The 57,671-nt window shown below is 42.7% G+C and carries 36 protein-coding genes (1 of these 36 running past the window's edge); 10 read left to right on the forward strand and 26 right to left on the reverse strand.

The window, feature by feature from the left end:
- The 5 genes from J7E57_RS06540 to J7E57_RS06560 form a co-directional block, all read right to left on the reverse strand.
- The coding region (locus J7E57_RS06540; protein ID WP_215126278.1) for a beta strand repeat-containing protein at positions 1-4,427 on the reverse strand (4,427 nt) is incomplete at its 3' end.
- Positions 4,428-4,554: 127 nt separating this feature from the next.
- Positions 4,555-5,070, reverse strand: a complete 516-nt coding sequence (locus tag J7E57_RS06545; RefSeq protein ID WP_215126280.1) for a phage tail protein — start codon at positions 5,068-5,070, stop codon at positions 4,555-4,557.
- 27 nt (positions 5,071-5,097) lie between these two features.
- A complete protein-coding gene (locus J7E57_RS06550) occupies positions 5,098-5,616 on the reverse strand; it encodes a phage tail protein (protein ID WP_215126282.1) in 519 nt (172 codons plus the stop codon).
- Between the two features lie 33 nt (positions 5,617-5,649).
- Positions 5,650-6,180 carry a phage tail protein gene (locus J7E57_RS06555; RefSeq protein WP_215126284.1) on the reverse strand — a complete coding sequence of 177 codons (531 nt, stop codon included), beginning with the start codon at positions 6,178-6,180 and terminating at the stop codon, positions 5,650-5,652.
- Between the two features lie 23 nt (positions 6,181-6,203).
- Positions 6,204-7,160 (reverse strand): methionyl-tRNA formyltransferase, encoded by a 957-nt coding sequence (locus J7E57_RS06560; protein WP_215126286.1) that lies wholly within the window; start codon positions 7,158-7,160, stop codon positions 6,204-6,206.
- Positions 7,161-7,319: 159 nt separating this feature from the next.
- Between J7E57_RS06560 and J7E57_RS06565 the strand changes: the two genes are divergently transcribed.
- Positions 7,320-7,631 (forward strand): hypothetical protein, encoded by a 312-nt coding sequence (locus J7E57_RS06565; protein WP_215126288.1) that lies wholly within the window; start codon positions 7,320-7,322, stop codon positions 7,629-7,631.
- 279 nt (positions 7,632-7,910) lie between these two features.
- Here J7E57_RS06565 and J7E57_RS06570 read toward each other — a convergent pair whose 3' ends face one another.
- The 4 genes from J7E57_RS06570 to J7E57_RS06585 form a co-directional block, all read right to left on the reverse strand.
- Positions 7,911-8,237, reverse strand: coding sequence for a DMT family transporter (locus J7E57_RS06570; protein WP_215126290.1), 327 nt, complete (start codon positions 8,235-8,237; stop codon positions 7,911-7,913).
- A 97-nt stretch (positions 8,238-8,334) separates the two neighbouring features.
- Complete coding sequence (locus J7E57_RS06575) at positions 8,335-9,186, reverse strand: NmrA family NAD(P)-binding protein (RefSeq protein WP_215126292.1); 852 nt, start codon at positions 9,184-9,186, stop codon at positions 8,335-8,337.
- A 166-nt stretch (positions 9,187-9,352) separates the two neighbouring features.
- Positions 9,353-10,084 (reverse strand): helix-turn-helix transcriptional regulator, encoded by a 732-nt coding sequence (locus tag J7E57_RS06580; protein WP_215126294.1) that lies wholly within the window; start codon positions 10,082-10,084, stop codon positions 9,353-9,355.
- A 95-nt stretch (positions 10,085-10,179) separates the two neighbouring features.
- Positions 10,180-10,362, reverse strand: a complete 183-nt coding sequence (locus tag J7E57_RS06585; protein ID WP_215126296.1) for a transposase — start codon at positions 10,360-10,362, stop codon at positions 10,180-10,182.
- A gap of 200 nt (positions 10,363-10,562) precedes the next feature.
- Here J7E57_RS06585 and J7E57_RS06590 point away from each other — a divergent pair, with 200 nt between their 5' ends.
- A complete protein-coding gene (locus J7E57_RS06590; RefSeq protein WP_215126298.1) occupies positions 10,563-11,834 on the forward strand; it encodes a hypothetical protein in 1,272 nt (423 codons plus the stop codon).
- A gap of 130 nt (positions 11,835-11,964) precedes the next feature.
- Here J7E57_RS06590 and J7E57_RS06595 read toward each other — a convergent pair whose 3' ends face one another.
- From J7E57_RS06595 to J7E57_RS06620, 6 genes are all read right to left on the reverse strand, one after another.
- The gene (locus tag J7E57_RS06595; protein WP_215126300.1) at positions 11,965-12,888 is read right to left on the reverse strand and encodes a DUF4886 domain-containing protein; all 924 of its coding nucleotides are present in this window, start codon (positions 12,886-12,888) and stop codon (positions 11,965-11,967) included.
- A gap of 109 nt (positions 12,889-12,997) precedes the next feature.
- Positions 12,998-14,677 carry a sodium:solute symporter family protein gene (locus tag J7E57_RS06600; RefSeq protein WP_251029822.1) on the reverse strand — a complete coding sequence of 560 codons (1,680 nt, stop codon included), beginning with the start codon at positions 14,675-14,677 and terminating at the stop codon, positions 12,998-13,000.
- 22 nt (positions 14,678-14,699) lie between these two features.
- Positions 14,700-16,979 (reverse strand): FAD-dependent oxidoreductase, encoded by a 2,280-nt coding sequence (locus tag J7E57_RS06605; protein WP_215126302.1) that lies wholly within the window; start codon positions 16,977-16,979, stop codon positions 14,700-14,702.
- 14 nt (positions 16,980-16,993) lie between these two features.
- Complete coding sequence (locus J7E57_RS06610; protein WP_215126304.1) at positions 16,994-19,006, reverse strand: sialate O-acetylesterase; 2,013 nt, start codon at positions 19,004-19,006, stop codon at positions 16,994-16,996.
- Positions 19,007-19,008: 2 nt separating this feature from the next.
- Entirely contained in the window at positions 19,009-21,012 is a 2,004-nt protein-coding gene (locus J7E57_RS06615) for a glycoside hydrolase family 2 protein (RefSeq protein WP_215126306.1), read from the reverse strand.
- Positions 21,013-21,017: 5 nt separating this feature from the next.
- Positions 21,018-22,862, reverse strand: a complete 1,845-nt coding sequence (locus J7E57_RS06620) for a glycoside hydrolase family 97 protein (RefSeq protein WP_215126308.1) — start codon at positions 22,860-22,862, stop codon at positions 21,018-21,020.
- A 216-nt stretch (positions 22,863-23,078) separates the two neighbouring features.
- On the opposite strand from J7E57_RS06620, the gene J7E57_RS06625 reads away from it, so the two are divergent.
- Positions 23,079-24,092, forward strand: a complete 1,014-nt coding sequence (locus J7E57_RS06625) for a LacI family DNA-binding transcriptional regulator (RefSeq protein ID WP_215126310.1) — start codon at positions 23,079-23,081, stop codon at positions 24,090-24,092.
- 527 nt (positions 24,093-24,619) lie between these two features.
- On the opposite strand, the gene J7E57_RS06630 is transcribed toward J7E57_RS06625, so the two are convergent.
- The 7 genes from J7E57_RS06630 to J7E57_RS06660 all read right to left on the reverse strand — a co-directional run bounded on the left by J7E57_RS06630 (position 24,620) and on the right by J7E57_RS06660 (position 40,552).
- A complete protein-coding gene (locus tag J7E57_RS06630) occupies positions 24,620-27,394 on the reverse strand; it encodes a hypothetical protein (protein WP_215126312.1) in 2,775 nt (924 codons plus the stop codon).
- Positions 27,395-27,459: 65 nt separating this feature from the next.
- On the reverse strand, positions 27,460-28,869 hold the full coding sequence (locus J7E57_RS06635; RefSeq protein WP_215126314.1) for an SGNH/GDSL hydrolase family protein: 1,410 nt from the start codon (positions 28,867-28,869) through the stop codon (positions 27,460-27,462).
- Positions 28,862-32,272: a glycoside hydrolase family 127 protein gene (locus tag J7E57_RS06640; RefSeq protein WP_215126316.1), complete on the reverse strand. Its 3,411-nt coding sequence runs from the start codon at positions 32,270-32,272 to the stop codon at positions 28,862-28,864. Before J7E57_RS06640 ends, J7E57_RS06635 begins: the two co-directional genes overlap by 8 nt.
- A gap of 8 nt (positions 32,273-32,280) precedes the next feature.
- The gene (locus J7E57_RS06645) at positions 32,281-34,869 is read right to left on the reverse strand and encodes a glycerophosphoryl diester phosphodiesterase (protein ID WP_215126318.1); all 2,589 of its coding nucleotides are present in this window, start codon (positions 34,867-34,869) and stop codon (positions 32,281-32,283) included.
- On the reverse strand, positions 34,866-35,765 hold the full coding sequence (locus J7E57_RS06650) for a DUF5017 domain-containing protein (protein WP_251029823.1): 900 nt from the start codon (positions 35,763-35,765) through the stop codon (positions 34,866-34,868). The genes J7E57_RS06645 and J7E57_RS06650 overlap by 4 nt, the downstream gene beginning before the upstream one ends.
- Positions 35,766-35,782: 17 nt before the next feature.
- Positions 35,783-37,354 (reverse strand): RagB/SusD family nutrient uptake outer membrane protein, encoded by a 1,572-nt coding sequence (locus tag J7E57_RS06655; RefSeq protein WP_251029824.1) that lies wholly within the window; start codon positions 37,352-37,354, stop codon positions 35,783-35,785.
- 18 nt (positions 37,355-37,372) lie between these two features.
- A complete protein-coding gene (locus J7E57_RS06660) occupies positions 37,373-40,552 on the reverse strand; it encodes a SusC/RagA family TonB-linked outer membrane protein (protein ID WP_215126324.1) in 3,180 nt (1,059 codons plus the stop codon).
- A gap of 344 nt (positions 40,553-40,896) precedes the next feature.
- Between J7E57_RS06660 and J7E57_RS06665 the strand changes: the two genes are divergently transcribed.
- Entirely contained in the window at positions 40,897-41,913 is a 1,017-nt protein-coding gene (locus J7E57_RS06665) for a GntR family transcriptional regulator (protein ID WP_131029254.1), read from the forward strand.
- 54 nt (positions 41,914-41,967) lie between these two features.
- On the opposite strand, the gene J7E57_RS06670 is transcribed toward J7E57_RS06665, so the two are convergent.
- From J7E57_RS06670 to J7E57_RS06680, 3 genes are all read right to left on the reverse strand, one after another.
- On the reverse strand, positions 41,968-43,590 hold the full coding sequence (locus J7E57_RS06670) for a RagB/SusD family nutrient uptake outer membrane protein (RefSeq protein WP_215126326.1): 1,623 nt from the start codon (positions 43,588-43,590) through the stop codon (positions 41,968-41,970).
- A 17-nt stretch (positions 43,591-43,607) separates the two neighbouring features.
- Positions 43,608-46,685, reverse strand: coding sequence for a SusC/RagA family TonB-linked outer membrane protein (locus J7E57_RS06675; RefSeq protein ID WP_215126329.1), 3,078 nt, complete (start codon positions 46,683-46,685; stop codon positions 43,608-43,610).
- Between the two features lie 114 nt (positions 46,686-46,799).
- A complete protein-coding gene (locus J7E57_RS06680; RefSeq protein ID WP_215126331.1) occupies positions 46,800-49,472 on the reverse strand; it encodes a family 16 glycosylhydrolase in 2,673 nt (890 codons plus the stop codon).
- 429 nt (positions 49,473-49,901) lie between these two features.
- On the opposite strand from J7E57_RS06680, the gene J7E57_RS06685 reads away from it, so the two are divergent.
- Together J7E57_RS06685 and J7E57_RS06690 are read left to right on the forward strand one after the other, a co-directional pair.
- Positions 49,902-52,244, forward strand: coding sequence for a PAS domain S-box protein (locus tag J7E57_RS06685; RefSeq protein ID WP_215126333.1), 2,343 nt, complete (start codon positions 49,902-49,904; stop codon positions 52,242-52,244).
- 14 nt (positions 52,245-52,258) lie between these two features.
- Positions 52,259-52,618 carry a response regulator transcription factor gene (locus J7E57_RS06690; RefSeq protein ID WP_215126336.1) on the forward strand — a complete coding sequence of 120 codons (360 nt, stop codon included), beginning with the start codon at positions 52,259-52,261 and terminating at the stop codon, positions 52,616-52,618.
- A gap of 120 nt (positions 52,619-52,738) precedes the next feature.
- On the opposite strand, the gene J7E57_RS06695 is transcribed toward J7E57_RS06690, so the two are convergent.
- On the reverse strand, positions 52,739-53,752 hold the full coding sequence (locus tag J7E57_RS06695) for a glycoside hydrolase family 130 protein (RefSeq protein ID WP_317196526.1): 1,014 nt from the start codon (positions 53,750-53,752) through the stop codon (positions 52,739-52,741).
- Between the two features lie 178 nt (positions 53,753-53,930).
- Between J7E57_RS06695 and J7E57_RS06700 the strand changes: the two genes are divergently transcribed.
- From J7E57_RS06700 to J7E57_RS06715, 4 genes are all read left to right on the forward strand, one after another.
- A complete protein-coding gene (locus J7E57_RS06700) occupies positions 53,931-56,123 on the forward strand; it encodes a hypothetical protein (protein ID WP_215126340.1) in 2,193 nt (730 codons plus the stop codon).
- A 346-nt stretch (positions 56,124-56,469) separates the two neighbouring features.
- Positions 56,470-56,910, forward strand: coding sequence for an Hsp20/alpha crystallin family protein (locus J7E57_RS06705; RefSeq protein ID WP_215126342.1), 441 nt, complete (start codon positions 56,470-56,472; stop codon positions 56,908-56,910).
- A 78-nt stretch (positions 56,911-56,988) separates the two neighbouring features.
- On the forward strand, positions 56,989-57,297 hold the full coding sequence (locus tag J7E57_RS06710) for a hypothetical protein (protein WP_215126344.1): 309 nt from the start codon (positions 56,989-56,991) through the stop codon (positions 57,295-57,297).
- 78 nt (positions 57,298-57,375) lie between these two features.
- Positions 57,376-57,671: the 5' portion of a response regulator gene (locus J7E57_RS06715; RefSeq protein WP_215126346.1), read on the forward strand. 172 nt of this gene lie beyond the right edge of the window; 296 of the gene's 468 nt are visible here — the first part of the coding sequence; the start codon lies at positions 57,376-57,378; its stop codon lies off the right edge, out of view.

Here is a 57,671-nt window from a genome sequence, read left to right on the forward strand (position 1 = left end):
CGGCTAAGTGACCCGCTAAAGTTGTCACCTGTTACCAGTGCCGGAGCAAAAGCATAGGTTAATGCAGGATCCACATCACCATAGGTTTTGTTTTTCGCTGCTGCTGTAACCGTTATTGTTTTCTTGCCAATGGTAAGATCAGCACCAACGTAGGTCAAAGTATAGTTAGCATTTAAGGCTAATGTACCCTGGCTGATTGCATAGGTACCGATATTCTCTCCCGGCAACCTGTTCAGGCTTCCGCTGAAGCTATCGCCCGACTGCAGTGCAGGACTGAAAGTATAGGTCAACACCGGATCAGCATCACCATAGGTTTTGCTTTTTGCTACTGCGGTTACCGTTATTACAGTTTTTGAGGCAATGATCAGATCAGCCCCAATATACGTTAAAATATAGTTAGGGTTCAACGCCAGTGTGCCCTGGGTAATGGCATAGGTACCTGCTGTTTCACCAACAGCCCTGCTCAGGCTTCCGCTGAAACTATCACCTGTTACCAATGCAGGAGCAAAAGTATAGGTCAGTGCAGGATCGGCATCACCCTGGGTTTTACTCTTTGCCGCTGCTGTTACCGTTATTATCTTTTTGCCAATAGTGAGATCTGCGCCCACATAATTTAAGGTATAATTGCTGTTCAATGCAAGTGTACCCTGTGCAATTGCATAGGTTCCAACATTTTCACCGGGCAACCTGGTCAGTGCTCCTGTAAACGTATCAGTGCCTGCTAACGCCGGACTGAAAGTATAAGTTAAGGCTGGATCTGCATCACCATAGGCTTTGCTCTTCACTACAGCGGTTACCGTTACTATTCTTTTGCCAATGCTGAGATTGGCTCCGGTATAACTCAGGGTATAATTCCCATTCAGTGCAAGTGTACCCTGACTAATGGCATAGGTGCCAAGGTTTTCACCAGGCAATCTGCTAAGGCTCCCGTTAAAGGTATCAGTGCCAACCAAGGCCGGATTAAATGTGTAAGTTAACACAGGATCGGCATCACCGTAGGTTTTGCTTTTTGCTACCGCGCTTACCATTATCATTTTCTTGCCGATGGTAAAATCTGCATCAACATAACTTAAGGCATAGTTGCTGCTCAATGCAAGTGTTCCCTGGGTGATTGTATAATCGCCAACATTTTCACCTGGCAGTCTGCTTAAGCTTCCACTAAAGGTATCGGCAAAGGCCAGACCTGATCCACCAACCGTAAAAGTCAAGAAAGGATCAACATTACCATATGTTTTTGACTGTCCGGCATTGGCCGTAACCGTAACCGCTCTTGGATTGATGGCAAAGGTTATACCCGGGGTAAAAGTGATTGCATAATTGCTGCTCAGTGCAAGCGTTCCCAGAGTGATTGTATAATCACCAATATTCTCACCTGCTGCACGGGACAACCTTCCGCTAAATGTATCCGCAAAAGCCAAGGATCCGGTAAGCGTAAATGTCAGGAACGGATCAACACTACCATATATTTTTGATTGTGCTGAGTTGGCCGTAATGGCAATTGCTCTTTTATTGATTGTAAAATTTGTACCGGTGGTAAAAGTTATCGCATAATTACTTCCGGCCGAAAGTGTACCCTGGGTAATGGCATAAGTACCGATATTCTCTCCCGCTGCACGGGTAAGCGAGCCGCTAAAGTTATCTCCGGTAGCTAAACCTGGTGTAGCGGTAAAGGTCAGTGTAGGGTCTACATTTCCGTAAGTTTTTGAATTTACATCCGGAGTTATCGTAATCGTTTTGACAGTAATATTTGCTGTTGTTGATGCGGTTGTATTGCCCAAAGTATAATTACCCGATGCACCGCCGGAAATGGCAATGCCTGACACACTAACAGGTTTACCTGTACCAACCGTTGCTGTAGCAAATGAGGCGCTAGCGTAGCTTTCGGTAAATACATCACCTGCTACACGGTCATCGCTCAGGGTTACCGTGGCCGTTGTAGTCCCGTCGTACAGTTTATTATTCCCCGTTGCAGATACTGTTAATGGTTTTGGTGTAACTGTTAAAGCTGAGGCATTAGCTGCAGCCTGTACAAAATTATAGTTTGCTGCACTTAGTCCTCCACCATTAACATTATACGAACCCACAGCACTACTTATTGTAGCCGAGGTAGACCAATTAATAGTGCCAGTTGTTGCGGTTGCTATGGCTTCCGAATTCACAAAGCCTGTTACTGTTCCTGTTAAAACCGGAACACCTGCCCCATAAATTTTTCCTATCCCACTTGAAGTATAAGTTAATGTTGCTTTCGACACTGTACTTGATGGAATATTTATTGTCAGGCTATTTGCATTTGTACTTGTTAATGTCACATGCCCGGTAATATTTGTACCGGCCGGTGCATTTGCTTTAAGTCTTACGTACGCATCACCCAATATCGTGCCCGAAACACCAATGACAGCAGAAGGACCGAAAGTCGTACCGTCCGCACTCACCTCAAAATTGGCAGTTGATGATGGAGTGACCGTAATTCCCACTGATAAGCCAGTGCCGGATACAGTGACCCTTGTTGAAGCAGATGCTGTGCCATAAGTAGTGCTTAATCCTGCGGGGAAGCTGGCAGGGGCAAAAATTGTACCTGCTGCCGTAGATGTAGTAAATGGTTGATCAGCTCCGTAGCTTGTTCCACCACCGTTGGTAGCATAGGCTCTTACATGATATAATGTAGAAGATGCCAAACCGTTTATGGTTCCTGAAAAAGTGCCCGTGCCACTGCCCGTTAAAACCTTTGTATTTGCAGTAGTGGGAATTTGTCCGATCGCATAAACGATCCCTCGCTCAGTTACCGCCGATCCACCTGCCGCCGTAACGTTTCCACTCATTACAGCAGAAGTAGTGGTAATACCTGTTACAGCATCAGTTGATACCGTTGGTAGTGCCAAAGTAGTGAAAGATCCTTGAAGCCCATTAGTTGTACCCGCACTGTTTACCGCTTTTACACGGTAATAATAGGTTGTACCTACTATAAGCCCACCTAAACTACCTGTAACAGCAGTACTACCTGTACCAGAAGAAACTAGATTTGGTGTTGCATTTATAGTTGACCCATAGGCATTTGATAAGCCCCAATCGAAAGTTACAGTAGTATTGGCATTATTGTCGTTTACTGTACCCGCCAATGTGGCTGTTGTATAAGAAGGTGTATTGCCACCAGTTGTTGCGGTTGGCGCTGTTACCGGCGCTGTATAGGTAAAAGCATACTGTAGCGCTGCTATATTTCCGTTTGTGGCGGCATCCTGCGCTACATTGGCTGCTATATTGATGGTAACATTACCACTTGAAGTTGGTGTTGCATTAAAAGTATATGTTGTTCCACTACCTGCAAAGCTACTGAGCGATGCATTAGTGGATGTGATCTCACCTATTGTAAAACCGGTTACAGTCTGAGAAAAAGTAACGGTAAATGGGATTACGGATGTACTGGTTGTACCGCCAGAAGCAACAGTACCACTGGTAATGCTCACTGTTGGGGGCGTAGCATCTATATTAAAATTATTGGTATTGCTGTTTGTACTTACCGTGCTACCACTAACCTGAGCCGTAGCATATGTGGTATGTGGGCCATCAACAAGATTTGTGGGTTGGATTAAGCTCCAGTTCCCACCAACTGACGCTGTTGTGGTGCCAATGGATGAGCCATCTACATAAACATTTATGTTTGCATTACCAGGTGATGTACCGGTATACGTAGGTGTTCGTGTATTCAGTAAACTTCCGTTGGCAGGTGTTACGGATACTGGTGTTGCAGTAACAGGCTGTGCCCTGGTTACAGTAATGGTATATGTTTTTGTGGTACCATTTTGTGCGGTTACCAGCACGGCGATACTATTCACTCCCACGCTTAAGGCTACGGCCGTGGCACTGCCACTTGTTACCGTATTGCCGTTAATTTTAATGGTGGCATTGGCTTGGTTTCTGGTTGCTGTTACATTAATCGATGCCGTTACATTACTTACACTTGCAGTATAAGCTATTGTAGCACTGGCAAACGCGGGTGTCAATGTGCCCGCCGATATCGTCAGGGCAGATAATGTGGCATCATTGGATGAGCCACCTACAACTGTGCCTGCCAGCAGAAGTAAGTGATCTGGTCCAACATCTACCCACGTTCCATTGCCTATTGCTGGTGGATTAGGTGTCGTATTGATTGTATTGTAGTATGCCGTCTGAAAGGTACCACCGTTAAAAAACTGGATTTCCCAGCGTCCTCCCGTAAAGAGGATTTTATAGGCCGTTGTACCCCCAGTAACGCTACCGGTACCCGTATAGGTGTTATGCCCTGCCCCATCGTTGCCGGTTACATTCATCGTAACAACAAAATTGCCGAAACTCTGCTCATAACTGTCCTGAAACTGGATCTGGGCATTTGCTGCAAGCACGAGCAGTAAAAGAACGGTGGTAGAAAATAAAACGCGTAAAGCTTTTTTCATATCAAATAGTTTATAAATCCTAATGTCAGCAGGCATCATAAACAGCTATGGGCGGCCGGGTGGCATTGTATTTGGTTTGCAGGAACCACAGCTTTGGTTCGGAGCAAAGCTGTGGTAAAGAATTATGTTAATCTCTTGACGGGAATACCCCTTCTAATGCAATAACATAGTTAAGCGCTATATAGGGCTGCATTACAGGCACTGGCAAGCTATTGCCTGCAACACCTATTGTTCCGGGGTTCATCGTCATATTTGGTACATTTGGCGTATAATCATTGTCACTTCTCCCCTTATTTGCAAAATAGTTTCCTGTTGGCGATGGAACTGTTCCACTTGCACTTACAGCCTTAACAGCATGTGAGTGTGAGGGTAGGTTATCCCTGGTAAGGGTTACGGTTTCTGAGCCATAAGCTGTGCCAAGCGGAAGAGGTGTCAATCCTGGGCCATTACCTGTGCCCACGGGTACAATCCCCTGTAAATTAGGTACTGCAAAAGTGGTTCTGCCATCGCCACCATAAGTGGTGCCGATAAGTGAAAATAGTGCGCTATATTGACTGATCGCCAAAAGCTGGCCACGGCAAAAAGCCCAACCAACAGACGCATAATTTTCTCCTACGAGTTTAATTTCTCCTATAAAGTTCATCTCTTTTATTTTTGATTTATACTTTGATTAGTTTCTGGATGGGTAAATGCCGGTTGTGGCGATGATAAAAGTAAGTCCCAGGTAGGGCTGTTGCACAGGTATCGGTCCATTTCCGCCTGTTAAACCCAATGCACCGGGCGCCATCGCCGTATTAGGTCCAGCATTTGAAAAATCAAGATCCGGTGCTACCGAATCAGCAAAATAGGCATTAGCAGGTGCGTTGGTTGTACCAGGCGCATTATTGGCAAAAAACGCATGGTTGTGCGCAGGCAACTGGCTTGGTAAAACAGTAACATTCGGGCTACCGGCAACTTGTCCAATAGCATAACTTGAACCTGCCGGGCTTGTCCCAAAACCAAGGGATACACGCCCCTGTAGGTTTGGTAGCCCAAATGTAGTGGTTCCATTACCGCCGTACATGGTACCCAAAAGAGAAAATAAAGCCTGATTGGTTTGAATCGGCAAGATCTGCCCATTGCAGAGCGCCCATCCCTTAGGCGCAAAATTTATCGATACTATTCTGATATCTCCTAAATAAAAATCCATTTTTTTTCAGTTTTAAAGGTTTAAGATAATCCGTTAGCTCTGTGCCGGAAATATACCGTACAATGCTATGATATAGTTTATGGCCAATGACGGCTGGTTGATACTAATTGGCGTACTGCCCCCTACCGGCGATACCGAGTTAGTGCCCATCACCACATCTGGTGTAACAGTTCCCAGAGCAAAGTCTGGATCTGCGGATCCGGTATTTGCAAATATGTTATTGGCAGGTGTATTGGAATTGCCTTCGGCCAGTTGAGCCATCAATGGATGGGTGTGGGCTGGCATCTGGCCTACCGCCATCGTAACAGACTCGGTACCTGATTTTTGCCCTAACACTACTGTTGGTAAGCCAGGGCCTGTACCTACATGTACCGGGACGCGCCCTCTTAGGTCGGGAATGGCAAAGGTCGTTTGTCCGTCACCACCATATGTGGTGCCAATAAGTGTAAAAAGTGCATCATTCTCACTGATCGGAAGAAGTGAACCATCGCAGAATTTCCAGGATGATGGTGCATAGACGCCTGCATACATCCTGATTTCGCCGATGTAATTTGAATCTAACATAGTATGTGGTTTATGGTTAAAGATTAATTATATATTTCGTGGTATTCGAACATATTGTTTTCAAATTTTTCTCCCCGCTGCACACCCATTGCCGCCAGTTTAGCACCGGTTACAAAGCCTTCATTGAGTTTGATGATATTAATGCGCAAGATTTTGCGGTCGGCACATTGCACATATATTCCGCTGGCATCTGCATGTACTATTGTCCCAGCATCAAATGCCGCTTCCCCAGTGGCTTCAACAGGCGAAACTTCCAATACCCTTACCAATTGCTGTTTAAAAGTTGTTACAGCCCCGCCTGCGCCTGGATTACTGGCATTAACCTGTGCCTCTACCTGTGCGGCAGTTTGCACATCCCAATCAATAGCCACATCAGCAGCAGCAGCCCGTGGATAGTAGCTTGCTAAACTTTGATTTACCGGTAACGCTGTAATCTCCTCTCCGCTTTTCAGTTTCTCCATCAATTGAGCAATCAGATTGAGGGCCACCGCACCATGTCTGCCATCGGCTATGCCCCAAGTTTCGCCGGGTATAAAAGGTACTGGCTGCTGCATTACTACTGCGCCGGTATCAAAACCTGCATCAACTTTATGGATACTTACCCCTCCACTGGTCTCGCCGTTTTTCATTTGCCAAAACAGCGGATCTGCCCCCCTATAAGCAGGCAACATACTAAAGTGTACATTAAAAAAGCCAAGTGGCGGAAACTCATAAAGATTGGCCGGGATCCGGTAAGAAAAACCAAACATCAAAACTACATCGGGCTGTATTTCAACAAACAGCTTTTTAATAGTTATAAGTAGATCTTGTCTGTTTACTTTGAAAAAAGATATATCATTATTGTTACAATAGTACTCAACACCTAAATGATGATCTTTAAGCTTATCCGTAGAAACAACAGCTTTTAATAAATCCTGTGCACCTAAATAATCTAGTACAGGTATACACGAGAGATGAGTAGAAAATACGATTATTTTCACTAGGATGATGGTTAGAGTAGGATGTAATTTAGACTACGTAAATTTATTTAATTATTTCATTAACTCCAAACAAGAATAACAAATACTTATTTTTAAGTATAGTTTATCTAATTTTTAGACTTAAATTAGTAGTCATAAAAAACTATTCTCACCTGCACCATGGTCATTTATTCAAGGGCAAAGCAGAATATCCCCATTACTGATATACAAGCTGACCTACGGAGTATTACATACAATTGGATGTCGCACTTCAATGTATCCCACTACAATGGCTCTTGGACAGTCCGGCCTTTGCGTACACCAGGAGGCACGGACAGCATTTTCCCTGATTTGATCAATGCAGATCGTTTTGAAGACCATCCAAATATGCTGCTGTTTCCATCCGTGAAAGCATTTACCAAGGGGATGCAATGCGAAATCTTGTCGGCAAGAATGCAGGATGGAGTGCATATGTATGGTGGTACATCATAAGAAGTTACGGACCAATCAGCAAAAGCGGCAATATTCAAAAATTAGATTACATCATGGCACATTACGCCAGATATGTACGCCCGGGGTATACCAAAATAGTTGTACTTCAAATCCAAGTACTGGTGTTTATGTTACCGCATACAAAAGCAGAACAAAATTAGTACTTGTTATCATAAACCAAAATACATCGGTTACGCAGTTAACGCCGAATTAGATCGAGCAATGCTTCAACAGAAACAAATTCAAACACCTAACCCTGACCTAAAATAAGCTGCAAAACTATTCCGCTACAAGTTTAAGTCCAATCAGGGATATCACCAATGTACTCAGGAAAAAGAGGCGCCAGAAAGTAGCTGGATCTTTAAACACAAGAATGCCAACCACTACTGTACCTACAGCGCCAATACCTGTCCAAACAGCATAGGCAGTTCCAATAGGCATAGTCTGTGTAACTTTCATTAATAAAAGCATACTAAGAGACATGGTTATAAAAAAGCCAAGGTACCATAGATAAACAGCGCTTCCGGTCGCTTCCCTTGCCTTACCGAGACATGATGCAAAAGCGACTTCACATAGGCCGGCGATAGCCAATAAAATCCAATTCATAGTTAAATTATTTGCCTGTTAAGGTATTAATTAACCGTTTCCTCATCAGTAGGTGATCAAATATATTGTGACCTAGGCGGATCGGTCAGTTTCTGCTTTATGCTTTTACCAGGTCATTGATATACTGCTGTAGCCTAATTTTTCCCTTTACAGCGTTTTTTGGCACCTGGATATCATTAGCTGCTATTTCGGTCATAGCCGCATACGACGCAGCTGCCTCATCAGAAAACCCCACTGATTTAAAAGCATCAGTCCATTGCTGCTTCGGAATTACTTTTACGCTTACCTTCTTGCCCAATGCATCAGAAAACGCGTCCGCCACATCCTGTGGCGAATAAAGTTCCGGGCCTACTATGGCATTCAACTCCGGTCCGTTCTTGGTTGTCATAAACTTTGCCGCCAATTCCCCGATATCCCGAGGCGCGACCATCGGTATCTTAAGCGCTTTGGGAAAGAACGACATGAGTTCGCCGGTTTCTTTTATGATAGGTAACGATGACGCCCAATTGCTCATGTAATAAGCGGATCTGATAATCTGATAAGGGTATCCAAGAGTCCCTATTCCTTGCTCCAGCTCATATAACGTATTGAGATCACCAATCCTGCTGCCATACCGTGCCCCTAGTGTCGAAGCAACAACTATCTTTTCTGCCTGCGTTCCTTTTAAGGCCTCCACTAAGGAAGCGACCGTTTTCCTTTCCTGAAGGTCCGTGTCCGTCAACGGATCAGCAGGCGGATTCAATACAAAAATGTTTTTTCCAGTTTGAAAGATCCCGCGCAAACCTTCGGTGTCATAAATATCTGCAACTGCAAATTTTGCGCCTTTAGCTTGCCAATCAGCTGCAGACTTCGAGCTTCGAGAAATAATGGTTACCTCCTCGCCGCTTTTGAGCAAGGCATTAGCTAAGGCAGATCCGATCTGCCCTGTTCCTCCAGATATAATGTTCATAATGCTATAGGTTAAATTTCGTAATAGATCAAAACTACAAGCTACTGTGACAACTATCTGTCATAGGTGTTTTCAATTTCGGATTTTTTATTAACCGGTGTGCGCTTAGACAAATTAAGAAGCTAAAATAACCTGACGGTTCAGGAAACAAAAAAAAGCTATAGCGCTAGGGATGTATGCTTTCTTCTGCCAGTCTGTTGAGGTATTGGGAGATCGTCATTTTATGTGGCTCAAATCTTTCGTTAAGGATATGAAAAGACTGGAACCTGTCAACCCTAAAAAAACGGTAATCCTTGCGCAACCGGCAAAAGGCAAGTAACAACCACTTGTTTGCTGCATAAAATAAAGCAAAAGGTTCAACCACACGCTCTGTAATTTCATTTTCTTTTAAAGCACAGTATTGGATTTTAATGAGCTTATAATCGGTTAGTGCCTGTTGCAACTCTGCTAAATGACTGCTCGATGGCCTCTCATCGTTATTAACATACACTTTTACACGTTCAGAGAGGAGGTTCATTTTCTCTTTTTCCGCATAACGCAGTACAGCTTTTACCTTGTCTGTCGCATTGCGGTAATTTCTAACCAGTGAATCATCGTTATTACCGGCAACGAGTTTTTCAGCGGTGATAACAGCAGCTGCTTCGCTTTCTGTAAACAACAATGGGGGTACTTTATAGCCCTCTACCAACGAAAATCCTTTTCCTTCTTCTGTAAAAACCGGAACACCGGCCTCCTCCAACAGTTTGATGTCTCTATAAACAGTTCTTGTGCTAACTTTAAACCGGGTTGCAAGATCAGTTGCGTTTACAATTCGCTTGGTCTGCAAAACGGTAAGCAGGGCAATGAGCCTGCGTAAACGGGTAGCACTGCCAGATTGGTATTGGTTATTTGACGACATATGGACAAGACATAAACTAAATATCTACATTATTGGCTATTTTAATATATCGCGTTCTATTTGGGCATCCTTCAACTCCTTTTGCAGTTTCCTGATCAGTTTCTGATCTTCTGGAAAAACTGAAGAGACCTGTTTGGATTCTGTTGCACCCGTTTCCATTTGCTCAGAAGGTTCTGACTGATGCCCAGCTCATCAGCAATCTCTTTTATAGCCCCTTGGCTATTGGATAAATCTATAGACGCTTTCTTAAAGGAATCATCAAACACTCGTTTGCTCATCTATTCAAATTTAAAAGTTTCTGTTCAAATTTTACACATAAATCCCTATAGTTAATGTAGCAACTCCAATCCTCTTGATGTGGGAGGGTAACAAAACCTCGGTCTTTCAACATATGTGTCAGAAAAAAAACCATATGAAGTATTCGCTAACACTTGATTTATTTAAAATTGATTAATTAAATCACTAACCAAATCTACTTATGAGAAACAAAATTTCATGTGTGCTCACTGCAGCACTATTATTTGCCGGCTGCTCAAAAAATCAAATCAACGATGCAGAACTGTTAATTCCGCAAAAAACGATCACAGCGCTCAGATCGGACTCCGTTAAGGGAAGCATGGCAGCGCTCGCCGTACAAGGTACTGCCGAAATTAACGCCTCGACTGTACAACAGTCCATAAAAGGGTTCGGTGGAGCCAATATTGTGGCATGGACGGGAGACTTGACAAGTACCCAAAGAAGTACAGCATTTTCACCAACAAACGGCATCGGTTTAAGCATCGTCCGCGTACGTGTTCCAAATTCCTCCACAGAGTTTGCTGCTGAAAAAGCAACTGTCGATGCATGCAAGTCATATGGGGGCTCTGCTATCGCCTCAGCATGGTCAGCACCCGCATCGATGAAGACCAATGGAAGCGTAGTAGGTGGCAAAATCAAAACAGCTTCTTATTCTGCCTATGCCGCACATTTAAATGCGTTCAATAGTGCAGTTGGTGGCCTCGCTGCCATTAGTCCTACGAATGAGCCGGATTATCAGGTCAACTACGAATCTATGGAACTTACCGCTCCGGAAGTAGCCGACTTTGTTGCTGCACAAGGCAGCAATTGCGGCGCACCGATTATGGCACCTGAACCATTTCAAATGAACCAGACTTATATTAATACCTATCTCAGTAATGCAACTGCAAAATCAAAAACCAGTTTTGTATGTGGCCACATTTACGGTAAAACACCTTATAACCTGGGGAATATTGGCAAACCAGTGTGGATGACCGAACATTATACCAATTCGAGCATAAGTGGGGAAGATTGGCCAAATGCCATGACAGCAGCAAAAGAGATCCATGACTGCATGAATGCAGGATGGAGTGCATATGTATGGTGGTACATCAGAAGAAGTTACGGACCGATCAGCGAAAGTGGCAATATTCAAAAATTAGGTTACATCATGGCACATTACGCCAGATATGTCCGCCCGGGATATACCAAAATCAATTGTACTTCAAATCCAAGCACTGGTGTTTATGTTACCGCATACAAAAGCGGAACAAAATTAGTACTTGTTATCATAAACCAGAATACAGCTGTTACTTATCAGCCCTTTAGCTATACTGGGATTTCAGTTAATGGATTCAACCGCTATTTTACAACAAGCGCGACAAACCTTAGTTCAAACAGCTTCGCGGTTTCGGGCGGAAGCTTTGGCATTAACCTTTCTGCATCAAGCATTACAACACTTGTATCTTATTAAATTTGCGTTTCCCTGGCCAAATGGCTAGGGAAACTCCATTCATTTATTAAATCAGGTCAGGATATTCTGGAAGGAGCGGTAAGAAATTACGTTTTAATCACATTATTGAAGGAGATTGATATCACAAAAATCAGTTTTTGGAAACCTTTATAACCTTACTTGCAACCTCAAGCAGATAACTTTTAAAATCATCTGAAACAGATGCGGGTTTAAATCCTATTTTTTTCGGGGAATCTTTAAAAAGTATCCCATACCAAATCAAACCGCCTAAATATTTCCCCGCATCATTCGCATGGTTTGGATCGAAGGCTAATTCTTGTTTGTTCCAAAAATAGCCCACATTGATAGAATGAGTTTGATCAGGTAAATTGGATGCAACAGGATGTTCAAAATCGAAAGCTGTATCCTTTTTATAGCCATATTTTTTATTGGTCGCCACTTCTTCAAACGCATCGCCAACAGGTAAAAGCCTGGCATTAAACTGTTTTGCTAGTTTGCGGTATGCTTCACGAGATTTTTGCCACATTTCCAACTGATTTTTAGCCAATTGCGCTGGCCCAACTTTCCCAAATTTCTTTGCATCAGCACGGTAAGCCCAAGTTTGGTGAATCACGATTTCTGCATTTGGTTGAAGCTTTTTGATATAGTCTACAAGTTTTTTCGCGTATGGGTTGTAGCTTGATGAATCACTGGAAAGGTATGAATATTGTTGAATGGTCACTACATCCCAAATACCTTGCGACAATAACATTTTCAACGATTTGCCTCCGTACGGCTTTCCTTTAATATCGGTTGAATCCTTTTCAAATTTTTCTACATAACCCCAATGTTGCTCCAAAGAATGACCGCCGAGTTCTGCCCTACCAATAATTAAATTTCTACCCGTTTCTTTGGCCATTTGAGGCAGAAAAGCAGTCGCATTTTGCGAAAAACTATTTCCAATTACGAATAAGTGTAATGTATTGTTATTGGTTTGACTGAAAGCATTAAGACTAAAAACAAGCAAAAAAATGAATAATCTGCTGCCTTTGTACTTTAAAAATAATCGTATCATATTAATATATTTTTGTTTTTACCTCGCCTTTGGACGGGCTTTCATGTATTAGCGTTCTACTCCTAATAGTAAAAAAGCACCCATTCCATAAACTTCTGTACTGTTTGCATTAAACAACCAACTTTTTACTGGCTACTCGCCATATTAACCCTGCCGATATCAGGATTAGGCCGCCAACAGTCATAACAGTGATTGAAAAATCCTTTGCGATATATCCAAGTATTCCGATGCCTATCCCCACAATGCCCATTGAAAGTGCAATAACACCTATTCCGAATTTATTTTGTTTTGCAGCCTCAATATGGAGGGCCGGATCTACAACTCGAACCGCGGTAAGCTCTTTTTCCTGCTCCATTTCTTCTACCTTAATGGAAATATGCCCCTTAGCAGTATAATATATTTCGAAAAACAAAAGGACCGCTATTGGAATGCCCATCCCCATGCAGGTTTCCATGGTACGGTCGAGCTTTAAACCCCATATACCGGGCATAATCACCTTAAAGAACAGGTTGATCAGCAATGATGCCACAGTGGCGGTAACGACTGAAAATCCGGTTTGACGTTTAGAAAAAAGCGTCCAGATGATCGGTGCAAACAATGCTCCCCCTGCAATAGAGGCCGTACTTAAAACCACTTCAACAATTCCTCCCGCACTTGGTATCCAAATGGCAACAACAATTGTTAGTATGCCAAAAACCAGGGTAAAGAAACGGGCCATCCAGATCACCTCTTTTTCTGAAGCTTTCGGCCTGAGCAGGTTTTTATAAATATCCTGTGCAAAAACGGTTGAGGCCATATTGATCGTTGTATTGGCTTTACTGGATGTGGCAGAAACCATTCCGGCCAGCACAAGCCCTATCAAACCTGCCGGCATTACTTTTTGGATCAACATCATGTATGCATCTTCACTTTCCAGTCCCTGAAGATTTGGATTGATCACCCGGTAGATCATCGGTGGGATCATCCAGATAAAAGGGCTTACAAAATACAATATGGTAAATATACCTGCTACCTTTTTTGAGTTTTTCTGGTTAGACACACTGGTATAACGTTGCACGTATGACCAGTTACCGCCGATATAAAACGTCTGATATACAATAAAAGCCAGCATAAACCCAAAGGTATAGTCCTGGTTAAAAGGCTCAAAAAAATGGGGCGGCGCTTTTGCCACAAGGTTGGCTGGTCCACCGATCTGGGAAAAAGCTATGGGGATCACAATCAGTACCGCAGCTGTAAGTATCACAAATTGAACTACATCGGTTACCAAAACCGCCCATAAGCCACCAGCAGCGGTATATACCACAATGATCAACCCGATCACAATAATGCAGGTTTCTAGTGAATAAGGGGTAGCTACATGCACCATTTTACCAACCGGATACAGTACAGCTGCAGTGGTAAAAAGGCTCAGCAGTAAGGTCATATAGGTATAAAACTGTTTTTCGGCCGCGCCAAACCGTTTGCCGATGTATTCGGCTGCTGTTGCAACACCTGTTTTTTTCCATCTTCCGGCAATAAAAAAGGTGACAATTAAGCCACTGATGGCCATTGTTAACTGTATTGCATTGGCAACCAGCCCATGTTTATAAGCGATAGATCCCCAAACCACAAAGGTTCCGGCCGAAAAATAGCTGATAAACAAGGATAAGCCATTAATCCACCAGGGTGTTTCTCCTCCGGCTTCGAAGAAGGCCTGTCCGCTTTTACTTCCCACACGGGTAAATGTAAGTCCGATACCGAATATAAGTAAGGCAAAAACCGCCATTACCACAAAATCTAATTTTCCCATTTAATTTATCTGCTATTTAATATTATTGATAACAACGCACGGAGAACAAAGCTGCAGGTACATCACCTGAAGGATGTTCCAAATATATCGTTAGGCTCCTGGTATTTAAAGGCTCAGTTAGCTCAATGATGTTCCTGGTTTGATAATTACCGGTTTTAGTAAAAACAACGGCCCCTTTATCGTCTTTAATTACATAATTCCTTACGCAAAATGGCATCACATTTTCCGGGTGCCCCATCAGGACAGATTCCATCGGATGATCAAAATCGGTATCAAATAACAACTCGATCCGTTTAACAGTCTTGATTTCTTTCCAGCTAATGGTTAGTGCCGGATTTTTATCTTTCCAGTCGGCCACCCATGCATTTGGAGCAGAGACCGGCCTATCTATGCCGTTAGTAACATTTGCAGCACCAAAAGCATTGATACCGGATTCGTAGTTAAATGCAATATTGTGCCCTTCGGGCCTACGCTTGGGGCACCAGAATTCAAACTCATCTACCCCTATATCCTCTGGCGGACTTTGTTTTCCATAATTGGATACGTCCTTATTAATGGCGTTAAATACGGATAATAGTCCCGTAACCCGTTTCGCGGAGAACTGCAGTTTAACATCAGGATTTTTCATAAAAGTAAGAAATGCATAACTTTCTTCGGGCATTTCCGCATCAAAGCTGATCTGCAGGCAATTGCGCCCGACATTTATTGGCAGTGAAACTTTATCTATGGTCAAATCTGGCGTGTGGTTGCTCTTTTTACTGCTGATCCTAAGTTCCACTTCCAGCTTCGTTGCCATATCTCCTTCTGCATGTACAACAAAAGCCCCGATTGCACCTGCTTTTAAGGGGATCATCTGTGCAACAGAAAACTCAAGTGGCTTAAACAGTTCACTTTCGGGAAGACCTGTCAGCAATAGTTCTGAAGATGTTGTAACCTGCGCACTGCGTACAAGGTCGAGCGCATCATGAAGTACAAGATCCGGAATGTGATGCCCACTGCGCAGCAGCTCAGTCTGCAGTTCAGGTATAAATCCTCTGTGATAGATCTCCGCTGGCAACAGATTTTTGTCTTTACAGATTTTGGCTGCCATGGCAACTGCCTGTGCCGCATGGGCGGCAGTAGCCATAACCCTTGTAGAGCCAAAGGCAACATGTGTGGCACTGATAATCCTTCCCGCCAGAAAAAGATTCCTGATGTTGCGGCTGTACAAAGCGCGATAGGGAATCTGATAAATGCCCTTGCTATGCCATTGATTACAACCGGGTTTCTCGCTGAACACCCCATCTGCCGGATGCAGATCTATGCTCCAGCCACCAAATGCGACAGCGTCATCATGCAATTGCTGATTAACGATATCCTGCTGTTTGATGATGTATTCGCCTTCGAAACGGCGGCTCTCTCTTTTACCCGGTATGGTGCCTACCCATTCTAGCGCAAGGTTTTCGGCTTCGGGAAAATTGCCAGAGTTTTTTACATAGTTCCATGCACCGTAGGCTACTTTCCAGAGTTCCCATTTTATTTTTTCGGTATCATGTACCGTATCCAGTCTTCCTCCATACTCCAGCCACCAAAGTTTACATCCATACTCCCTGGCATTAAAATTTTTAAACCTGGGGATTTTTGTAATATCATCCAGTGCATAGGAAGGGGCTACAAACTTTACGGGTTTGCCGGTATCCTTACTGTAAAAATACAGGCTATGGCCAAGCAGTTCCCCATATTCTTTTGTAGGCGCAAACTGTTCTCCAAATTCTTCTTTGGCCTCTGCTCCCATCCTAAACGCCGCACCAGCCAGAAAGGCCACAATGCCATCTCCTGATGCATCGCAAAAAAGTGGTGCGTGTATGATATATTCAGTAGAATTCTGACTGCAAAAGGCTTTTACGGCGCTCAGTTCATCTGCGGCTGATTTCTCTACATCATATACCCCGGTATTAAGCAATAAGGTAATATTTGGCTCTAAAATAACTTTATCAAGCAAAACCGTATCAAAAATCAACGGATTTCCTTCGGGGTTCCTGTACGTATTTTCAACCATTAACTCATCCACAACCCCACCTTCCCTTGCCCAGCGGTTATTGTTTCCCATATGTGATGTAGCGCCCAGCATCCATAACCTTACCTCACTGCTTGCATTTCCTCCAAGCACGGGTCTGTCCTGCACCAGTACAACCTTTAAACCTTGCCTTGCAGCGGTAATTGCGGCACAGGTTCCTGATACCCCGCCGCCTATAATGGCAAGATCTGCCGCGAGTTCGTTAGATCGCAGCTGCCTCTTTTCGCCTCCTTGATTTGTGATCATAAAAATATTCTGTATTATTTCTTTCCTTCTGTTATACTTTTCCAATTGTCTGTTCTGAATGGCGACAAGGGAAATCCTTCTGCATTAAAAACATTGGCGCCATTACTTTCTACCGGACTGCCGGTCCAGGCATACCTTACGGCCACCGGTTTTACTTTCCAGAGCCATACCACGATCTCATCGCCATCAATTTTTGCATTTGCCCATACAAATTTTTTATCAGCGCCTGCGATGGCAAAACCTTTGGGCATGCCGCCCTTACTGATCAGATTTTTACCTGTATGGCTAAATTTGAGCCGGATGCTATCTCCGCTCAGCCGCATAGATTCGTAAAGTGGGGATATTGCCTGATCCTGATCGTCATAAACCATGTGCATGGCCTGGGCAGCCAAACGTTTGCCAACTACCTGTTTGTTAAGCGGATGGATATCATACGGGTCACCCACATCAACGGTTACTGCCATACCTGTATTTGGCAGCGAAAGTGTTTGCGATTGTGCTTCTCTTAACTCAGCCCAAAAATGATCTACAGGCTCACTGGTAATCGGTCCGTAACCCGAGAGCTGCGTAAAAATAAAAGGGAGATCGCCCTGGTCAAACTGTTTTCTCCAGTCGTTGATCAAAAGCGGGAATAAAGTTCTGTACTGAAAAGCCCTTCCGGCATTATTTTCACCCTGATACCATAAAAAACCCTTCACTGCCAGCTTTTTAAGTGGTGCAATCATCCCATTGTACAATACCGAAGGCAGTGCGGATACGTTTACGCTGGTTTTAGGCTGCTCGGGATATTCTGCCGCCGCAAGTCCCTGGTTATACTTCCATTCCCCGGCAAGCGGTACGGTAGTAGGATCGTTCGTTTCTACCATCTGCTCAAGCCTGATGATTGAAGCATCTTTTGCTTCAAAACCTGCCGGCCGATCAAATGCTTCCAGCCTGATGCTAATGATGTTTTCTCCTTTATTGATGATTTCCTTTGGGATCCGATATACCCTTTTCCCGCCGAAACCAAATACCCTGCCTACTTCTGTACCATTAAAATAGGTAATGTCGCGTTCATTGAGTTTTTCCATTACCAGGGTCAGATCCTGACCGGACATAGCTGCAGGTATAATCACATGTTTACGCAGCCATATGCTTCCTTTATAATCTCCAAGTCTCTGCTGTTCCAAAGTTCCGGGAACAACCAGCGTTTTCCATTCGGTATCATTGTATTGGGTTTTGTTCCAGCCTTCGATATAACCCTTGTCCTTTTCCTGTAGCTTTTTCAGGTATGGAAAACTGCGCTCCATGTATACCTGTTTTTGCAGTGCTTCTATTGTAGATCCATTTTTAAATGCCTGCAAAAGACTATCAGCTTTTAGCTTAAAATCAGGATGGGTTGAAATGACCTCATTACTGATCCAAGATTCGGCAGGTGTACCTCCCCATGAAGCATGTATGATACCGACAGGTACTCTATAACGTTCGTTAAGCGTTCTTGCGAAGAAATAGGCCACAGCAGAAAATTCCCAGGCGTTAGCTGTAGTGCAGGTTTTCCACGAAGCATTTCTTATTTCTTCGGCTGCAAAGGAGGCCGCATTTTTGGGAACAGTAAGAAAACGTATGTCATTATAATTCGCTTTTTTTAATTCATAAGGCCCATTAAAGGCCCGTCTCAATACCCATTCCATATTTGATTGTCCGGAACATACCCATACATCGCCAATCAGGATATTTTTTAAGGTGAAGGAACTGTCGGATGTTACGCTTAGTTTATACGGTCCCCCGGCCTCCATCGCCGGAAAATCAATCTCCCATTTACCATTACCGGTAGCATTTACTTTTTGTTTTTTTCCTGCAAATTCAATATCGAATACTGCTTTAGCAGCTGCTGTTCCATAAAATTTGATTGCTTTCTGCCGCTGCAAGACCATATCATCACTAAACAGCCCAGATAAACGCACGATGTTACCGGCTTTAGCGCAGGTAGCTGCAAAGCTTAAGGTGAACAACAGCGCAAAAGCTCTGGTATAATAAAAAGACTTCATTCTTACCTGTTATTAATATTTGTTTTCATGATCATAAAGCCGCCCGGTTTGATCAGTTCTATGTACGCTGGCTTTTCGCCCGGGACGATATCGATATTGACCTGCTGCGAAGCTCCGGGCGGCAATGTTTTAACCTGAACAGTTCTGCTCCCCGCTTTTAGCTGATAACCCTGCAGGTTGTAAGACGGGAAATCGCTTCTTGATTTTATATTCAGGATTAACCTGTTATCCTTAAAACTAATAACAGAGATCAGTGCAGGAGCAAATTCCTCTTGTAAAAGACCATAAACGTCCCTTGGTTCCCGCCTTGCATTAACCACTCCCCAAGACCGGTATCCATCTGCATTGGACAAAGGAAAACGGCTCAGATAATCGTTAAACGACCAGATGGAAGCACCGATCACATAATCCATTTTTCTAAAAGCCTCAATGGCATCTTTAAGATAAACTTCCCTGTCTTTCTCGGTTTTATTGGGGGTGAGCATCATACCAAATTCACTTATATAGATGGGTTTAGAAGGGTACAACTCATGGATATGAGCTACCCATTTGGCATGGTTTGCATATACATTGGCACTGATAAAATCAACATATTGAGAAGCTTCATCAGTTGGCTTTTTGATGTAGTCCCTAAAAACAATATTGCTTGCAAAGGTGATTAGCCTGGTATTGTCGATATTTTTCACAAATGCGCTCATATCCCTAACCCATGCCTGTCCTTCAGGTTTGTGGGAATAAAACTCATTGCCCAATGAATAGGCAAATACCGAGGGGTGGTTCCAGTCTCTTTCGAGCATTTCACGCATCTGCGACTGAAATTTGCCCCGCATTAAAGGGTCTGCCATTTGAGAGGAAGCCAACTGCCAGTTGCCCGTTTCGGTGATAATGAGCATGCCATGTTCATCGGCCCAATCCAGCAAATCGTTAGAAACTGCATGGTGTGCAATCCTGGATAGTTCCATTCCTGCAGACTTCATCAGGATGAGGTCTTTCTTCAATACACTATCCGGATCAATGGAACCAAAATCCGGATGGTCGGCAGGCCGGTTGCCACCGCCCATTCTAATGGGCTGTCCGTTAAGCAGCAACTGTGTTCCCTTAACTTCGATCTTCCTGATGCCGAAATTACTTTTCAGTGTATCGCTGCCTGCGCTTAGTGCCAAAGCATATAAAGAAGGGCTATCATGACTCCATAGTTTTACATGCTTTGCAGATAGATAGGCCTGCAGGTTCAGCGCTCTGGACGAGTTGCCTGCAATATTTATTTTTACAGGCTTAAACAGGCCTGCAAACTTTTCTTTATTGTCAGAAACATCAGTATTGAGTATAACCGTGGCATCAACAGCAGATGTATTCTTAATAAACGCTTTGACCTGAATTATAGCACTGCCTTTTTTCAGGTCAGGATCGGCCTGGATCTTGATATTGCTGATGTACACGGCCGGTCTTATCTTTAGCTCAACAGGTTTGGTAATACCTCCATAATTTATCCATGGATATACCTGCGCAGCGGCAGCATTGTAATTGGAATCAACAGCCCTTGCACCGGGAATGGTCGTTTTGTCCCACGAATTATCTACCATTACCGACAATACATTTTTTTCTTTCAGCACAGTAGTTACATCGAGTTCAAAGGGGGTATATCCTCCTTCGTGCGCACCAACAACCTTACCGTTCAGCCATATTTTACACTTGTAAAAGACTGCATCAAATTTTATAAACGCCCTAAAACCACTACCAATGGGCCTGGTGTCGAATTTTTTAAAATACCAGGCCGTTCCTGTATAAAAGAAATAGCGTTTGTCGACAGAAAAAGAGTGCGGTACGGTAACCTTATCCAGTTTATTATCGGGGAAAGCCGGAGCTGCCCAGCCTTCATCTGCCCCTATCTTTAAAGGATCAAGGGCAAAAGACCAGGCACCGGAGAGCGACTGTATATTCGACTGGCCAAATGCAGCCAGTGAAAATACAATCAATATTATAGAGAGGATATGTTTTTTCATCATCAGAATTAATTACCTGAGGGACTGATTTCAATCACTAGTCCGGCATTGGGGCCAATTACTGTTTTTTTAACATCAGTTGCCCCAATTATTGATGTTGTTCTCAAAAACCCGCCATCGGGCGCATCGTTTATCGCGATAGCCTTATAATTTTTCTTCTTCTTTAAAAAATCTGCATTGAAAGAGATTTCTTTATTTTTTGCTGAACCGTTAATTGCAGCGATATACCATTTATCTCCTTTCCTTCTTGCGAAGGCCGCAATTTCGCCGATAACGCTGCATTTAAGTACAAGTGTCTCATCCCAGGTAACAGGCAGTTTCTTCAGCAAGGGAATAACAGGTTTAAACTGGCTATCTACCAATAATTTTACTGGATTCTCTGCCATACACTGGAAGGGGGAATTAAACAGAAAAAACAATGCCAACTGGTGTGTATTGGTGGTATTGGCCTTATTGGAGAACAATCCAGGGGTATAATCGCCATGGCCGAGCACCAGCCTGGTAAAAGGTAGCGCAGCATTGTGCCAAGCTGGTATGGGTTCTTTCATGATATTCAGTTCCATCCCACGGATTCCCTCCCTGGTCATTTCATTAGGATAGGTTTTACTTTCTCCTGTGGGCGCATGGCAGCCATGAAAGTTGACCATCAGTTTTCTTTTTGCGCAGGCTTTTAAAAATCCGATTTCAAAATCGATCAGTTCTTTTGCCTCGCTGTCCATAAAGTCTGTTTTTATACCAACAGCGCCTGCATTGCGCACACTATCCAGAAAGCTGTCTCTTTTTGAAGGGTCTCTAAGTGCTTTTGAGTTCTTCCATACCCATACTCCAACCTTTTTACTTTCAGCGAAACTGCATATTTCAGTTAACTGTTTCCATTTGTCGGGCCATATCGTTTCCCATCCCTCATCTAATAAAGTATATTCAAAATTCAGTTCGCTGGCCGCTGTTATGAATTTCATTTCTTCCTCAGGCTGCATATAGTTTTTATCCCTGGTGATCCAACTCCAGACTGATCTTCCTGGTTTTATATAGCTTTGGTCAGTGTACAATTGCTTATCTGGTTCAGGGTTCAGGTCATTGATCATCGTACTATTCACCAGCGTATTCAGGTCTGTGGCGTACAATAAAACCCTCCATGGTGTAATTAGGTTACCCATAACTTTAAACCCGTTCTTTTCTGTAAAATCAATCTGCAATACCCTATTGTTTAAAGCTTTGAAACGCATTCCACTATAATTATACAAGGCCGCTTCGGTAAGCATTACATATTTTTTGCCCGGAAGTTCGAATAATAAGGGTTTTCCCTGTACCGGTCCCTGGCCTGATATTGTATTCAGGCTATCTGCCGTGGTATTTTGCCATAAACCTGCGTAACTTTTCAGCTTCCAATCGCTGTTCCGTTCAAAAAACCATACCTGCGATTTTGGAAGCACAAAGGCCGTAAGCTCTTTGGTAACATATTGTGCTGTTTTACTATCAAAAATATACCGAAAGGCAGCCCCCTCATTTGAAAGCCGAAATTCGATGTTATATTTTCTTCCTGCTTCTTCTAACAACAATGTATATATATGACACACTTTATTTCCCGTACGGGCTGTACGCTTTGCTAAAACAGAAAGGCTGTTAACACGGCTCCCATAGGCAATGCTGTCAATCACCAGCCCCATTGTGCCATTATTGATCAGTAACTGCTGACCGGCTTTTATAGTATAAAATAAATGTCCATCACTTTGAGATATTTCAGCTGAAATATGACCAGCGGGACTGATCATTTTAATTTCAGTATTCAAAACCTCCCCCTTCGCTGCAGATACAAGAAGAAGAAGATTGATAAATAATATCGCTTTTTTCAAATTTGATGTTTTTGACCTTTTTACAGGTGAGATTTATAAATGGTTAATTCAAATATAAGGTACAGTAAAAGAACCTCGCAGCTTTCAAAAAAGTTATTGTTTTGGGAACGGTCCCAATATTTGGGAACATTCCCAAAATCCTTTCCCCAATCAATTAATATGTTGTATATTGGAAATAATCAATTTTGTGATTGCATCCTACCAAATATTTTAACGATGAAAAAGCACCAGGTTACCATTATAGATATTGCCAGGGCACTTAACCTGTCGAAATCAACTGTATCAAGGGTTTTAACAGGCCATGCCAATGTAAGCCTCAAAACCAGGGAAGCGGTATTGGAACTGGCAAAAAAGCTAGATTATCAGAAGAACATGCTTGCCATAAGCCTAATCAGTAAAAAAACAAATACCATAGGCATCATCGTTCCCGAGTTTTCGAGTTCCTATTTTCCACAGGTAATCATAGCCGCACAGGAAGTAGCCACCCAGGCTGGCTATAATACCGTTGTCAGCCAATCAAACGAAACCTACGAAACTGAAGTAGCCAACACCAAAGTGATGCTGGCCAATCAGGTAGATGGTATAATCGTATCTATTACCCGCGAAACCAAGAACTACGACCACTTAAAGATCTTTGAAAGAAAAGGAATTCCAATCGTATTCTTCAACCGTGTATGCGATGAAATGAAAGTTCCGAAAGTAATTGTGGATGATTTTGAGGGTGCTTACAATGCCGTTGATTATTTGATAAAAAATGGCAGAAAAAGAATTGCCCATCTGGCAGGTCCGGTTTCGTTGAGAATAAGTGAGCGCAGGTTGGATGGCTATAAGTCTGCACTTAAGAAAAACAACATAGAAATAGATGAGGAACTCATCATTTCCTACGACCTGGGCCTTTCAAAAGTTAAGATTTATGTAAACCACCTGTTAAATCTGGAAAACCCGCCCGACGCAATCTTTGCTGTAAACGATCCAACGGCAATAGAAGCCATTCAGGTCATCAAAAAAAGAGATTTAAAAATTCCTGAAGATATTGCCATTATCGGCTTTAGCAACGATTATGCGTCGGCACTGATGGCCCCTTCCTTAACAACTGTTGCTCAACCGATAGCAGAGATCGGGATGACTGCAGCCCAGTTGTTGATTGACCAGATCAACAGGGATGTGAGTGACTGGAAGGCAGTGACAAAAGTATTGAAAACAGAACTGATTATCAGGGAGTCAACCTGAGGGATAATTTATTTTATAAAAATCAATATGAGTGACGTACAATTGTTTTCTTTTTCCATACACCAGGGGCTTGCCTCGGCTCGCCACCGCCGAAGGGCTCTTTCTTTTTGGCATCAAAAAGACCAGCATAGCTAGCTTGAATGCCGTTGAAAATATAAAGACCCATGAAAAAACAAAAAATGCCGGCTGAAAATTTTTCTTTTGAAGGCAGTTATGCGGACAGAACAGTACAGCCCGAAAAATTTGTTAGGCCGGATTTAAGTAGAACGGAGATACCGTGCTATGGCCTAGCTGGATGGAAATGCGAAAGCAGTTAAAATGCTGATTAATAATAATTGCAGACTAACGTTAATAGTAGGGGTTAGAATTTTTCAAATACATCAGAGTATTGATAACAGATTCGTAACTTTGTTAAGCCTTATACTGCCGACCAAAGAATCACACAAGGCACTTATTATCAATAATTTACAAAATTCATCATTAATAGAACCTGTTGATATCCAAAAGACTGTTGTGGGAAATAAATATTATTTTCCCAATTCCGTTTCTTTGGATCGCGTCAATTTCCCATTGACATCTGTTAATTCCAGGTGAAAACGAACCGCCTTATCATTATCAACAGGCACTGTAAATTCAAATGGGTATTCATTTTTATCAATGCTCTTTTCCCTGCTTCCATTGATCTCGTAGACCAACCGGGCCTTCTTCCATTTGGTATCATCTTCCTGAAGAAATACAAAAAGCTTTTGCGCATAAGTGCCAAGTTTAAACAATAATGCCTTTGCATCTCCTTCAGGGATATTGATATAATCACTTCTCCGGTCTTTTTTCACATTCAGGATCTGGTCCTGAAAAGCACTGCTGATTTTTACGCCCTGAATAGCCAGGGCAGTAATGCCGCCGGCAGGGACATTGATCTGGAAAGTGGCGTCTTTTAAATTTAAAACCTGCATTGATGGATACAAAGTCTGAACTCCAGTACTGCCTGAAAAATCTACCCTTGAAGCATCTACAGAAACACGAGTGCTGATATCCTCTTTAGATTGGTTCATAAAAGCAAGTAGAAGTGTATCTCCTTTTTTTGCGCTAACATAGTTTAAAGCAATATTAGCCGTGTTCAACAGGCGGGAAGGCATCCAGAGTTGCACATTTTTGAACTGAAAGAACCGACCTTTCTTAGCACCGTAAAACTTATTCTGCAAATAGGCATATCCTTCAATATAATCGCTTGGAAAGTCAATCCTGCCACTACTTTTCACATAAGCATCTGAAACCAGGTAATCAACAAACATAGAAGCCATTGGCAGGATATGATTGTAATGAAAGGAATTTACACTCTGGTCTTTATGCTCGTGGAGTGGAAAATCGGCCTTTTCATAGGCTGTAGTTCTCTCCGTATTGATATGATATCCCGGAAAACTTTCGGAACGGCCAACAATCGAAGCTTTAGCTACATTCATTAAAAATGGATCATTTGTATGATAGCCTATCCTTAACAACCAAGGTGCATAGGTAGACATAAAAATCGCTCTGTGCCCGGTTGAAGTTCCTGATGATTCTGGTGTAAGCCCCATCTCAGAAAGCCTCCATGCAGGCACTTTTTCTTCAGGATAATACATTTGATGATGTCCTTTTGATTTGAGGTACCAATACATCGGTGCTTTCCCTCCCTTATTTACAGTAACCAGATCACTCGGTATCGCAGGTGTCATCCAGGTAAATAAGGTGTAATGCCTGGCTCCATCCTGCGCGGCTTCCAAATACCGACGATCGGCAGTAAGTTCATATAACTCCAAAAGTGCTGACCAGTTATTGGTAAACGTTGGCCAGAAGAAGTTGGAACTAAACAGGGGATCACCAAATTCCTTTAATCTTGTATTTACTCTTTCTTTCAGATATTTATCGGCCAGGGTCTTGCTTAAACTTAAATAAGCCGAATCGGATGTCAGTTTAAACATAAACATCGCATTGACCCAGTTGCGGCCTTTCTGCTCTTCATCAAGATTCCTGACACGCGCCGTTCCGAACTCTTTTTTCGCCATCGTAGCGTAAAAGGAGTTGTTACCGCCAAAAACATCAGACAACACCTGTAATTCGGATAATGGCGCAATAGGTCCCCTCAACTTCCTGGATGGAGATTGAATTTTTTGATTGCTGTCAATCGCAAACAGGAACTTTTCGCGCGACAACATAAACTCCATTAAAGGGTATGTCCTTTTATCAAACATTTCCTGATCATCCCTCACGATAGCCAGTTCAAGCGGGTTCAGACTTGAAACATTTTTTACTGCGCCAGGTACATCCGTAGCATAGGCAAAGCCTTTCAGGCTATCGATAAACCAGGCATAACGGGTCTTTGAATAATCAATCAGGTTATCGAGGGTTGTATTCATAGAAACGGTGGCATTGGTCCGGTAATCCTTAAATCCAAACACAGTTGTTGCGATTTGCTCATATGTTTTAGTGATGCTCAAAGGCTCAACAACAAGGTTCATCGAAAACTCAAAAGAATGCCCCGCCTTCATCTGAGAATTGAAACCACCTGGCATAGGAGCGAAAACCTGGGGCTGTAATTCTGATTTGTTATTTAAAAGTGCAATTCCGAACTGGCTGTTGGTTAAAAGCGGTAAAGGTTGAAAAGGCAAATACTTAGAAGCAGCCAGTACGCCTATTGAATTATACCCGTCATTAACCAGTGTAGTAGGGATTGTTGCCATAAACGACGGCGTAAGATAGGGTTGCAGGGGAACCCGTTTTTCGGTCCAGATCAGCGGCTGCCATAGTTCATCAACATGATCACTCTTAAAAGATGGTGCCCCGATATACCCAACACTATAAAAACCGTTCTTTTTAGGTGTAAACAAAAACGCTATTTTAGGATAAGGCAGACTACTTTTAATCAGCCACGCTTTTAGCGTAAATAAGGCATGCTCCGGAAAGATAAAACGAATAGAATCTCCAGAACTGATTGTTTTGATTGCGGTGAGAAAATGTGTTTTTCCGGCGTGATAGATATTGGCTGTTCTATCTTGCTTCGCACTTCTTAATATTTTATCGTCAAATCCATCTCCGGCAACACTGGCACTAACAATTTGCTGGTGATAATCGGCCAGACTACTGTATGTGGTTTTCCAGGTGGGAATATTGTAAGATACTTTTTTTAATCCTGAAGGTTTCAATGCCAGTTCAGGATCTATATCGTTACAGATAACAACAAAATTGGGTTTAAACAGGTAAGTTTTGCCCTTTGATAAGATTTTAAATCCCTGACTATCTTTTACAGTTTGCGCATTCGATTGCATACATAAACAACATGCAATTGAAAAGCAAACGAACTTAATATACTTTTTTAGTTTAAAAATCTGTCTCATTTCGATAATGTCCCCCTTAATAAAATCCGGCCTAAATAGATCACTGTCTGATCATATTTTTCAGGATGTTGAATAATATCCGCTCTCTTGTCTTCGGGCAGTATCATGAGTTTATCGGCTTTCTGGCCAGACAGGGTTACCGTTACCAAATGATCCCCCTGCGGTACTTTAATTACATCAAACTGTCCACGGTAGCGATTATAGCAATAGTTGTTGAACCTGTTCAATACATCCGCCGTAGTTGTATCTTTTGCCTGGTAATAAATAAAATTCCCCTCCTTTTCTCTGCTTAGTTTTACCAGTTTCCCATCTATGTTCCACTCCAGTTGCCCAACCTCTGGTCCGCCAATATCAAATACACCCAGCATATCTCCCTTAAAACGAAAACTAAATGTGGCCCCGGGCTTATTTGCAGAAAGTACATTAGAAAACCAGGGACTGAATTTTTTAAGGTTTGGATCAGTATCTGCTGGTAACACCCTCCAGCCCTTATCAGGAACCGGTAAAGTTGATGGATCTACCATCATTGCCTCGTCCCATGCAGCAGTAATTAATGGCTTTGGCAGCTCCTTCTTTTTTAAAGGTTTTGCTGCCTCAATTTTTTTAAATGCACGGGCAATGGTGGCCGCATACAGGTTCCCGCCCGCTGTTGTCGGGTGGATTCCATCCTCAGAAAACAAAATCTTATTCGGATCAGCCTGGTTCCCTTTCCAGATCAGCTTTCTCGCTGCTTCCAGACTTGCTGGCTCCACACCTAAATTTACAGAAGGCAGTTCGTAGTGTGCCGCAATCTGCTCCAGCCCCTTGATATTTGGTGGCAAGTCATTTTTTTGATAAAAGGCAGTTTGCCCAGTTAAAATGGTATACAGCAAACAAATAGCTGTATTGGGGTTCTTTTTGATCGTTTGACGGATCATCCCTTCCATCCCAGCGGCATAAGCGCCGTTAACAGCAAATTCTATAAAAATAAGATCGGGCCGATGGCTGAGTACCTGTTCATCGATCCTAAATGCGCCAAGCTCCGTTCCCGTGCCAGATACACCTGCGTTGATCCATTGAAAGCTGGCCTGAGGATAGGTTTGCTCTAGGTACTTGGCCGTTTGAAGGCGATAACCAAAATTTGCCTGAGTGATGCTCCCTCCAATAAAAGCAACCACCACCTTTTTACCCGCATTTACTTTTTCAAAGAAGCCCGGAAGACCTGCCCTAACATTGCATTCCAGCTCATTGTTAAAATCACCCGCTTCAATTACAGGGATATTGGATGCAGAAACATCAAAATAAAGAGGAGAAGCCCCTGCCTGGGAGGCCGCAATCTTATCACTATCAGGCCTGGTTTGAGAAAATGCCGTAACAGACATTAATAAACAAGCAAGCAATGCAGTTTTCACACCTTTTTTATTCATTACCATTGAGTACAATCTTTTTTGATTTTGTTCTCCCATCATTACTCCTAAAAATGAGTTCAAGTTTTGCGTCCTCACCCATCGCCAGTTTGTTAAAACTCCATTCGTAAGGATATTGCTTTATTTCCTGCGTTTGATTGTTACAATTAACGGTTACGGAATATCCATTTAAAGGAGCCGTTTCTGCAAATCCATAACAGGTATCCCAACCAAAGGGAGAACGGATACGGAACAAGAATACGGGTCCCCAGGGAGCCCCCAAATCAATCACCTTCATTCCATCTTTTACCGGCTGATATTTCTTTGCAACGGGAGCCGACTTTAACGGAATAGCAATTGCTTTGAATCCTTTTGCAGGAACAACAACGTCAATCTTGGCCGCTTTAAAATCCTGTGAAACTGACTGATCGCTTTGTCCATAAACCAGGGCTTTCCCATCCATTAGCGCAGCTGTAGCATCAGTCCATTGTACAGCTACTTTTTGCTCAGACTCAGCTTCTGAGGAAAGCAGGATCCAGAAGTTCTTATCCGAAATTGCAGTAACATAATTGATCCCTGGATTCTGAATATTTACCAGGCCCTTATGCATCCACAGGGTGGCTTCCTGATCTCCAAAGATCTTTCCTTTTCCGCCGCCGTATACCCGATTGTTAAACCAGACAAATCCTTCCTGTTTGCTATAAGGGAACACTACATTTCCATTCGAACGCTGTATGCTTTCTGAGATCAGGTAATCGAGGCTAAAAGCGATGTGTGGTGGGATATGGTGATAATAAATGGAACTCACATCCGGCCCTTTATAAGGGAAATCAACCGACATAGGTATATCTGTAAAACCCGTACCGTAATACCCCGGATAGTTTGTATAACGACCGATCACTGCATTACGGGCATAGGTCTCATAGATAGGTTTGTTCTCGTATTGGAACAAACGCAACAAATGGGGCGCCCAGCTACTCATAAATACCGGTCGGACTGTCTGATCTTTTACACGGGTAAAATAAGTACTAGGCTGCTCCAGGCCCAGGCCTACTGGCGATACCAGCCATTCAGGCACTTTCTTCTCCTGTACATCTCCATTTTTCCGTGGAAAGCCTAAACGATAAGGCTCGGTGCCTTTCCACCAGATATGTGTAACGCCATCATAATGATTATTCTTGTGAATTGTTTGCAGGCTATCTTCCACCTTCGGATAGCTGCGTATCCCCGCAATGGTGAAGTGTGCACCATATTCTGCGGCTTTCAGATATTTTTTATCTTTTGTCGTTTCATAGAGATCCAGCAGGTCCCACCAGGGCGCATAAAAACTGGCATTGTAAAAAGGCACATGACTCAACACTTTACTGGTATTGTTATATATTTTTTGCTGAATAAAAAGATCTGCATCTTTTTTTGCCTGCTGCAGCCATTTTGCCTGTCCTGTGAGCTGGTATGCCCAAAGTGCTTGGTTCCATGAATGGAAATCTGTTGAATAGCCTTTTGCTACCCTTAGGCTATCTTCCGGTAGTGCTATATTTTTCAGCCAGGGATTCAACCCTCCCAATAAGCGATCCAACCCTACGTAATAAGATGTGGTGAACTGAGAAGTAAACGGGTTGAATTCCAGTGTTTTTCGTGTAGCATTATACGCTGTTGGAACAATATCGGTTGCCCATCGGTACCCGCTTCTGGAAAGCGTAAATTCTATGGTCGGCAATGACCGGCTGATGTAAAATTCTTCATCATTCTGCAATACAGAAAGTGCGATGTTGGCCAATGGTGTGGCATTTACAACTGTAGGTGCTGTTTTAGGGTCGCCTTCAATATCAAAAAAACCTTTTAGCTTAGTTGACCATCCCGCAGCATTATCATTTTTCACCAGCTCAATCATGTTGAATACTGCATCAGTAAGCGAAGCTTGTTCTTGTTTTCGATAATCCTTTACCTCAAACACTTCCTTCGATACATAATCCATGGCCGAATCCCAATTGCCCGATTTTACACCAATAATAAATCGTCTGTCAATCAACTCCCCTGCACGGTATTTAGAATCTTTCATTCCCAGAATGGGAGAAAACATAACCGGCTGTATCTGGTTATTGTGGTTCTTTAGTGTAAAACCCGCAGGCGCATAATCTACAGAACCCCAGTCTTTTTTAAATAATTCAGGGCTTGTTGCAACATAACTTGAAACAATATTTTGTCCTGTTTTCGAAGAAACAATAGCCAAGGGTTGCTGCATCATAGCGGTAATCATCATTTGCGGACCGTCAGAAAGCCGCTTATACTGAGACATGGGTGCCATCGATACGCTTTCCAGCTCCTGATCGGAAACAGGCTGAAAGGCTTCTATCCCCATACTGTAATACCCTGGCTGGGCAACCTTGCAGATCAGCTGCAGATCAATATGTTGCAGCCCTGGATGTAATGTCCACAAACCGGTTATTGCAGAACCATTCCTGGTCACATATTGAACTTTTATGGTTTGTTTATCTACAGCTTCTGCAGTTATGGGAATGGCTTCGCTGAGGTTACCGGCCTCAAAAGGATTGAGATCAGCTCCAGGCTGGTAAACTGCATATTTATTCCCATTAAAAACAAAATATGCTTTTGGTTTTTGGCTGTCCCAGGTTGGATAATATTTATTAAACTGGATGGAGGCAGCATTAGTACTGATTAAGAAAACCGTATGGTCTTCAATGTTTGCAGTACTTACCTGTTGCCAAGTCCCATCTTTTTTTATTTCTGTTTTACAAGCTATAGCCTTGTGGTCAGCTCCCGTTCGTACAAACTGCACACGTACAGCCTCGTTTTCAATTCCTGCAATTACCTTATCCGTCTTGCCCAGTTGAAGTGCGGGGCTCGTGCTTTTCTTTTCCGCTGTAAGTGTTTCCTGCATAACAGTAAGCTTTTCCCAGGATAAAAGCGTTTTCTTGTCTATATCGTTTGGATTGATGGTGCTGTCCTGCGTAAAAAGAATAGCATCGCAGCGGCCAAAATTAAAATTATGGAGGCGCAACAGCACATCAGCCTCCTTTAGGTCAGCACTTCCGAGTCGCTCCCAGGCATATCCTGGTTTTCCATGTCCCCCTGCTTTTTTTAACCTGGCATTTCCAACCGAAAGCTGGAATAACCGGGTACCAGGACGTGTATCAAAATCGGGTGTCCTTATCCAAATGGCATAACGACCTGCTTTTCCAATACTCATCACTGTTAATGCATCAGATGTACTGTCCTGTTCTCCTTCTAAAAACCTTAAAATGCTACCACTAATGCCGTCTTTATTGACTTCATTAAACCATTTGCCTTTAAACTGAAAATCAGTCCCCAGCAGTAGGCTTTTTTCTTGCTGGGCAATCACAGTTCCTGTTGTTAAAAACAAGAATGCTGTTAATAATAAACGTAGCCTGGTTTTCTGGTACATGTCTTAATTTATTTATATGTAAATGCATAAACCTGGAGACCATAAGGTGCTATTTTTATAGAGTCTCCTGTAGAAAAAGGAATTTTTGAACCCGATGCAGAAAAACATTTGACAGTTTTCATATCCAGGCTATGTCCTGGAATAAAACTCGACATGTTAAACTGAAAGGTACTTTCCTGTATTTCGTCATCGTTATTCAATACAAACAGGTAAAACACTTTATCCTGCTTATTCAGGGCGCATACATAATCCATATTGGGATTGTTCAATGAAACCAGTTTCTCCATCAATGTCAGGTCTCCCTGCTTATCAAATATTTTTCCCTGCCTGAAGCCAAACGTTTTGTGAGGGCCAACCTTAGGCGTAAGAAAGCCTGAAGGAAAATCAATCCGCCCCTGTGAACGCAAAGAAATCTCTGCCATCAGGTAATCGGTGATCCAACCCACTTGCCACCAGGCGTGATGAGGAAAAGGCCCGGCTCCCTTGTTCATGGCGCTCCAGTAATAGGAAGCGACTCCTGTGGCTGGGTCTACAAAAGCATCTTTACTTAAAGCTGCTGTCCTTGCCATTTTAAGGTATAGCGAATCTTTTGTCAGTTGAAATAACCTTACAAACATGCCAGCATGGCTTGCGAGCATAATGGGGCCGCTGTTATTTGCAGAACCTAAAATCCCTCCATGTTCAAAGCTTAGCCCCACCTGGCTTATTTGCCAGTCTTCCAATTGTCTCGACCCAACTTTTTTACTTTCTTTATTCGGAATCGGATGAGAATAGATGGAGGTAGTATAGAATTGAGCAGTTTTAATAGCAGCCTGTTTAAATCGTACGTCCTTTGTAATTTCAAACAGATCGAGCAAAGCCTGGGCACTTTGTCCCGTTGCAAAATCAGGTGCAAACCTGGCATCTCCGCAAACACCTAAAAAGTATCCTTTATCTACAGCATTTTTGATATACCAGTCTGCCGCTTTTACAGCCGCTTCCAGGTATTTTATATCCCGAAGCGTCTGATATGCAACCAATAATCCGTAAAAAGTAGGCCTATAATCTTTCAGATCTTCAAACATTGGCTTTTGCGTGTCGTTATGATAAGCTACTTCCCAATAACCTTCTGGTTTCATCTTAGTCAAAAGCCAGTCGGCCGCCATACGTATACCTGATTTAAGCTGCTGATTATCTGGCTCAAATAAGGACACATTCCCCATATCCAGCAGCATATAATAAGTGGTTGCGATTGGCTCGGTATAAGGCCCCCACTCTTCGGTAAACCGTTTTGAATTGTAGAGGTAATATTGACCAGCTGCAGCTCCGTGAAAGAAGCCTCCAGCGGTATTTTGCTGCGCCAATTTAAAGTTCAATGCATCTTTAAGACGTTTCTGAACCAGAATCGGGTCTTGGGTGATATTCGCCAACATCCACATGGCCCCATAATCAGCATTTTTTACGGCGTCTTTTTCCGAGCCGTACACCCCACCCAAATATTCCTGGGCACCGATCGTCCGGCCGTGATAATCGAAAGTCCGCCACCGTGAAGTACTGTCCTTTTTCACATAGTCTAAAAGCTGCTCCATGCGATCAGATAAGGAAAGCCTGGTTTGCTTTAAATGCAACAGCTCATCAAAGCGGTAAACATCATTTACAACATGCTGATATGCCTGATACCAGCTTGAAGTATTGATGGTGTACCTGAAATCAAAAGAGATGCTTTCGCCCTTTTTTAAATACGACTTGTTCTGCCCAAGTACCGGATGATATAAGGTTGGGCTCAATTGTTCCTGCCTGTTGATCAGTGACAGGCCAAGCAGCCAGTTTGACTGGGTAGATTTATCATATTCCCATGGATGCCTGGCTGTTCCCGGTTCGGCCGTTACGGCGAGTGTAATTCCATCTCGATTGGTGAGCATGGCAGTCAATGCAGCTGCTGTTCTTTCTCTTACCACCACCGGTCTATCCGGAATTCCGTGTCCATAAGCATAGGCATCTGTAAAGTTATTGTTGATGGTACTGCCTTGAAACACACCGGGGATGCAGCCCCATTCAAAACTTTTTTTGTCGTTTGTACTCAATGCCGGAGTTGCTATGGAATAGTATCCATCCCTATCGGCTGTTAAATGAATGGAAACACGTAGATCGTTTTTGTAAACAGGATCTAGTTTCCAGATTGCCTTTACAGTAGAGACATCTGTTTTTTGCTGAAAAACGAGTGTATTGCCAACCTGCTTATACTGCTGTGGATAAAATAAAATGGCACGTCCTTCTTTATTTAAGGAAACCGCAGAGGTATTCGCCTTCCAGGTAGGAATAATATAGCGGTATTCAGGTTCAGGAAACTGAATTTCTTTTCCGTTTTTGTCCTTAGCCTCCGAATCCATCCTGGGTTGATCTGCACTGTAAAGCAAGGTATATTGCCCCAATGGGCCCGACAGGGAATGCCATCCGTTTTGTCCTTTTACCGACAGCTGTTTTATTTGATATCCCTTACCGGTATCTTCCCAGTTCAGGCGAAGTACATCATTTGTTAATCGGGCTTTGGGCGCTAACTGGGCATAGCTGCTGTTTGCAAAAGCAAGCAGCAGCACGATTACAGGGTTTAATCTCATTGGGTAATGGTTAAATCTATTTCTTTTACAACTGTAAGTGATCGTTCTACATTGGCATTGGTTGCCACAAACGACACTTTATATACGCCAGCTTTAGTATAAACCCTGGTATAATCTGTTATTTTCTGGGAAATATTCTTAATAGGTTCCCCTACATCTGGCAAAATACTATTAGGGTTGAACTGTTTGGTTACTACCCAGTCATCATCAAGATCGGTACTGTTCCTCACAGTAAGCAACTGTGCTGAACTGATACTCCAATTGGTTGCAGGACCACTAAAATTAAAAGCAGTCCAGCCCGCGGTAGCCATAGTGGCCAGTACCGTTTCTTCTCCCTGCTGATTGGTGCTTTTAAGGTCGAAAGAACGGACTACCCAACGGTTTTGCTGTGCTTCTGGTTTTATAACAGTGGTCTTATAAACCAAAGCCAGCGCCATATTTTTATTACGCGCGGCAAAAGTGTTCAGGCTGATATTTCCTGAAGGGGTCTGATCCAGGCCGGCAGATAATACTGCTTTATCTGTAATATCTTCCCAGGTGGCGGCCTTTACATTTGTAGCATCATATATTCCGTTGAAATTGGTAGATACGTACAATTTTATCACCGATTGATCGATGGGCATTAAGCCGAACTGGGCATAAGTTTTAAAATTGAGGGAAACCGCATTTCCTTCCACGATCGTTCTTTTCCGGTATTCATATTTGCGTCCGGCTTCTCCCGACCAAAATACAATGTTCTCCGGTTTACCATTAATTATAAACCTAACGGGTTCCCCAACTTTATAACTGTTTTTTTCCAACTCAACAGAAAAATCCTCCTGCGGAGCCAGCTCATAGGTTTTCTGGCAGGAAGCCAGGGAAAATAATATAACAGATGCAATTAATAGCTTATTCATCTTATACAATTTTGTAGTTACCATCCTGTATTTTGTTTAATATTAGGGTTAACGGCCAGTTCGCTGTTCGGGATGGGGAATAAAACTGCACGATCTGTTACGCGTTGTGCCTGTGCAACAGCTGCGTCTTTTAAAGCAGTTGGCATGTTGGTTTGGTATTCTCTTGCCTGTGTTTGCATTACGGATGGATAAATACCCCATCGTACAAGATCATGCTTCCGGATGCCCTCGAAAGCAAGCTCACGTAACCGCTCATTTCTGATCAGATCAAGGAAGTCTTGCTGAGACAAATTAGCGGCAGCATCGGCCGCTACATCAGGGATAAGTACATCTTTTCCATAGCCCCTTCGCCTCACCATATTTATCGCTTTATACGCATTTGCAGAGGGCCCGTTATTGGTATAATTATCAGCTTCTGCAAACATCAGCAATACATCAGCATACCTTAACAGCGGCCAGTTTGTACCAGTATAGTTTTGATTTCTTGGTAAAAGGAGTTCATACTCGCGCCTCCATTTCCCATTACTACGGTCGTATACCTGATCTGCTGCCCAATTGGTCCGTACAGCCGTTTGTCCGCTTGTCACATACCGGTAAGGAGCAACTGTCCAGTCCCTTCTCTGATCGCCATTCGCATAAGCATTGTAAAGCTTCGCCGTAGCATGAACATAATCATAACCATACCCCATTTCAATATTTCCACAGGTAATGCCGTTATAACTGCCAATCATGCCGCCCTCTTGTATTTCGCCCTGGTTTACTCCTTTAAATTCTACTTCCCACATACTTTCCTTTGTATCGAAAATCTCCTGAACATGGTTAATATAGATTTGTTTAAAATCGGGATTAAGGCTGTGCAATCCTGACAGCATTACTTTTTCTGCATAAGTTCTGGCATCAGCATATTTTGCAACATCATTTAGCGGGGAGCCTGCCATGGTCAGATATACCCTCGCGAGTATACCCTGTACAGTAGTTTTTGTAATACGTGTATTATAGCCATAATCAGAAACGGATTTCACCAGGCCTTCTGCCTGTTTCATATCAGTAACGATACGTTCGTAAAGGTCCTTTAACGGAGTACCAGGAAGAGGTGGTTCTTCAGGTGATTTACTCGATTGAAGCTTTAAAGGCACACCTCCAAACCCATCCGCTAGCAGAAAATAATAGTAAGCCCTTAAAAATAGCGCCTGCCCTTTTATTTCGTTGCGTTTTTCAGCAGTCACCTTATCGGCCTTATCTATGTTTTCGAGTAACATGTTTGCTCGCTCAATACCCGTGTAAAGCGTTTCCCAATGTCTGTTTAATTCCAGGGTCGAAGCATCTACAATATTGGCATTCATTCCCGATGTCTGGTTTTTCATGAAAAATTCGTCACTAAAAACCATATAGCAAGACATACCTTGTGAATAAACCCTGTTATCACCCAAACGGTCGTATACTCCGGCCAATGCAGATTGCAGTTCACTTTCTGTATTGTAATAATTTACTGGCGATACAAAATCCTGTGGGGTTGTATCCAGGATCTTTGAACATGAGCTAACAACCAGTGCCAGCATCATCGCGATATATAATAAAGTTGTTTTCATTTGTAAAAACATTTATCGTTAAAAAGTTAGGTTCATACCAAAGGTGATGGTGCGCGCCCTTGGATATGGGCTCCAGTCGAAACCCGGTGTAAGTGCAGAATGGCGCACTGAAACTTCGGGGTCCAAACCGGAATAGTTGGTCCAGGTTATTAGGTTTTGTGCCGAAACATTAAAGCGGGCTGATTGTATTTTAAGCTTTTTCGTTACCGCAGAAGAAAGGTTATAGCCCAACGAGACCGTCTTTAACCGTAGGAAGGAGCCATCTTCTATATTCCTGTCGGAGAACACATTAGGACCATAACCACCGGCTACAGGCAAATCGCTGTTCTGATTTTCCAGAGACCACCTGTTCTCGTAGGTTTTAAACATATTCAGACTTGGCCTGGCTTCTGCGCCTTCAAATACAATCCGGTTCGCATTTAGAATGTCATTTCCGTAAGACCATTGTAAGAAAACATTAAGGTCAAACGGTCCATAAGTGAAATTATTGGAAAAGCCTCCAATGTGTTTCGGATTAGGATTACCAACAATCGTCTGATCATTTGCATCTACCACCCCATCTCCGTTAATGTCTTTGTATTTAATGAAGCCAGGCTTAATGAGCGAGCGGGCGCTTCCATTATTCGGTACGTCAGGTCTCAGCTCATAGCTACCGTTAGACAATACATTGAAATCACTTAAAGGATACACGCCATCAAAAACATAGCCGTAGAACAAGGCCACAGGCCGTCCTGGTAGGGCTATATAAGGTAAAGAGTTATTGAAATTTGCGTTCCAGTTCGAAACACGTGTAATCAAACTAGGCTGATCACCATTCAATTCTTCAATCTTATTGGTATTAAAGGCAATGTTAAAATTGGACGTCCAGCTAAATTTCTTTGTACTCACATTTATTGTATTTAAGGTAAACTCCAAGCCCCTATTTACCACAACGCCAATATTTTTAAATGCGGTAAGATACCCCGTTGAAGTAGGTAATGAAGCATTCAGCAATAAGTCTGTAGTTCTTTTATAATAATAATCGGTAGTTAAACTGATGCGCTGCTTAAAGAAACTTAAGTCTATTCCAAGGTCAAGGTTTCCGGTCCGCTCCCATTTAAGGTTCTCATTTCCCAGCCCAACAGGTACAGTTCCTTTAATATATTGTCCGTTAAAATAATAGCCACTTCTGGTATTTCCAGTGTTGGCGCCTACTTCCTGATCCAAAATACTCAGGTACGCAAAGTCTGATACGCGGTTGTTTCCGGTAATTCCGTAAGAAGCCCTTAGTTTTGCAGAAGAAATGGCTTTAACAGATTTCAGGAAATTTTCTTCCCCAATATTCCAGGCAAAGGCCCCGGAAGGGAAATAACCCACTCTGTTATCACGGGCAAATTTTGAAGATCCATCACTACGGATAGAAGCCGTGAACAGGTAGCGGGAGTTAAACGTATAGTTCACACGCCCCAGGAAGGACACCAGCGTTGAATAACTACCTGAAGTTGTTTTTACCAAGACCGTACCCTGGTCAAGCCCCCTGACACCCAGTGACTCATTTGGCAATAAAATAGATACAAATCCATCCCCCTCCATACTATTTCGCTGCATGGTAAATCCAGCCACTGCATCTAAACGGTGCTTCTTGTTAAATGTCCTGTTAAATGTGAGCAGGTTCTCGTTCAGCAAACTGCGGATATTTTGATTTTCGAGGGAACCATTAATGCCGTAGCTTTGCCCATAAACGGTCCGCGGATTTCCGGCTGCCGTATTAGCGTTGTTAAAGCGCTCAAAAACCAAACGGGTATCCGTCATCCCGCCACTCACCTTGAACTTAAAATATTTCAGGAAAGCATACTCCGCAAAAGCATTGGCAGTAAGTGATTTGTTAAAAGCATACTGGTATAAGTTGTTGGAGTTTACTACTGGATTTATCCTTAAATCTGTATTGCCCGCCACATCGTCGTCAAAAGGCTGATCAAGGAAATTTTCATCATCTGCATTGCCTGTAACAGGCCTGTATCCCCAGGTACTGTACATCAAATATGAGCTGGCGTTTCCGGCCGAGCTGCTGTTTAGGTTATCACTCGTTAGATTTGCTATCTGACCTTTTTTGATTCCGTATGTATAATTGGTATTAATGCCAATTCTCATATTTTTCCCTAAACGCTGGTCGATCTGAAAGCGTCCCTGGTATCTCTTATATCCACCATTAATCACAATTCCGTTCTGATCTAAATAAGAACTGCTTATCGAATATTTTGTTGCCGCAGTGCCACCCCTCATAGAGAAGCTATGATTTTGCATAAATGCATTCTGCAATACATTATCCTGCCAGTTTATCCCGCGCTCATTGCGGTACGCATCTAAAGTTTTGCCGTCTTTAAGATACAAAGCGGTAGCCGAAGTCTTATTCAAGTCCAGCTGGTATTTCACAAACTCATAAGGGCTCATCACTTCTATCTGCTTTGACGGATACTGATAGCCCAGCCAATTGTTATAGTTAACTACCGGCGCGCCTACCTTACCTTCCTTGGTCTTGATTATGATCACCCCATTGGCTCCTCTCGCCCCATAAATTGCGGTAGAAGATGCGTCTTTCAATATATCAATTGATTCAATATCATCCGGATTAATGGTATTGTTGTCGGGATTTTCCAAAGGAAAGCCATCAATCACATAAAGGGGTGAGTTAGACTGGGTAATGGAATTTCCTCCGCGAATAGTGATGTTGCTAATACTGCCTGGCTGCCCATCACCAGAACCGACCTGCACCCCTGCCACCCTTCCTGCCAAAGCATCTTCAAAGGAAACCACTGGTGCCTTTTCCATATCTTTCATCACTACAGAACCAACCGAACCAGTAAGGTCCTTTCGTTTTACCTGGCCATAACCAACAATTACCACGTCATCTAAAGCAGTGTTGTTAGGTACCAGCTGAATTTTATACTGATTTTGACTGGTGATAACCACAGTTTTGCTGATATAGCCAACCATGGAGACCACCAATAGTTCACTTTCCTTTGTATTAGAAAGGCTAAAGCGGCCCTGATCATCTGTTACACGGGAAACTGTTTTCCCCTGGATGACTACTTTTGCACCCGGCAAGGGTTTCCCGGTTTCTTCTGTAACAGTTCCGGTAATGGTTTTTACCGCTTGTGCCAGACAGGAAAGCGGAACACCCAGAACCAATAGCACCGTTAAGAGTAAGTTTGGTTTCATATTCATTATTTATATTTGGTTGTATTGTTACGACAGACATCTACATATCTGCAGTACACTTAAATGACTTGTTAAAGCATTTAAAACCTCATCCAGATTCCCAGAATAGCAATTAGAGCAGTATAACAATAATTACTACGCACATCATCAAATGCGCACAACATTAGTCTGGTCTGGACTGGACTGGTTAGTAAACAAATATAATATATTTTATTTCTTTACAAAAGATAAAAAAATAAAAAAAAGCTCCTTGCACTCAAAATGGAGAGATTATTAAATAATTGTTAGGTGGGCTGGTTTGGTTTGTATGGTGTATTAATTACATTTGCCTAAATAATATACCTATGACCTCTGAAAACACACTCCAGAAAGGCAATCAAGGCAAAATGAAATATCAGCAGCTTGCCGATCACATTATGTCACTGATTGAAATTGATCAGCTACGTATTGGAGATCAGCTGCCTTCTCTTAAGCAGCTGCAGTTGCAATTAAAAATGAGTAAGGAAACTTTACTCAAAGGCCTGAATGAGCTTGTTGAAAAAGGTATCGTGGAATCTGTATACAGGAAAGGATATTACGTACGTAAAAAGGCCATTCATCATTCCTTCCGCGTGTTTTTGTTACTTGACAAAATGAATATTCTGCGTGAACAGTTTTACAGGACGCTTTTTAATCAACTGGAAAACCGAGCCGATATAGATATCTACTTTCACCACCATAATTATCAGGTATTCGAAAAATTGATCAAAGAAAATCTGGGATCATATACACATTACGTCGTTGCAACTTTTTTAAAAGAAAATGTAGCCCCGCTCCTGAACCTGATTCCCGACAAGAAAAGAATAATTATTGATTTAAACGAGCAGGGTTTATCAGGCAATTACAGTAGTATATACCAGGATTACGGCTATGACATTTATAATAGCCTTCATAAGCTACAGGCTGAGTTAAAAAAATACGATCGGCTGATCTTGGTTGCCCATCCCGAAGCGGTACATGCCAGGCTGGTAATTGAAGGTTTTTTACATTATTGCACTGAAACTGAGTACCCTTACCTGATACAATCTGAGATTGATGAAAAGACTTTTCAAAAAGGGAATGCTTATGTAACCTTCAGCAGGTACGACACCGATGATGTCATGTTAATTAAGCTCGCCCGAAAAAAGAAACTTAAGTTAGGGAAGGATATAGGTCTCATCTCTTATAATGATACGCTTGTGAAAGAAGTGCTTGAAGATGGTATTACGGTCATCTCAACTGATTTTGAGGCAATGGGTAAGACAGTCGCACAAGCCATCCTGGATGAAAAAATCGTGATTACGAGAAACCCGACAAAAGTTATCAAAAGACATTCGCTCTAAAGAACCCGTTGATATCCAAAACATATTGAGGATATCAACAGGCAGCAGATCTTCTTATTTAATCAGTTTATTGGCATCGGTTTCCGTTTTTGGGATGGGCCATAAATATCCTTTAGAGGCGTCAAAGGGCGTCCGCTGCAATGCCGTGGTCATCTCATATACAATTCCGGTAGATGCAAACCTGGTTAATTTAGCAGGGTTAAAGCCTTTTAAATCCTTATAGGCGTCCGTACCGTTCTCCCAACGCATGATATCAAAAATCCTCAATCCCTCAAATGCAAATTCTACCCTTCGCTCGTGCCTGATCACATTTCTTAAAACTTGTTGAGAAAGACCTAAACCCTCGGCAGTTTCAACCTTTGGCATCATCACGCTGGTGCGCTGCCTCACCTGGTTGATCAGCGAGTAAACATAAGCCTCATCGTAACCTCCTTTTTCTACAAGTGCCTCAGCCTCCATCAGCAGCACATCGGCATACCTGATGATGATGGGGTTTACCCCAGAAATACCCGAAACATTGTAATTGGTATAATCTACATACTTCCTCACCCTGAAACTGGTTAGATTGGCTGCTTTTTTATCAGTCGGGTAAAATACACCTGGTGCTTTGGTTGTCGCATTATACGAATCGATAGTATAGGGAACAACAATCGAGAAATGCATCCTTGGATCGCGGTTTTGAAACCTATTGTCGTAACCCCCATTTAATACATAGGTTGAAGGGGCAACCAGATCAGAAGTTCTTACTGCGGGATTGTACAGTTTATTTGCCGGATTGGTAATTGAGAGGCCATTGGTAGAATAATACTGTTCATACAGATCGTGAGAAACCTGATAACCAGAGAACAGATAAAACCTATCGTACCATGAATTTGATAGTCCTTGCGGTAGCGCATTGGTTTGATATTGCATATCGAAAATTGTTTCCAGGTTACCAGCCTCCCCTTCGGGCAAGAACATTGTTTTATAATCGGGCATGATCTTATAGTAATTCAAAGCCTTAACTTTAACACAATAGGCTGCCGCCTCTTCATATCTTTTATTGTATAACAGTACCCTTGCTTTTATGGCCAGCGCAGCACCTTTTGTTGCACGCCCTTTTTCAGAAGCGGCATAGGATACGGGCAATAATGCAGCTGCATCTTCCAGATCTTTAAGCACAAGCTCAACAATTTCTGCATTAGAGCTCAGTGCCTTATTCGCCTCTTCCAGTCCTTCTGGTTTTAAACGCATGGGAACGCCTCCAAAAAAGAAAGACAGGTCGGCATAGGAGAGCGCACGCAAAAATGTGGTTTCTCCTTTATATTGTTTGTATGCAGATTCGGTAAGTTTCACTTTATCGATATAGGCAAGTACGGTGTTTGCCCTCAATATCACCTTATAATCTCTCGACCATTTGTTAACGATGTAACTGGTTTCGTTGTTGTAAGTTCTGTTCCACATGTCCCTGTAATCAGGAAAATAGCCATTATCAACAATGAAGTCGGTATAGATAGGCTCGTTTTTATCGGAAACGTATGCCCTGTAGATTCCATTTACAGCCTCTCTGATATCGTTTTCAGTTTCAAAATTATCGGGAGCGAGAAAATCGATCGGTTTACGGTCTAGAAATTCTTTGGTACAGCCGAAGAGCAGACAGGCCATACAGCTTAAAAGTATATATTTTATCGTTCTCATCTTTGTATGCTTTGAGGTTAAAAATTAAGGTTAAGGCCAATAGAATAAGTAGCTACCTGCGGGTGGAAAGCGGCAGTAACGTTTGTAGAACGTCTTTCAGGATCAAAGCCCTTAGGAAAGTCAGAGATCAGGAAAAGGTTTTCACCACTTACAAAAACCCTGCACCTGCTTACATCAAATTTCCTGGTAAATGCAGAATTAAAAGTGTAGGATAACTGTAAGCTTTTAAGCCTGAAATAAGCAGCGTTGTATATGTTGTAACTTGTAATCAGCGCATCACGTCCTTTATCTACATATATCCTTTGATACTTTTCAGAAGGATTATCAATGGTCCACCGGTCGGTTACCGTACTGGTGAGCAAGGGGCCCGTGGTGTTGAAAAAAGGCCCAATCAGATTACCGTTCATATAGGCATCAGTACGTCCTGTGCCTTGTGCAATAACATTTAAGCCAAAATTCTTATAGGATACATTAGCCGAAAGTGAATATTGCAGTTTGGGGATAGGATTACCGATCAGGGTTTTATCATCCGCATTAATCACCCCATCGCTTTTAACATCGCTGATTTTAATATCACCGGGCGCGGGATTGCTCATTACCCCTGATACATTGGGCATTCCCGGTTTTAGGGTATAGGTCCTGCTGGCATGCGGAATAGAAGGATCACTACCGTTCTGCCAGGTAAAATCTGACACCTGATAGATCCCATCTACTTTATAGCCGTAAAATGAAGAAAAAGGCTCACCTACCACACTGCGGTTGGTTGTGCTATGATCTACATAAGGCAGACCGCCCAATGATGTTAGTTTATTTGTGATATAACTGGCATTTACAGTAAAGCCATAGTTTATTTTCTTGTTGTTTACAGGCGAATTGTAACCGATACTCATCTCGATACCCTTGTTTACCATATCTCCTATATTCTGATAAGGAAGCACTGTAACCCCTAGCGAAGGCGGAATGGTAACACGGGCAAGGATATCGTAAGTCTTTTTATTAAAGTAATCGGCGGTAATGCTCAGCCTGTTCCACAGGATCATATCAAATCCCGCATCAAACTGCTCTGTAGTTTCCCAGCGGGTATCTTTATTGGCCAAAATGATGGTACCCCTGCCTGGTACAATTGCATTGCCAAAAGCATAATATTCCGAGCCGCTCATCTGATCGGCAAAGGCATATTGGGTAAAGATGTTCTGGTTGCCCAGCTTACCCCACGATCCCCTCAGTTTTAGATATACATCTTTTTTAATTCCTTTAAAAAATCCCTCTTCACTGATTCTCCATCCGGCAGAAACCGAAGGAAAATTACCCCATTTTCTTCCATCGGCAAAACGCGAGGAACCATCCCTTCTCATGTTCAGCTCGAGCAGGTATTTACCGGCATAGGAATAATTGAAGCGGCCGAACAGAGATGCCGTAGCGGTTTCGTTTGCTGCACTGCTCAAAAACGGCGATGTTGGGTCACCATAATTGAATATTGGCTGATTGGAAGAAAGGTTTTTCACACTGCCCATATCGTAATTATAGATCATTTCCAATCTTTCGTGGGCAGCCAGGAATTTAAACTCGTGTTTGCCCTTTTTTAAGGCATACTCCAAGCTTGCCAAAAACGTATTCAGGTTACTTTCCGAATTTCTTTTCTCCAGGCTCGACTCCCTGAGGTTGATTGATGTTTCTTCGTAAGTACCGGAAGTGTAAAACCGGGGTGTGAAATTAACATAATCTGTTTTTAGTTTATTGTTGCTCAGCAAAACCTTTCCGATTAAACCTTTAATCGGCTCTATCTCTACACTTGCTCTCGAATTGAGGCTGTTCTGTTTGTTTTCTATGCCGCCACCCAGATCCATTGCGCCCAAAAACCTTCCCGGATAACTGTATAAATTGGCATTGCCCGTAAGGGTATCAATAGATTGAACAAATGCAGTTGGTAAAGATCCTGAGATCTCGGCAAGCACGGTACTTGAAGGGGAGATAAGCTCCTTCCCTTTTTCATTATAACCCACCAGACCTAAGTTAACCCTTACTTTATTCTTAACAAAACTGCCACTTAAACTGCTGTTGAAAGAAAGCCTTTTAGATGAGGTTCCAACCAATATGCCCTGCTGATCTTTATACCCTACCGAATTGGAAAATTTATAATTCTTTTCGCCGCCCCTTAAACTCACATAGTGGTTCTGCATATATGCTTTGTTATAGTACACATCATACCAGTTGGTATTGGGATAATTTGGGTCTGCCCCGCTTTTAAACAGATCAAGCTGCGTTTGGTTATATATTGGCGCCAGTGCAACATTTACCCTGGCCTCATTCAATAAAGAAGCATAAGTGTAAGAATCAACTGTTTCGGGTAGCCTGGTGGCATCCACCATTGATCCGGTTACATTATATTCAACCTGCAACCCTTTACCTGTGAAACCTTTTTTGGTTTCAATAATAATTACGCCCGCCGAGGCACGCGAACCATAAATTGCCGCAGAAGCCGCATCTTTGAGCACGGACATGGATTCTATATCATTGGGGTTCACATCGTTGATATTACCTTGAACGCCATTGATGATAACCAGAGGATCATTATTGTTGTCGATTGAAGAAACACCCCTGATCCTGATTTCCGAATTATCATCACCCGGACGCCCGGAGTTTTGAACAATGGTTACACCCGAAAGCTTTCCCTGCAAGATCTGATCTGCGGAAGTTAAGGCCCTGCCTTCAACCTCCTTTACCGACACACTGCTTACTGCACCTGTGAGATTTGCTTTGGTCTGTGTTCCATAACCAATCGCCACAACCTCTTCGAGTTCAGTAATACTTTCTTTCAGGGTTACATTGATTACACTTTTACCGTTGATGCTGACCGTTTGCTGCACATAGGAAAGAAAAGAAAAAGTTAAAGTTTTTGTCGTATCCGCTATACTCAATGTGTAATTTCCCTGAAGATTGGTAACCGCCCCCCCATTGGCCTTGCCTGCCTTTACAACAACGCCCGGTAAAGGCTTGTTCTGTTCATCAACTACTTTTCCGGTAATGGTTCTAAGCTGCGCAAAGGTGTTGATGCTGATAAATGAAATAAAAATAATGAATAACAGTTTTCTCATGTTTTTGTATTTATGTATGGCCCTTCTCCTTCAGATTAAGTTTCTGGCACCATCTTGCTTATAATTGGTTAGTAATTAACTTATGCGTTTGCAGTTTGATGAATAATACAAACATCATTGGTAGGAAAATTTACAGTAAATCAGCCCCAAACTTGTAGTATAAGCGGCCGAATAATATCCTGGAGCTAAATTTCTCACCTTGATTATACTGGACGATTTTTCGGCCTCAGTTTTCAGATTACCGGTGTACACAATATTTCTTGTTATTAAATTAACAATCCTGAGCGGTCCCTGAAGCTTTGTTTTGGATGTTACAACAATCTGTAGATCATCACTGCCACTGGAACAGAAAACCCTTAAAACAGCAGCCTTTTCCTGTTGTGTTTTTACAGGAGACCTGAGCATAATAAAAGTTTGTGCCGTAATGGTATCTGGAACCAGGGCTATTCCCCTAAAGATTGTATTTACCGGTGCCGAAGCCACCAAAACCACTTGAGGTGTGGCAAAATTCACATTATAGCCTGTGGTATCTGTAATGGAAACAACCTCGCCTCCTGCTGTTAAACCACTGTTTTTACGGGTGGCATACAAAACAACTTCAGCTCCATTCTGCTTGCCAGTTAGCCCCCTGTATAAATCAGTCGCCGTTCCAATTTTTCCGTTTAGCACCCAGGTTCCTCCAACCAGCGAATATTTAGATAAAGCATTTGTGCCATCGTCTGCCACATACATTACATCTACTCCCGGTACCGAGCTGCTCAGGTCTGCCATGTAAATACCATAAGGACTTCCACTTGTTGTTGCAATTCCAGGTAAATTGGTCATTGTCTGTCCTGCAGTTACCGGCATGCCTGTTCCTATTTGCGCAATCCGCAGGTTCGTTGCTGTTGTAGAAGCATACAGCTGGTCATTAAATATATTAAGGCAACGTGCTGTAGGTGTTGTAATTGCTATTGAGGTTGCCGATCCCAAGGCGGTATATCTTATCCCATTATTTCCGCCAGTAGTCCAGATATCGGTTCCGTTACTGGTTACAGCAGATCTGATGGCCACGCCACTGAAAGTATTCAGGCCTGTTGATGTATTTACAATGCCGTCTGCATCAACAATACCAATAGTCCGTTTAACTGTTGCGCTCGCAGAAGTACTCACCCCAGCCAGCCCGGGTGCAGCATCATATCCCGCCAGGGCAAGAAATTTCCCATCAGGAGAGCGGGAAAGATAACCCTCTGTTTTGTCGGCAGCAGATACAGATAATGTCAAACGCTTGTTCGTTCCCGTTGCTGCTACAGGCATGGGGATACTTCTCACCAAAGCCCCGCTACTGGTATATTCGTCAAGGAAAACGCTCGTTGCATTGCCGGAGGTTAATGCAGTCAGTCCATCACCAATTCTTAACACAACAAGGTTACCCGAAGTAAAGGGTTCACCGCTTCCTGATGGTGCAACATGTTGTACATTACTATCGGCACCTATTCCAACAGGGATAAAAGAAGTGTCGCTTGTAAGCAGGAATTTATCACATCGCGCAAAATTCTGTGAACTGTCAAAAAGTTTAAGCGTAGCTGTGCCCTGAGGCAAGTTGTAGGTACCTGCACTTTGCCATGCATAACCATTTGCACCATGGTTGCCAAACTCACCTGGCACCTGCTGTCCATTCAAGATTACTTTAAATTTTCTTGTGCCCGGTCCTATCGTAAAATCCCTCGACCTTACCCAGAGTTTGTAATTACCTGCACTATCGATCTTGATTCCGGTAACGGCAGTGAGCTCAGTACTGTCTCTGGTGGCATCCCGCTGGGTATAGCCCTTCAGCACCACCATATTCTCATCGAGCTCTTTAGTCCAGTTTTGTTTATTTTTGAAATCTTCGGCTTCAATCCAAAGGTCCTTGGCTGCAGAATGAAGGGGCAGTTTTAGGGAGTCGAGATGTGCAATAAATGGCCCCTTACGCAGGTTATAGTTTGCCGGTGATATTTCATAACATTTTAAATAATCAAAGAAAACTGCTCCAGAATCTGTTGCATTAGGTTTATTGGCGATACAGGTAAGCCATAAATACAGGTCGTGACTGGGAAGTTTCCGGGTATCTACCGTTTTAACCAGTTGCCCGTTGTAAAAATAATTAAGGTAATCTGGCGTATATTCAAAACCGAATACATTATAGGCGGTGCTTAAGTTTTCTGCTACAGTTTTGTAATCTCTGTTGGCATTACCGGTAAACGGCGACCACTGTATGGCACCATAGGTATAATAGTTATTGGCATAATCGGCATAGTGTTCAAAACAGTCGATCTCCAGCTTATCCATATTATCGTAAGTGGGGTTCAGGTCATCAAAACCACTTTTCCATGAAGACCAAAAAGCCTCATGCCAGCCATAACCACCATCAATTTTAACGCTCACTTCATAGTAGCCGTACCGCCTTGGTGTTTTGGTAATTATTCCTCCGGCAGTATAAGCTTTGCCGCCGTAAGTTTCCTTTTTTAAATCGATGCGTATCTTTCCGTTTTCTAAAACAACATTTTCTGGTTTTAAATAACTGGTTCCGGCAACACCAGTGCGGTATTTCCAAAGTGTAGTATCAAGTGAAGCCGTGTTAAATTCATCAGACCATGCAAGTGAATATCCTGTGGGCGCCTGGGCATTAACGGAAAGTGCGGAGAGCAGACTAAAAGCCAGAATTAAACAGAAAACAATGTTTTTATAGGCCTTTATCGCAATTTTACTATAAATTTCATAAAAGGGCCAATGGTCCCCAAGAGGTAATAGTAAAGTTCTTTTCATAAAGTTTATTATTTGGTCAGCTAAATTTGTCCATTAAAAATTACAAAAGCACAAATTTTGGATGAGTTTTATCCTCGGGAAGGTTCCCAACTCTTGGGAATGTTCCCAAGAATATCCCGCCGTGATATGCCAATCAGGCTGCAGATCACTTTCTTTTAATCATCAAACGCTACCGTCTGAAAGCAAAGGCGATTTTTATAATGAACTTGTATAATGATGCGAAAATCACATTTAGTTCAAATCAAACAAATTTTTATTTTTGCAAAACACCAGCTCAGCGTCTACGGATTTAATCAAAAAAGGCTAAAATTGGCAGTCCAAGAAGGGATGCATTTTTATATTCTTAAAACTATTATCGCTCAGGGTTGTTGACATAGATCAGGTATTAATGTGAATGTACCTTCTTTAATTAAATAATTACCGCCCAGTATGGACTTAACTTCCCTAAATCAACTGTTTACCTTTAAGTCGATTTTTGAAAGCTTGGAAGACGCAGTAATCTGCCATGACATTGATTTTAAAATTACAGATATAAACCCAGCGGCAGCGCGACTGTTCGGTTTTACCGGGGAGCAGGTCGGAAAGACAGTTTCCGGAATAATGGAAAAAACCGTTTTTGAAGAGTATGAGCGCTTAGTGGATACTGTACGGAGCGGTGCAAAGGTCCAGGGTTTCCGTACTGTATGCCGATCGATAACAGGGAAAGACCTGCATGTTTCCATTACCATCTCTCCAATTACTGATGCTGAGCAAAAATTGATAGGCATTTCCCAAATGATCCGTGACATTTCGGATGAGTATACCGCTGAAGAACAGCAAGCTACACTGGCGGCCATTATTGAAGGATCCGAAGATGCAATCGTCTCTAAAACGCTGGATGGTTTCATTACCAGCTGGAATAAGGGAGCGCAAGGAGTTTTTGGTTATGCTGCACCAGAGGTAATCGGGAAGCATATTACCATCCTCATCCCTCCAGACCGGATACATGAAGAAGATTACATTATCAATAAGGTAAGGGCAGGCCAGAAAATCGAACATTACAAGACAGTACGCCTGGCCAAAGACGGGACTGAAATACCCATATCGCTTACTGTGTCGCCCATAAGGAACAAGCAGGGCCGCATTATTGGGGTAAGTAAGATTGCACGTAACATTACTGCCCAAAAACTTGCCGATGAGAAGCAGGCCGCATTGGCCGCCATAGTTGAGAGTTCCGATGATGCCATCGTAAGCAAAACGCTCGCGGGCATAATCACCACATGGAATAAAGGGGCTGAAAATATTTTCGGCTATAGCGAAAATGAAGCCGTTGGCCGCCACATCTCTCTATTGATTCCGCCAGACCGCCTTGATGAAGAAGAACGTATCATAGGCAGTATTAAAAGAGGTGTAAAAATAGATCACTTTCAAACCATAAGGATCAGCAAGGAAAACAAGGAAATCCAAGTCTCCTTAACAGTTTCCCCGATCAAGAACAGTGATGGGATAATCATTGGCGCTTCAAAGGTAGCCAGGGATATCACTGCCCAGAGAGAAGCAGAAAACGCCTTAAAAAGCAACTCACAAAAGCTCATGATCCTGAATTCGATAGGTAAGAGCATCAGTGAACAACTGGATGTTAATGTCATTTTGCAAAAAGTGACCGATGCGACAACAGAACTTACAGGGGCGGCGTTTGGCGCTTTCTTTTACAATAAAACCAATGAGGAAGGTGAATCTTATATGCTCTATACGCTCTCGGGCGCTCCCCGTGAGGCGTTTGAAAAATTTGGCATGCCCCGTAATACAGCAGTATTCCACACCACCTTCAGCGGTGAGGGGGTCGTGCGTGTAGACGACATCAGAAAAGATGAACGTTATGGCAAAATGGCTCCCCATTTTGGGATGCCCGATGGACACCTGCCTGTAGTCAGTTATCTGGCCGTACCTGTAATTTCCTCCACAGGGAGGGTAATCGGTGGGCTTTTCTTTGGTCACCCAGAACCTGGCATATTTCTGCAGGATCATGAAGACCTGGTGGTTGGGGTTGCTTCGCAGGCAGCCATAGCACTCGACAACTCTAAACTTTTTGAAGAGGTCAAAACCCTTAGCCTTAAAAAAGATGAATTTATAGCCTTGGCTTCTCATGAACTCAAAACACCACTTACCTCTATGAGCGGCTTTCTTCAGGTGCTCCAAAAAACAGCTTCAGATGGAATGAACAAAGTTTTTTTAGACAAGGCGATCAAGCAGGTAGACAAACTCAATATCCTTATAAACGACCTGTTTGACATTTCCAAAGTCCAGGCTGGCAAATTACAGTTCAATTTTGAACGGCTGGACCTTGGTGCACTGATCGGTGATATCTGTGAAACATTTGAGCAGACCGTTCCCGGACACAATTATATTTATGTCCGCGAGGGAGATCTTGTATTACAGGGGGATAAAATGAGGATGGAACAGGTAATCACTAACCTGATTGGCAATGCAGTAAAGTATGCGCCCCACTCCCGGGATATTAATATAACGGCTGTAAACCATAACCATGAAATAATTATTTCCGTAATAGATTATGGCGCAGGGATTCCTGCCGCCGAACAGGCCCATATATTCAGCCAGTTTTACAGGGTAAGAGAAAAGGACCGGAATATATCCGGACTTGGATTGGGCCTTTACATTACCAAGGAGATTATTGAACGCCACGGAGGACGGATATGGGTAGAAAGCGAACCTGGTAAAGGTGCTGCATTTAAATTTGCGGTCCCTGTATGCAACACACACATTAACATCTAATCTAACAAACACAAATGAGCAAAAAATTAGTTTATGTCCTGGAGGACGACGCGGATATCAGTGAGGTGGTCAGTTATATCCTGTCTGAAGAAGGCTATGAAGTAAATGGCTGCCCTACCGTCGCAGCGTTCAACCATATGATCTCGCAGCGATTGCCTGATATAGCGATTCTTGATATCATGTTGCCCGACGGTAACGGACTCGATATCTGCAGGCAATTGCGCATGGATGAGCGTACCTCAGTCATTAATATCATCATGATGTCTGCCAACACGACCAAGAACGAAATTATGGGTTCGGGATGTGGCGCAGAATTTATAGCAAAGCCCTTTAATATCGACCATTTCGTTGCCCGGGTAAACCAGTATGCATAAATTGGCTTAACACCATTATAGATTTTGCTGTAAATGATATGCTGATTTTTAAAGACATCTTGATAAATCTTGCGCAGGCCTGCGTGGTATAGTTGATGGAGGTTAATTATATTTCCGCAGTTATCGAACGGAAACCGTTACTGCCAAAATCTCCGCGATAGAAAATTCAGCGCCGCAGACAAATTCGTCTGCTGCTCCGTAATAAATGGTGAGCTTATCTCCTTCAACTACATGTCCGTTGGTAAAAACTACCTCTCCGAAAAACCCGCTTAACTCATATGGCTCGCTTGGAACCATAATCGGATCAACCGATCTTCCCAAAACAATTGAAGGGTTCAGGTGGTCGAGCAGAAAGGCACCCAGGCAGTAACGGTGGGTCTCATCTGCCCCGTGGTATATTGCCAACCATCCTTTTTCGGTCCATATAGGTGAAGCCCCGGCACCTACCCGGGCACTGTCCCACATGCCTTCCCTGGTCTTGATAATGCATTTATGGTTTCCCCACCGGTTAGCGTCAACCGAATCGCATAACCAAATAAAATTACCTCCAATTTCTTTCGAACTTGGACGGTGAAGAGCAAAAAATTTTCCGTCAATTTTTCTCTCGAACAGCGCGCAGTCCTTATTGTGTGGAGGCAGGATCATGGTTGGCAGAGAAAAGTTTTCCCAATCCCTGGTGGTGCGAAGCCCCACTCCCACACCAGAGGCCGATACAGCGGTATAGGTTAGATAATACACTCCTTCAATTTCAGTAACCCTGCAGTCTTCTATCCCAAAACGCTCCAGTTCACCCATTCCAAAAAGTCCTGGAAATCCGTTGCTTTGTGAAAAATGAACACCATCATCACTATTCAGCAATCTGAGATGGGAGACAGTGGTAAGATAATCCAATCCCCGGTAATTCATAACCCTGGCATCTGTAGAAATCAGATCAGGATCGTTAATGGCAACTTCGATAATTTCCAGCTTGCCCAGTTCGTTCATAACGGGAAAAAACACAAAGCCCTCTTTCTGCGCCTTGTTTTCTGCTACCCTTACCAGTAGGCATGTTTTTCCCTTAAAACGGAAAACGCCTGGATTTAACAGGCAGATAACCTGAAGGGAACTATGACTGGGTGCGATATCTTTGGGCAATAAGATCGGATTTGATAAAAATCTTTTAGCAAGGTCTTTCATAATCAAAAAACAATCATCACGTGGCTAAAGTTTTTATATAACATGGTTATAAGACCTGGCCTACCGGAAAAGCAAAAAAATTAAACCATTTCTGTTTTAAGACTGTTTGCTTTCATATACCAGATATCATTAGCCTATGAACGGAATTTCACCTTGGCAAGTGGCAGCCTCTGCTGAGCTTTACCAAGATAACATGCATGTGCTGTTTAACATAACCATTAATAATTACAGCTTCTCGGTGAGCGCGTCACCCTCCTCGCTCTATATCAAGGTCAAATGGAATGAAGGAGATGTAGTATTCCGTGCGGTATATTCGCCGGACGGGAAACTGGAAGTAACCAGAAAAGCAATAACAAAAACCGGAATAACAGTTTCCATGAAATCAACAATGGGAACATTTAAATCCCATATTGATGTTTTGGAGAGGGACTATCCGCTATTGAAATTTACCACGACATATATTCCCTTGACAGACACACATATACCGTTCTGGCCAAGGGATATTATTTTCCCCCAAAATAAAAACCAGAAAAAACAAGCTGGCACCGTCCACCTCAAGCAGGTCGGTACCCGTTCAGGTATTCTGTACTTTTCGTTTGAAAAAGAAACCGGGGGCAGTGTATTTTATTTCCAGAACCTAACCAGCCTTCAAAATTACAATCAGGATACCCAAACTTCTGCCGCAGAGACCGTAGGCGGCATCTGGCCGGAGATCGGTTTTTCCCTTCCGCCTACAACTGATCTTGCGCTAAAGAAAAAAACAGCGTATATCATCAGCGATGCTATAATCGCTTTTGATGAAAAGACTCCCACTACAGAGGCAGCGCTAAGCGAACAATACCTAAATATGCTGGCTTCGGTTTACCTGGAAATTCCACCACGCAAAACCAATTATATCCACTGGCCAGACATTTTGGAAAAAGGGCTCCATGACCTTACCGAATCTCCGGGCTGCTGGTGCCAGGTAGATGGCAAGCACTATTTCAACGCTTACATATCTGATTATGAAACGCCTCCGGAAATCATGGTGCAATTGGCAGTGCTATTGCCCCTGATAGACTATTGCAGGTGGGATGGCCGCGAACTGCCCGTAATACAAAAGATAAAAGAAGGCCTGGGGGAATTTTACGATGATAAACTGAAAACAATCGTTCGATGGCTTCCTGCCGCGCAGGACAGGCTCAAGGGAGAAGAAGAACAGAAAAAGCCTAACGTTATGGATTCATGGTACCTACATCATCCGCTTTTAAACCTTTCCAGGCTTGCACTGCTAGGGGATAAACATGCAGAAAAGCTTTTCCTCGATTCCCTTCCCTATGCCATGAAGGTTGCCAGGCATTTTAGGTACAACTGGCCGGTATTTTATGAAATGGATACCCTGAAAGTTGTAAAGGCTGAAACCAGTGAAGGTGAAGGCGGACAACATGATGTAGCCGGGCTTTATACCCATATATTGCTGCAGGCTTATGAATTGACCAAGAAGGTTAAATATTTAAAGGAAGCTGAAAAGGCTGCCAGAACTTTGAAGGGAAAGGGGTTCAAACTTTTTTACCAGGCAAATAATACCGCATTCTCAGCTGGCGCACTGCTAAGGCTCCATAAGCTTACCGGCAAAGAGATCTATCTGGAACTTTCAAACCTTTGCATGGCAAATATCTTTCAGAATGTTCAGCTGTGGGACTGTCAGTATGGATATGGAAAAGACTTTCCTTCATTCTTTGCACTTTTTCCACTTTCTGATGCGCCCTATACCGCGGTTTATGAAGAGCAGGAGGTTTTCTGTGCTTTCCACGACTATTTAAGGCATGCAAAAGACATTGAAATCCTTCCCTCTATCCGTACGCTCTGTTCTGAATACATCCGCCATTTGGTTGACCGTGCACCATATTATTATCCACCTATGTTGCCTGAAAACCTGCTTTCTGAAGAAGTTAAGGTCGGTGAGGTGGATAGAAAGCTATGGGTAGCCCTGGAGGATCTTCACGATGGGTGGGAGAAAAGCGGCGAAGTTGGACAAGAAGTCTATGGAGCGGGAAATGCCTTTGGGATTTTGCCCCGGCATTACCTAAAACTCGACAATGGATGTATGCTTTATTGTGACTATCCGGTCGAATCGGTAAAAAAAACAGGGCAGCGGAAGCTTGAAATTATTTTATCGGGCGATAGCCGCATCATATGCCGTTTACGGTTGATTGGCAATGGCAATTCTAAACTTCCAGACTATAGGGTGCAGGGCTCGGATGGAAATCAACTGAAACTTCAAAAAACAGATGAAGGACATTTAGAGTTTTTTTCAGCCGGTGCTCAGCGCCTTCAGTTACATTGGTAACTGCACAGATAGTTAAGCACTGCGGTTGTCAGTCTGTCCAAAGGACTCCTGTGGAGAGTGTAGTCGAAGACTTCCTAAGATTGATTATCGTTCAGGAATATAAAATTAACAACTACCTATAAATATCAGACCAACGAACTGAAAACTTTTCAGTTCAAAGCTGAAAAAAGTTCAGAATTTATGAAAATTTTTCAGCCAGGGTTTCTAAAAAGTATTTGAATATTCTTAAAAGTACCATTGGCACAGCACTTGAAGTTGATATTTCAAAACCGTTTAAAAAGGGTTTTAGAGAAAATTAATTGATTAATAGTCTATTTTTTTAAACCATAAAAAAGGAGAACACACTATGACATTGGTTAAATTCAATCCAGAAAAGAAAAACAGTACATTATTGCCAGGCTTTAATGACATTTTCGAATCGGTACTGGGCGACACTTTTTTTTCAGACCGCCGAATCAACAGCCTTCCTGCTGTAAACATTTTAGAGTCCAATGAAGAATATCATATCGAACTTGCCGCTCCCGGCCTGAAAAAAGAAGATTTTAAAGTTTCGGTAGAGCGGGATATGCTTACTATTTCTACCAGGCAGCACAGTGAAAACAATACATCGGAAAAAACCTACAACAGACGTGAATTCAGCTACTCGGCTTTCACCAGGGCATTCACACTTCCTGAAAGTGCCGATGTAGATCGCATCCAGGCAAGTTATACCGACGGCGTACTTAAGCTCACACTTCCAAAAAAAGAGGAAGCAAAGGCAATTTCAAGACAGATCGAGATTCGCTAATAAATTTGAAAATGCCGCACTAGGCGGCATTTTTTTTTAATTCCGGAGTTACTGATATAGAAATAAAACCTAAACGAAATGGAATCTACATTAGCAATAATAGTGGTGCTTCATTTAAAGGGCACCAAAATTACTTATGGAAAATTTACGCTTGGAACAGACCGGGAATCTGCACTTGAAACCTTTAACATGCTTAAAGGAAAAAAGGAATCTTTAGGTGCCTGTATAATCCAGATGGAGCTTATCCAGGAAATTGCAGGTCTTCCGGTACCATTAGGAACAATATCCTGCAACCTGGAGCAACTAAAGGAAAACGTAGCGATTATTTCGAAAGAAATCTTCCGGATTGCGCAACTCGATGACTTGGAAATCAAGCCATTGCAATAGGCAAAAAAAATGATGAACTTTTTAGAGGGTATTAGCACCTATCCGACCGGTGATTGAAGGATTTTCAAAAAATATCTGATGTTAACAAGGAGAAGATTATGGATAACAAAAAAAATATTTATTGTAGAGGATGACCTGGTGTTACTGGAAACGCTGCAAGAAATTCTTAAGTTGTACGGTTGTCAATGCCAGGGCTGCCATGATCCGGAGAAAGCGGTTAAACTAATTGAGCATTACCGTCCGGATCCGGTCATTTTGGACTATATGTTGCCCGAAAGGAACGGAGGAGAGCTTTGTAGTGCCATCCGCGTTATCGATGGATTTGAGTACATCCCGGTCATCATCATTTCTGCCTACACTAAAATACTATTTTC

It is taken from the genome of Pedobacter sp. ISL-64 (assembly GCF_018613605.1).
Taxonomy (GTDB): Bacteria; Bacteroidota; Bacteroidia; order Sphingobacteriales; family Sphingobacteriaceae; genus Pedobacter.

Coding starts and splice junctions, on each gene's coding strand:
- J7E57_RS06580 (WP_215126294.1), bottom strand. CDS start 10,084: ATGTCGTCAAATAACCAATACCAATCTGGCAGTGCTACCCGTTTACGC.
- J7E57_RS06590 (WP_215126298.1), top strand. CDS start 10,563: ATGAGAAACAAAATTTCATGTGTGCTCACTGCAGCACTATTATTTGCC.
- J7E57_RS06710 (WP_215126344.1), top strand. CDS start 56,989: ATGGAATCTACATTAGCAATAATAGTGGTGCTTCATTTAAAGGGCACC.
- J7E57_RS06700 (WP_215126340.1), top strand. CDS start 53,931: ATGAACGGAATTTCACCTTGGCAAGTGGCAGCCTCTGCTGAGCTTTAC.
- J7E57_RS06615 (WP_215126306.1), bottom strand. CDS start 21,012: ATGATGAAAAAACATATCCTCTCTATAATATTGATTGTATTTTCACTG.
- J7E57_RS06640 (WP_215126316.1), bottom strand. CDS start 32,272: ATGTACCAGAAAACCAGGCTACGTTTATTATTAACAGCATTCTTGTTT.
- J7E57_RS06675 (WP_215126329.1), bottom strand. CDS start 46,685: ATGAGAAAACTGTTATTCATTATTTTTATTTCATTTATCAGCATCAAC.
- J7E57_RS06625 (WP_215126310.1), top strand. CDS start 23,079: ATGAAAAAGCACCAGGTTACCATTATAGATATTGCCAGGGCACTTAAC.
- J7E57_RS06545 (WP_215126280.1), bottom strand. CDS start 5,070: ATGAACTTTATAGGAGAAATTAAACTCGTAGGAGAAAATTATGCGTCT.
- J7E57_RS06600 (WP_251029822.1), bottom strand. CDS start 14,677: ATGGGAAAATTAGATTTTGTGGTAATGGCGGTTTTTGCCTTACTTATA.
- J7E57_RS06570 (WP_215126290.1), bottom strand. CDS start 8,237: ATGAATTGGATTTTATTGGCTATCGCCGGCCTATGTGAAGTCGCTTTT.
- J7E57_RS06705 (WP_215126342.1), top strand. CDS start 56,470: ATGACATTGGTTAAATTCAATCCAGAAAAGAAAAACAGTACATTATTG.
- J7E57_RS06555 (WP_215126284.1), bottom strand. CDS start 6,180: ATGTTAGATTCAAATTACATCGGCGAAATCAGGATGTATGCAGGCGTC.
- J7E57_RS06595 (WP_215126300.1), bottom strand. CDS start 12,888: ATGATACGATTATTTTTAAAGTACAAAGGCAGCAGATTATTCATTTTT.
- J7E57_RS06650 (WP_251029823.1), bottom strand. CDS start 35,765: ATGAATAAGCTATTAATTGCATCTGTTATATTATTTTCCCTGGCTTCC.
- J7E57_RS06565 (WP_215126288.1), top strand. CDS start 7,320: ATGGTCATTTATTCAAGGGCAAAGCAGAATATCCCCATTACTGATATA.
- J7E57_RS06690 (WP_215126336.1), top strand. CDS start 52,259: ATGAGCAAAAAATTAGTTTATGTCCTGGAGGACGACGCGGATATCAGT.
- J7E57_RS06660 (WP_215126324.1), bottom strand. CDS start 40,552: ATGAAACCAAACTTACTCTTAACGGTGCTATTGGTTCTGGGTGTTCCG.
- J7E57_RS06685 (WP_215126333.1), top strand. CDS start 49,902: ATGGACTTAACTTCCCTAAATCAACTGTTTACCTTTAAGTCGATTTTT.
- J7E57_RS06655 (WP_251029824.1), bottom strand. CDS start 37,354: ATGAAAACAACTTTATTATATATCGCGATGATGCTGGCACTGGTTGTT.
- J7E57_RS06635 (WP_215126314.1), bottom strand. CDS start 28,869: ATGAATAAAAAAGGTGTGAAAACTGCATTGCTTGCTTGTTTATTAATG.
- J7E57_RS06680 (WP_215126331.1), bottom strand. CDS start 49,472: ATGAAAAGAACTTTACTATTACCTCTTGGGGACCATTGGCCCTTTTAT.
- J7E57_RS06670 (WP_215126326.1), bottom strand. CDS start 43,590: ATGAGAACGATAAAATATATACTTTTAAGCTGTATGGCCTGTCTGCTC.
- J7E57_RS06550 (WP_215126282.1), bottom strand. CDS start 5,616: ATGGATTTTTATTTAGGAGATATCAGAATAGTATCGATAAATTTTGCG.
- J7E57_RS06610 (WP_215126304.1), bottom strand. CDS start 19,006: ATGAAGTCTTTTTATTATACCAGAGCTTTTGCGCTGTTGTTCACCTTA.
- J7E57_RS06630 (WP_215126312.1), bottom strand. CDS start 27,394: ATGCAATCGAATGCGCAAACTGTAAAAGATAGTCAGGGATTTAAAATC.
- J7E57_RS06665 (WP_131029254.1), top strand. CDS start 40,897: ATGACCTCTGAAAACACACTCCAGAAAGGCAATCAAGGCAAAATGAAA.
- J7E57_RS06645 (WP_215126318.1), bottom strand. CDS start 34,869: ATGAGATTAAACCCTGTAATCGTGCTGCTGCTTGCTTTTGCAAACAGC.
- J7E57_RS06605 (WP_215126302.1), bottom strand. CDS start 16,979: ATGATCACAAATCAAGGAGGCGAAAAGAGGCAGCTGCGATCTAACGAA.
- J7E57_RS06575 (WP_215126292.1), bottom strand. CDS start 9,186: ATGAACATTATATCTGGAGGAACAGGGCAGATCGGATCTGCCTTAGCT.
- J7E57_RS06585 (WP_215126296.1), bottom strand. CDS start 10,362: ATGAGCAAACGAGTGTTTGATGATTCCTTTAAGAAAGCGTCTATAGAT.